This window comes from Actinomadura craniellae (assembly GCF_003289645.1).
GTDB lineage: Bacteria > Actinomycetota > Actinomycetes > Streptosporangiales > Streptosporangiaceae > Actinomadura_D > Actinomadura_D craniellae.
On the sequence record NZ_QLYX01000019.1, the window covers coordinates 53904 to 111299 of the forward strand.

General features: G+C 74.1%; 46 protein-coding genes (1 of these 46 cut by a window edge). 27 read left to right on the top strand and 19 right to left on the bottom strand.

Features of this window, described 5'->3' with window-relative positions; genetic code table 11:
* Nucleotides 1-252: the 3' portion of a 2-C-methyl-D-erythritol 2,4-cyclodiphosphate synthase gene (gene ispF, locus DPM19_RS30605; protein WP_199485367.1), read on the top strand. Its footprint begins 219 nt before the window's first position; the window shows 252 of its 471 coding nt (coding positions 220-471); its start codon lies beyond the left edge, outside the window; the stop codon is at nt 250-252.
* A gap of 239 nt (nt 253-491) precedes the next feature.
* On the opposite strand, the gene DPM19_RS30610 is transcribed toward ispF, so the two are convergent.
* Nucleotides 492-1685, bottom strand: coding sequence for a DUF2637 domain-containing protein (locus DPM19_RS30610; RefSeq protein WP_111871566.1), 1194 nt, complete (start codon nt 1683-1685; stop codon nt 492-494).
* A gap of 158 nt (nt 1686-1843) precedes the next feature.
* Between DPM19_RS30610 and DPM19_RS30615 the strand changes: the two genes are divergently transcribed.
* The 6 genes from DPM19_RS30615 to DPM19_RS30640 all read left to right on the top strand — a co-directional run bounded on the left by DPM19_RS30615 (nt 1844) and on the right by DPM19_RS30640 (nt 7456).
* Nucleotides 1844-3010 carry a homogentisate 1,2-dioxygenase gene (locus DPM19_RS30615; RefSeq protein ID WP_111871567.1) on the top strand — a complete coding sequence of 389 codons (1167 nt, stop codon included), beginning with the start codon at nt 1844-1846 and terminating at the stop codon, nt 3008-3010.
* Between the two features lie 46 nt (nt 3011-3056).
* Nucleotides 3057-3878, top strand: coding sequence for a DUF6585 family protein (locus DPM19_RS30620; RefSeq protein WP_146779056.1), 822 nt, complete (start codon nt 3057-3059; stop codon nt 3876-3878).
* A complete protein-coding gene (gene cysS / locus DPM19_RS30625) occupies nt 3875-5278 on the top strand; it encodes a cysteine--tRNA ligase (RefSeq protein ID WP_111871569.1) in 1404 nt (467 codons plus the stop codon). The genes DPM19_RS30620 and cysS overlap by 4 nt, the downstream gene beginning before the upstream one ends.
* An 84-nt stretch (nt 5279-5362) precedes the next feature.
* Nucleotides 5363-6238, top strand: coding sequence for a 23S rRNA (guanosine(2251)-2'-O)-methyltransferase RlmB (rlmB, locus tag DPM19_RS30630; protein WP_111871570.1), 876 nt, complete (start codon nt 5363-5365; stop codon nt 6236-6238).
* 119 nt (nt 6239-6357) lie between these two features.
* Nucleotides 6358-6591 carry a hypothetical protein gene (locus DPM19_RS30635; RefSeq protein WP_111871571.1) on the top strand — a complete coding sequence of 78 codons (234 nt, stop codon included), beginning with the start codon at nt 6358-6360 and terminating at the stop codon, nt 6589-6591.
* Nucleotides 6592-6757: 166 nt separating this feature from the next.
* Nucleotides 6758-7456, top strand: coding sequence for a hypothetical protein (locus DPM19_RS30640; RefSeq protein ID WP_146779057.1), 699 nt, complete (start codon nt 6758-6760; stop codon nt 7454-7456).
* 145 nt (nt 7457-7601) lie between these two features.
* Here DPM19_RS30640 and DPM19_RS30645 read toward each other — a convergent pair whose 3' ends face one another.
* Genes DPM19_RS30645 through pstC form a run of 5 tightly spaced genes read right to left on the bottom strand, consistent with a single transcriptional unit; the run spans nt 7602 to nt 14488 of the window.
* A complete protein-coding gene (locus tag DPM19_RS30645) occupies nt 7602-9968 on the bottom strand; it encodes a hypothetical protein (RefSeq protein ID WP_111871573.1) in 2367 nt (788 codons plus the stop codon).
* Nucleotides 9961-11547 carry a substrate-binding domain-containing protein gene (locus tag DPM19_RS30650; protein WP_111871574.1) on the bottom strand — a complete coding sequence of 529 codons (1587 nt, stop codon included), beginning with the start codon at nt 11545-11547 and terminating at the stop codon, nt 9961-9963. The genes DPM19_RS30645 and DPM19_RS30650 overlap by 8 nt, the downstream gene beginning before the upstream one ends.
* A 9-nt stretch (nt 11548-11556) precedes the next feature.
* Nucleotides 11557-12375 carry a phosphate ABC transporter ATP-binding protein gene (locus DPM19_RS30655; protein ID WP_111871575.1) on the bottom strand — a complete coding sequence of 273 codons (819 nt, stop codon included), beginning with the start codon at nt 12373-12375 and terminating at the stop codon, nt 11557-11559.
* Nucleotides 12372-13511 carry a phosphate ABC transporter permease PstA gene (gene pstA / locus DPM19_RS30660; protein ID WP_111871576.1) on the bottom strand — a complete coding sequence of 380 codons (1140 nt, stop codon included), beginning with the start codon at nt 13509-13511 and terminating at the stop codon, nt 12372-12374. The genes DPM19_RS30655 and pstA overlap by 4 nt, the downstream gene beginning before the upstream one ends.
* Nucleotides 13508-14488, bottom strand: a complete 981-nt coding sequence (pstC, locus tag DPM19_RS30665; RefSeq protein ID WP_199485368.1) for a phosphate ABC transporter permease subunit PstC — start codon at nt 14486-14488, stop codon at nt 13508-13510. The genes pstA and pstC overlap by 4 nt, the downstream gene beginning before the upstream one ends.
* Before the next feature lie 220 nt (nt 14489-14708).
* Between pstC and DPM19_RS30670 the strand changes: the two genes are divergently transcribed.
* Genes DPM19_RS30670 through DPM19_RS30685 form a run of 4 tightly spaced genes read left to right on the top strand, consistent with a single transcriptional unit; the run spans nt 14709 to nt 20297 of the window.
* On the top strand, nt 14709-16916 hold the full coding sequence (locus DPM19_RS30670; protein ID WP_146779058.1) for a type 2 periplasmic-binding domain-containing protein: 2208 nt from the start codon (nt 14709-14711) through the stop codon (nt 16914-16916).
* Nucleotides 16917-16933: 17 nt separating this feature from the next.
* Nucleotides 16934-18115: a sortase gene (locus tag DPM19_RS30675; protein ID WP_158566948.1), complete on the top strand. Its 1182-nt coding sequence runs from the start codon at nt 16934-16936 to the stop codon at nt 18113-18115.
* Nucleotides 18115-19323: an MATE family efflux transporter gene (locus DPM19_RS30680; protein WP_111871579.1), complete on the top strand. Its 1209-nt coding sequence runs from the start codon at nt 18115-18117 to the stop codon at nt 19321-19323. Before DPM19_RS30675 ends, DPM19_RS30680 begins: the two co-directional genes overlap by 1 nt.
* An 8-nt stretch (nt 19324-19331) precedes the next feature.
* A complete protein-coding gene (locus DPM19_RS30685) occupies nt 19332-20297 on the top strand; it encodes a hypothetical protein (protein WP_111871580.1) in 966 nt (321 codons plus the stop codon).
* 18 nt (nt 20298-20315) lie between these two features.
* Here the strand turns inward: DPM19_RS30685 and DPM19_RS30690 are convergent, their stop codons facing one another.
* Together DPM19_RS30690 and DPM19_RS30695 are read right to left on the bottom strand one after the other, a co-directional pair.
* A complete protein-coding gene (locus DPM19_RS30690; RefSeq protein ID WP_111871581.1) occupies nt 20316-21194 on the bottom strand; it encodes a sulfotransferase family protein in 879 nt (292 codons plus the stop codon).
* Between the two features lie 82 nt (nt 21195-21276).
* Complete coding sequence (locus DPM19_RS30695; protein ID WP_146779059.1) at nt 21277-22488, bottom strand: substrate-binding domain-containing protein; 1212 nt, start codon at nt 22486-22488, stop codon at nt 21277-21279.
* A gap of 281 nt (nt 22489-22769) precedes the next feature.
* Here DPM19_RS30695 and DPM19_RS30700 point away from each other — a divergent pair, with 281 nt between their 5' ends.
* Nucleotides 22770-23156 (top strand): cupredoxin domain-containing protein, encoded by a 387-nt coding sequence (locus tag DPM19_RS30700; RefSeq protein ID WP_146779060.1) that lies wholly within the window; start codon nt 22770-22772, stop codon nt 23154-23156.
* Here the strand turns inward: DPM19_RS30700 and DPM19_RS30705 are convergent.
* From DPM19_RS30705 to DPM19_RS30725, 5 genes are read right to left on the bottom strand one after another with little or no spacing between them, the layout of a single operon-like run.
* Nucleotides 23122-24378 (bottom strand): glycosyltransferase, encoded by a 1257-nt coding sequence (locus DPM19_RS30705; protein WP_111871584.1) that lies wholly within the window; start codon nt 24376-24378, stop codon nt 23122-23124. The genes DPM19_RS30700 and DPM19_RS30705 overlap by 35 nt on opposite strands.
* Nucleotides 24375-25709: an O-antigen ligase family protein gene (locus tag DPM19_RS30710; protein ID WP_111871585.1), complete on the bottom strand. Its 1335-nt coding sequence runs from the start codon at nt 25707-25709 to the stop codon at nt 24375-24377. Before DPM19_RS30710 ends, DPM19_RS30705 begins: the two co-directional genes overlap by 4 nt.
* A gap of 15 nt (nt 25710-25724) precedes the next feature.
* Nucleotides 25725-27155, bottom strand: coding sequence for a hypothetical protein (locus tag DPM19_RS30715; protein ID WP_111871586.1), 1431 nt, complete (start codon nt 27153-27155; stop codon nt 25725-25727).
* Nucleotides 27152-28048, bottom strand: a complete 897-nt coding sequence (locus tag DPM19_RS30720) for a sulfotransferase (RefSeq protein ID WP_111871587.1) — start codon at nt 28046-28048, stop codon at nt 27152-27154. Before DPM19_RS30720 ends, DPM19_RS30715 begins: the two co-directional genes overlap by 4 nt.
* A 10-nt stretch (nt 28049-28058) precedes the next feature.
* Nucleotides 28059-28835 carry an Ig-like domain-containing protein gene (locus DPM19_RS30725; protein ID WP_111871588.1) on the bottom strand — a complete coding sequence of 259 codons (777 nt, stop codon included), beginning with the start codon at nt 28833-28835 and terminating at the stop codon, nt 28059-28061.
* Nucleotides 28836-29179: 344 nt separating this feature from the next.
* Here DPM19_RS30725 and DPM19_RS30730 point away from each other — a divergent pair, with 344 nt between their 5' ends.
* Entirely contained in the window at nt 29180-30319 is a 1140-nt protein-coding gene (locus DPM19_RS30730) for a glycosyltransferase family 4 protein (RefSeq protein WP_158566949.1), read from the top strand.
* Nucleotides 30320-30353: 34 nt separating this feature from the next.
* Nucleotides 30354-31811: a sugar transferase gene (locus DPM19_RS30735; RefSeq protein WP_199485369.1), complete on the top strand. Its 1458-nt coding sequence runs from the start codon at nt 30354-30356 to the stop codon at nt 31809-31811.
* A gap of 99 nt (nt 31812-31910) precedes the next feature.
* Here the strand turns inward: DPM19_RS30735 and DPM19_RS30740 are convergent, their stop codons facing one another.
* Nucleotides 31911-32288, bottom strand: coding sequence for a YegP family protein (locus DPM19_RS30740; protein ID WP_111871591.1), 378 nt, complete (start codon nt 32286-32288; stop codon nt 31911-31913).
* Nucleotides 32289-32381: 93 nt separating this feature from the next.
* Entirely contained in the window at nt 32382-33386 is a 1005-nt protein-coding gene (locus DPM19_RS30745) for an HtaA domain-containing protein (RefSeq protein ID WP_111871592.1), read from the bottom strand.
* Nucleotides 33387-33640: 254 nt separating this feature from the next.
* Between DPM19_RS30745 and DPM19_RS30750 the strand changes: the two genes are divergently transcribed.
* The 4 genes from DPM19_RS30750 to DPM19_RS30765 all read left to right on the top strand — a co-directional run bounded on the left by DPM19_RS30750 (nt 33641) and on the right by DPM19_RS30765 (nt 39971).
* Nucleotides 33641-34270: a class E sortase gene (locus DPM19_RS30750; protein WP_267900926.1), complete on the top strand. Its 630-nt coding sequence runs from the start codon at nt 33641-33643 to the stop codon at nt 34268-34270.
* A gap of 258 nt (nt 34271-34528) precedes the next feature.
* Nucleotides 34529-35389 (top strand): hypothetical protein, encoded by an 861-nt coding sequence (locus tag DPM19_RS35530; protein ID WP_158566951.1) that lies wholly within the window; start codon nt 34529-34531, stop codon nt 35387-35389.
* A 150-nt stretch (nt 35390-35539) separates the two neighbouring features.
* Complete coding sequence (locus tag DPM19_RS30760) at nt 35540-38098, top strand: ATP-binding protein (protein WP_111871594.1); 2559 nt, start codon at nt 35540-35542, stop codon at nt 38096-38098.
* 220 nt (nt 38099-38318) lie between these two features.
* Nucleotides 38319-39971, top strand: coding sequence for a serine/threonine-protein kinase (locus tag DPM19_RS30765; RefSeq protein ID WP_233510955.1), 1653 nt, complete (start codon nt 38319-38321; stop codon nt 39969-39971).
* A gap of 24 nt (nt 39972-39995) precedes the next feature.
* On the opposite strand, the gene DPM19_RS30770 is transcribed toward DPM19_RS30765, so the two are convergent.
* A complete protein-coding gene (locus DPM19_RS30770) occupies nt 39996-41891 on the bottom strand; it encodes an ABC transporter ATP-binding protein (RefSeq protein ID WP_111871596.1) in 1896 nt (631 codons plus the stop codon).
* 193 nt (nt 41892-42084) lie between these two features.
* On the opposite strand from DPM19_RS30770, the gene DPM19_RS30775 reads away from it, so the two are divergent.
* Together DPM19_RS30775 and DPM19_RS30780 are read left to right on the top strand one after the other, a co-directional pair.
* A complete protein-coding gene (locus DPM19_RS30775; RefSeq protein WP_111871597.1) occupies nt 42085-42942 on the top strand; it encodes a universal stress protein in 858 nt (285 codons plus the stop codon).
* Nucleotides 42943-43040: 98 nt separating this feature from the next.
* Nucleotides 43041-43325 carry a hypothetical protein gene (locus tag DPM19_RS30780; RefSeq protein WP_111871598.1) on the top strand — a complete coding sequence of 95 codons (285 nt, stop codon included), beginning with the start codon at nt 43041-43043 and terminating at the stop codon, nt 43323-43325.
* A 182-nt stretch (nt 43326-43507) separates the two neighbouring features.
* On the opposite strand, the gene DPM19_RS35535 is transcribed toward DPM19_RS30780, so the two are convergent.
* Complete coding sequence (locus DPM19_RS35535) at nt 43508-46837, bottom strand: BTAD domain-containing putative transcriptional regulator (protein WP_158566952.1); 3330 nt, start codon at nt 46835-46837, stop codon at nt 43508-43510.
* 287 nt (nt 46838-47124) lie between these two features.
* On the opposite strand from DPM19_RS35535, the gene DPM19_RS30790 reads away from it, so the two are divergent.
* The 7 genes from DPM19_RS30790 (at nt 47125) to DPM19_RS30815 (ending at nt 55019) form a co-directional block, all read left to right on the top strand.
* Nucleotides 47125-48087 carry a UbiA family prenyltransferase gene (locus tag DPM19_RS30790; protein ID WP_111871600.1) on the top strand — a complete coding sequence of 321 codons (963 nt, stop codon included), beginning with the start codon at nt 47125-47127 and terminating at the stop codon, nt 48085-48087.
* A 165-nt stretch (nt 48088-48252) separates the two neighbouring features.
* On the top strand, nt 48253-49281 hold the full coding sequence (locus DPM19_RS30795; protein ID WP_158566953.1) for a phosphotransferase family protein: 1029 nt from the start codon (nt 48253-48255) through the stop codon (nt 49279-49281).
* 85 nt (nt 49282-49366) lie between these two features.
* A complete protein-coding gene (locus DPM19_RS30800; protein ID WP_199485370.1) occupies nt 49367-50446 on the top strand; it encodes a hypothetical protein in 1080 nt (359 codons plus the stop codon).
* 490 nt (nt 50447-50936) lie between these two features.
* A complete protein-coding gene (locus DPM19_RS30805; RefSeq protein WP_111871602.1) occupies nt 50937-52478 on the top strand; it encodes an LVIVD repeat-containing protein in 1542 nt (513 codons plus the stop codon).
* 23 nt (nt 52479-52501) lie between these two features.
* Nucleotides 52502-53137, top strand: a complete 636-nt coding sequence (locus DPM19_RS30810; protein ID WP_111871603.1) for a DUF305 domain-containing protein — start codon at nt 52502-52504, stop codon at nt 53135-53137.
* Between the two features lie 713 nt (nt 53138-53850).
* Nucleotides 53851-54279: a hypothetical protein gene (locus DPM19_RS36570; RefSeq protein WP_146779061.1), complete on the top strand. Its 429-nt coding sequence runs from the start codon at nt 53851-53853 to the stop codon at nt 54277-54279.
* Nucleotides 54276-55019, top strand: a complete 744-nt coding sequence (locus DPM19_RS30815; RefSeq protein ID WP_111871604.1) for a DUF4328 domain-containing protein — start codon at nt 54276-54278, stop codon at nt 55017-55019. Before DPM19_RS36570 ends, DPM19_RS30815 begins: the two co-directional genes overlap by 4 nt.
* Before the next feature lie 12 nt (nt 55020-55031).
* Here DPM19_RS30815 and DPM19_RS30820 read toward each other — a convergent pair whose 3' ends face one another.
* Together DPM19_RS30820 and DPM19_RS36860 are read right to left on the bottom strand one after the other, a co-directional pair.
* Nucleotides 55032-55205, bottom strand: coding sequence for a DUF397 domain-containing protein (locus tag DPM19_RS30820; protein WP_111871605.1), 174 nt, complete (start codon nt 55203-55205; stop codon nt 55032-55034).
* A complete protein-coding gene (locus DPM19_RS36860; RefSeq protein ID WP_146779062.1) occupies nt 55202-57079 on the bottom strand; it encodes an HNH endonuclease signature motif containing protein in 1878 nt (625 codons plus the stop codon). The genes DPM19_RS30820 and DPM19_RS36860 overlap by 4 nt, the downstream gene beginning before the upstream one ends.
* Nucleotides 57080-57396: the final 317 nt, after the last annotated feature.

Genomic DNA, 57396 nt, shown 5'->3' on the forward strand with positions numbered 1-57396 from the left:
GACCTCCTCCGCGAGGTGGCCCGCCTGCTCGACGCCGACGGCTGGACGATCGGCAACGTCGCGATCCAGGTGATCGGGAACCGCCCGAAGATCGGCAAGCGGCGGGCCGAGGCCGAGAAGGTACTCGGCGAGGCGATCGGCGGCGCCCCGGTGAGCCTCTCCGCCACCACCACCGACGGCCTCGGCCTCACCGGCCGCGGCGAGGGCATCGCCGCCATCGCCACCGCCCTGGTCCTCCCGCCCGCCTCCTGACCTGCGGGAAAGCCCCGGACCGCGCTGAGCCGCCGTTGCCCTGTGCTGTCCTGCCCGCCTCCTGGCCCATGGGGAGCCGGGGACCCCGCCTTGCCGCCGTCGCCGGCGTTGCCCCGTCCGCCTCCTGGCTCGCGGAGAGTCGGGGAACGAGTCTTGTCGCCGTCGCCTGCGTTCTCCTGCCTGCCTTCTGGCTCGCGGGGAGTCGGCGACCGTGCCGAGCCGATCTCCAGGCGTCCGGGTCAGTCGCGCGGCGGGGTGGGTGAGCTGCGGAACTTGCTGGAGGGCGGGGTGGAGTCGTCGCCGCCGTCCGGGTCCTCGGCGCGGTCCACGGCCGCCCCGTCGGGGTCGGAGCCGTCCAGGGCCGGGTCGGAGAGGGTGGGCAGCACCATGTCGGGCTGTGTGGTCGAGCCCCGGCCACGCTGCGGCCGCCGCACCAGTTCCACATCGGTCGGCAGGCTGGCGGGCGGCACCGGCCGGGGGTCGCGGGCGAGGTCGGCCCTGCGCTCGGGAATCGGCGGCTCCTCGGGAGCGGTTGGCTCCGCGGGGTCCAGCCAGGCGTCCTGGCCGGTCAGCGGCCGCCACCCCTCGTCATCCTCGCTCTTCGAGCCACCTGAGCCGCCTGAGCCGCCCGCGCCGCCCGCGCCGCCCGCGGCACGGGCCGGCTTCGCCGGCTCGTCCGTGCCGGGCAGGTCGTCCCAGCGGGTAGCCGAGGGGTCGGGGCTCAGGCCGAGGACGTCGTCCCAGTCTGTGCCCGTCCTGCCCGCCGCGCGGGGCTCGTCGTCCCCGTCGGTGTCTGTCCTGCCCGGCCGGCGGGGCTCCTCGTGGTCGGGCCGGGTGGCGGGGGCGTCGTAGAGGTCGGGCACGATCGAGTACGGGGTCGGCGGGGTCGTGGTGCTGTCGTCCTCGGCGGGCTCGCGGGGGGCGGGAACGCGCGGTTCGGGCTCCCGTTCGGGCAGGCCGGGGATCAGGTCGCCGGGTTCCTCGGCCGGAGGGGGCTCCGCGGCCGGGCGGCGGGCGAGCCGGAACATGCTCAGCCACAGCCAGACCGCGATGACGAGCATCGCGTGCGGCGCCCCGGCCACCCCGGCCCGCAGCGGCTCGTCCGGCAGCGACCCGTACCCGTGCAGCGCGCGCTGCACGCTGGCCGCACCGGTCCCGCCGAGCAGCGCCAGGAGCAGCACCCAGCGGATCCAGCGCGACCACCAGCGGGCCCGCCAGGCGACTACGAGGGAGCCGATGGTGACGGTGATCAGCGCATCCACCATGATCGGGTATGCGGGGGCCCAGCGGCGGGCCGCACCGCCCTCGATGGCGAGCGTCCGGAGGTCGTCGTAGGTCAGCACGTAGGTGGCGCCGGCGAGGACGGCGACGCCGAGACCGGCGGACACGGTGAGCAGCCGGGAACGCCGGCCTGCCTGCGGGTTGGTACTCATCCGGGCTCATCTCGGGGGGCGGGACGGGGGAGTCTCCCCATATCTTGTCCGCGATCATCGTGCACCATGCACTCCGCGGCCATGCGGCGTGTCGTGGCATATCACCCCGCGTTGAGGTCGACGTACGGTTAAGAAGAGGTCCCGAACAGGAGGCGACGATGCCGTTCTACCGGGTTGTGGGCGAGGTGCCCCGCAAACGACATGTGCGGTTCCACCGTCCAGACGGCGGGCTGTACGCGGAGGAGCTGATGGGCGAGGAAGGGTTCTCGTCCGACTCCTCCCTGCTGTACCACGAGCACCCGCCTACGGCGATCGTGAAGAGCGAGGGCGTCACCACGTCGCCGGCGACGCTGACGCCCAACCACCCGCTCCGGCCGCGCGCCTACCGCACCCAGGAGCTGTCGCCGGGCGGCGATCTCGTGCTGGGCCGGCAGGTGCTGTTCGGCAACGAGGACGTGCGCATCTCGTTCGCGCTCACCGGCGAGACGAGCGAGCTGTACCGCAACTCGGTGGGCGACGAGGTCGTGTACGTGCAGGAGGGGTCGGCCCGGTTCGAGTCGGTCTACGGTGCGCTGGACGTCGCCGAGGGCGACTACCTGGTGATCCCGACCGGCACCGTCCACCGCTGGGTGCCGGACGGCACGCTGCGCGCGCTGGTGATCGAGGCGCGCGGGCACATCCGGCCGCCGGGGCGCTACCTGTCCAAGTACGGGCAGTTCCTGGAGCACGCCCCCTACAGCGAGCGGGATCTGCGCGCGCCCGCCGAGCCGCTGCGGGAGCGGGGCGAGCACGTTCCGGTCCTGGTGCGCACCCGGGCGGGGCTGTCGCGGCTGACCTACCAGCACCACCCGTTCGACGTGGTCGGCTGGGACGGCTGCCTGTACCCGTACGCGTTCAACATCCGCGACTTCGAGCCGATCGTGAAGCGCACCCACGCGCCGCCGCCGGTGCACCAGACCTTCGAGGGCCCGAACTTCGTGATCTGCTCGTTCTGCCCGCGCCCGCTGGACTTCCACGACCAGGCGGTGCCGGTGCCCTACAACCACCACAACGTCGATTCCGACGAGGTGATGTTCTACGCGGGCGGCGACTACACCGCGCGTAAGGGCTCCGGGATCGGCGTGGGGTCGATCTCCCTGCACCCGGCCGGGTTCACGCACGGCCCGCAGCCGGGTGCGGCCGAGGCCGCCATCGCGGCGATGGACCGGGGGCACACCAGCACCGACGAGACCGCGGTGATGATCGACACCTTCCGGCCGTTGCATCTCGGCCCGGCGGCGCTCGGTTGCGAGGACTCCGATTACGCCTGGAGTTGGGCGAAGTAGCGATTAATCAAGATTCTCTGCGGCCAGCCGGGGTATCCGGACATTCGTGCCTTTTCCACAGCGCGTTCTGGACCTTGCAGAGAATCGAGGGCTGGGCGAGCCCGTCCGCGCCTACGACGGCGGGCCCGCCTACCGCCGGGCGGTGACCTGGCTGGTGCTGCTGGGCACCGCCGGGGTGCTGCTGGTCCTGTCGAGCATCCTCTACCTGGTGGACGGCTGGTACTGGCTGGGCGGCACGGGAGTGGTGCTGGCGATCGGCTACCTCGCCGGCACCGGCTGGATCCTGCGCGCGGGCGGGCTGCGCGGCCGGGGCCGGGCGTTCCACCTGTTCGAGCACGGCTTCGTGCACACGGCGGGGAAGTCCGCCGAGGTCTGCCCGTGGAACGCGCTGCTGTCGGTGACCGTGTCCGGGGTGCGGCGGAGCGCCGCACACCGGCGCACCGACTGGCGGTTCACGGTCGCCCGCGCGGACGGCCACCGGGTGTCCTTCGGCCGAGAACTGCCCGGCGCCCGGGAGTTCGGCGAAATCGTGACGGGCGAGGTGACCCGCCGGACCGTCCCGCGCCTGCTGGCGGCGGTCGAGGGCGGCGAGCGCGTCACGGTCGGGCCGTTCGCCGTCGACCGGGACGGGGTGGAGAAGGAGGGCGAGCGGGTCCCCTGGTCCGAGGTCGGCGAGGTCGGGATCGACAACGGCATGGTGTTCGTCCGGCGCGCCGACGGCGCTCCCGGGCCGAGCGCGCTGGCCGGCGGGATGCCCAACGCCGTCGCCTTCGCGGAACTGTGCTGCGGGGCCCGGGACGCGGCCAGGCGGCCGCACAGCGCGTTCGGCTCGGGTGGCGTGTCCGGATCCAATAGCCTTGACGTGTGAGCCTGCGTTTCTACGACACCGGTACCCGTACGATCCGTCCGTTCGAGCCCCTGACACCGGGCCGGGTCGGGATGTACGTGTGTGGTGCGACGCCGCAGGCCGCACCGCACATCGGCCACCTCCGCTCGGGCGTCGTCTACGACCTCGTGCACCGCTGGCTGCTGCGGTCCGGGCACGAGGTGACCTTCGTCCGCAACGTCACCGACATCGACGACAAGATCATCACGGTGGCGGCCGGCCAGGACGTCCCGTGGTTCGCGGTGGCCGAGGCCAACCAGCGCGTCTTCAACCAGGGCTACGACCTGCTGGGCTGCCTGCCGCCCACCGTCGAGCCCCGGGCCACCGGCCACGTCACCGAGATGATCACGCTGATGCGGCGGCTGATCGACGCCGGGCACGCGTACGCCTCCGCCGGCGACGTCTACTTCGACGTGACCTCCTGGGCCGACCGCTACGGCGCGCTGTCCAACCAGCGGCTGGAGAACATGCGCGACCCCGGCGACAATCCCGGCGGTCAGGCTAAGCGCGACCCGCGCGACTTCGCGCTGTGGAAGGGCGCCAAGCCGGGCGAGCCCACCTGGGAGACGCCCTGGGGCCCGGGCCGGCCCGGCTGGCACCTGGAGTGCTCGGCGATGGCCGGCCGCTACCTCGGCGCGGAGTTCGACATCCACGGCGGCGGGGTGGACCTGATCTTCCCGCACCACGAGAACGAGATCGCCCAGTCGCAGGCGGCGGGCGACGGGTTCGCCCGCTACTGGCTGCACAACGGGCTGCTCACCGTGGACGGCGAGAAGATGAGCAAGTCGATCGGCAATGTGGTGACGCTGCCCGACCTGCTCGGCAAGGCCCGCCCGGTCGAGGTGCGCTACTACCTAGGGTCCGCGCACTACCGCTCGCTGATGGACTACACCGATGTGGCGCTGGCCGAGGCGGTCGCCGCCTACCAGCGGATCGAGGGCTTCGCCGTCCGCGCCGCCGAGGTGGTCGGTGAGACCGAACCCGCCGCCGACCTGCCCGCGGCCTTCACCGCGGCGATGGACGACGACCTGGGCGTCCCCCAGGCGATCGCCGTGGTGCACGAGACCGTGCGCGAGGGCAACGGGGCGCTGGCCGCCGGCGACGCGGCGGCGGCCCGCGACCGGCTGGCGGCGGTCCGCGCGATGACCGGGGTGCTCGGCCTCGACCCGCTGTCGGACGGGTGGAGCCGGACCGGCGGCGACGACCTGTACCCGGTGGTCGACGCGCTGGTCTCGGTGGCGCTGGAGCAGCGGCAGGCCGCCCGGGCGCGCAAGGACTACGCCGCGGCGGACGCCATCCGCGACGGCCTCACCGCCGCCGGCATCGTCGTCGAGGACACCCCGCAGGGTCCTCGCTGGGAACTCAAGTCCGGCCGCCCGTGACGGCCGGCGCGGTCCTCCGGGCCGCATAGGGTTGACGGGTTGTTCGGGGCGTGCGGCCCTGCGAACCCAGAAGGACAAGGACAGATGGCCAAGCGTCGTAAGAAGGGCCCCGATTTCACCCCGAAGGCCGAAGACCGGCACTGGTACGGCAAGCGCCAGGCGGCGCGGTCCGCCAAGCCGGCCGCCCGCCGGCCCGGGGGCGAGGGCGCCGCGCCGCGCACCCCGGCCCGCCGGGCGCCCGACGCGCCCGAGCTGGTGACCGGCCGCAACCCCGTGGTGGAGGCGCTGCGCGCGGGCGTCCCCGGCAGCGCGCTGTACGTGACGTCCGACTCCGACGAGCGGGTCCGGGAGGCGATCCAGATCGCCGGCGACCGGCGCATCCCGCTGCTGGAGGCGGGCCGGCCCGAGCTCGACCGGCTGACCGACGGGGCCGTCCACCAGGGGATCGCGCTCCAGGTCCGGCCCTACAAGTACGCCCATCCCGACGACCTGCTGGCCGGCCCCGCCACGCTGATCGTGGCCGCCGACGGCATCACCGACCCGCGCAACCTGGGCGCCATCGTGCGCTCGGCTGCGGCCTTCGGCGCCACCGGGGTGGTGGTGCCCGAGCGCCGCGCCGCCGGGGTCACTGCGGGCACGTGGAAGGCGTCGGCGGGCACCCTCGCGACGCTGCCGGTGGCCCGCGCCACCAACCTGGCCCGGCAGCTCAAGTCCTACCAGCAGGCCGGCTGTTTCGTCGCCGGACTGGACGCCCGGGGCACCGTCACCACGGCCGAGCTGGAGGCCGCCGACGGCCCGTTCGTGCTGGTGGTCGGCTCGGAGGGCAAGGGGCTGGGCCGCCTGGTCGGCGAGACCTGCGACATGCTGGTGCGCATCCCGATGGGCGAGCGCGCCGAGTCCCTGAACGCCGGGGTGGCGGCGGGCATCGCGCTCTACGAGATCGCCCAGCGCCGGAGCTGAGGTCGGGGCGCCGGAGCCGAGACCTGGACCGATGTCGGGAATCCGGCCACGGGAACGTTTCAGACCGGCCATCATCGGTAACCGCAGTCGTGTCCGTCCACTGACCGAGAGGCGGCGTCATGACCCTTTCCACGGAGCAGTTCGCTCCCTGCGTCCTGTGCGGTCACCAGACCGCCGATGCGGGGCACCTCACCGAGGCCCACATCGAGCCCGCCGTGCAGCAGCGCAACGGCGAGTACTACTGGGAGTGCCCCACCTGCGGTGAGAGCGACGGCACCTGGTTCCGGGAGGTCGGCGCCACCAGGGGGCTGGCCGACCATCTGCGGCACCGGCACGGCGTGACTCCGGGCTGAGCTCGTCCCGACGGCGGACGGCTCCTCCGCCGCGGGTAGCAGGGCGGGCCGGAGGGGTAGCCCTGAGGTCGGGGTCCGGGGATCAGCGCGATGGCCGATGCGCGATCGGGGTGCCGGCGGCCAGGGTTGGGGACAGTGAGAATCCCCCGCCAGGAGGCGACCGGACATGTCCGTTCTTCGCGCTGCGGCGGTGCTGGCGGCGATCGCCGTCGGGGCCGCGCTCCTCGTACCCCGCACGGTTGCGATCGCCCGGGCCGCCGGCACCGTCCCCCACCGGGGGATGCTGGTCACGGTGCACCCGCTGGGCACCCTGACGGCCGACCAGGTGCGTACCGCGCTGACCGGTGCGGGCTTCGACACCGGGTCCGTCCGGTACGACGTGGACGCCTACCGGCTGGTGTATCGCACCGCCGACACCCGGAACCGGCCCGTCACCGCGAGCGGGCTGTTCGTCCTGCCGCGCAGCGGTGAGCGCCGGCTGCACACCGTCTCGCTCGCCCGCGGGACGGCGATCCACCGTGCCGACATGCCGGCGGAGGGCTGGGACCGCGGTCCCGCCCTCGGTTATGCCGCGGCCGGTTTCGCGGCGGTCACCCCCGACCACCCGGGGACGAACGCGCCCGCGGAGACCACCGCCTCGCTGGACATGCTGCGGGCCGCCCGCGACCACGCCCTGCGGTCCGGCCGCCAACTGGACCGGCAGGTGTTCGTCACCGGCCTCTCCCAGGGCGCGACGGCCGCGCAGGGGCTGGCCCGGGTCCTGCGGGACGGTGCCGACCCGTGGTTCCGACTGCGCGCGGTCGTCCTGGAGAGCGACCGCCCGACCGGCTCCGACATCGTCCGCCAGTTCGCCACCCTGTCCTGACCCGATTCTGTCCAGATCCTCTCCTGACCCGACCCGACGCTGACCTGACCCGATCCTCTCCCGAACCGATCCTGTCCTGATCGGGAACGGGCCCGCCCGTCAGCCCCGGCCCGGTGGGCCGGGGCTTCCGGTGGAGGCGGTGCGCTCAGGGCCGGGGACGGCCCCAGGCCTCGGCGACCGTCGCCGGGTCCGTGTAGACCGCGCCCCGGGCCAGGGAGACCGCCGCCAGCAGGTCGGTGAGGCAGTAGGACTCCGCGCTGTTGGTCCAGTGCGAGCGCCAGTCGGCCCCGGTGCAGTCCCACTGCTGGCCGCTCGCGGAGATCCGCCGGCCGCGCAGGAACTTGTAACCCTGCGCCACCTGCCAGTCGCCCGCCCCGCCGCTCAGCCGGGCCGCCAGTTCCTCGGGGGAGGTGTAGCGGCGGGGGACGGCGGTCAGGCCGGGTGCCCAGTGGTAGCAGGTCAGCGTGGGGTCGTTGCAGTGGCCCGACGGCCAGCTCCAGGTGCTCTGGAAGTAGGGCGGGGCCGCCGACCGGTTGCCGCCGGTGCCGTACCGGCGGCCGAAGGCGAAGCAGGTCGCCACCACGTCCCGCTGGATGGCCTCGGTGAGCTGGTCGTTGGGGTAGTTGAACAGCCCCCACGCCCGGGTGTGCCCGCGCGCCGCCAGCGCGGTCAGGGAGCCGCAGGACTCGGTGCGCTGCTCCGCCGGGGTCAGCGCCGTCATGTTCGCGTAGGTCGCCCCGTGGCTGACGAACCGCCAGCCGTGCGCGGCCTGCAACCCCGCCAGCTCGGCCCAGCCGGCGTAGTCGGTGAAGTTCGGGGTGCAGTGGCGGCCGGCCTCCAGCGCCCGGTTCACCACGATCGTGCCGGTGGCCCGGACGCCCCGGGCGGTCAGCTCCCGGGCGACCTCGTCCAGCGGCACGGCCCCCGGCACCGGCCGGCAGGCGTGGTCGACCACCCCCCACTGCGACCGGCTCAGCAGCAGCGTCGTGTATCCGGTGCCGTCCGGCCGGTGGTCGAAGCGCACGTTCGGCCGCCCGCCGCCGGGGGCGCTCGCGACGTTGCCTGCCGCGTCCAGCGCCTCGACGTGCACCAGGTAGCCGCCCGGCGCCGGCGGGGTCCAGTCGTAGGACCATTCCACGGACCGGGTGCCGGGCCGGACCGTGGCCGGGACGATCCGTCGGTAGGCGCCCCAGCCTTCGCCGGGCCGCCACCACCGGCCGGTGGCCCGGTCCATGATCCCCACGTAGACGGCGGTGACCGCCACGTCGTCGGCGGCGGTGCCCGCGATCCGCACGGGGGAGCCGAGGACGGCCTGCCCGGCCCGGGGGGCGGTGAACGCCGCCTGGGGCGCGGTGGTGTCGGCGGGCGCGGGGGAGGCCGCGAACCCGAGCTGCGGCGGGTTCGTGACGCTCCGCCCGGCGCCGTCCACCGCGGTCACCCGGAGGGCGAAGTCGCCGGGCCCCGGCGGGGTCCAGGAGAACGTCCAGCCGGTGCCGGTGAAGGTGCGCCGGTCGCCCGTCACCGCGGTCGTCGCGCCGGGCACCGGCCCGGTCGGCGCGGCCGGGTGCCGGACGTACTCGCCCCAGCTCCCGTCGGCGTGCCACCACCGGCCGGTGGTGCGGTCCTGGACCGCGGCCCACACCTCGGCGACGCCCCGGGTGTCGGTGGCGGTTCCGGTCCAGGTGACCGCCCGGCCCGCGGGGTGGGTGCGGCCCGGCTCGCCGGCGATCTGGACGGCGGGGTCGGCGCCGTCCCCGGCGAACCGGCGGTACGGCAGGTCGGGGTCGGTCTGGCCGGCGGTGTCGCGGGCCCGGACCTGGAAGGCGTAGTCGCCGTCGGCCGGCGGGGTCCAGGTGTACGACCACCCGGTCAGCGCCGTGCCCGGGGCGGCGAGCGCGGCCTGCTGCCACTGCTGGCCGCCCCAGCTCCCGTCGGCGTGCCACCACCGGCCGGTGCCGCGGTCCTGCACGGCGATCTGGACCTCCCGGACCCCCATGTCGTCGGCGGCCAGCCCGCGGGCGGTCAGCGGCGTCCCGGCGGGGACGGGCTGGTCCTGTGCGGGCTGGGCGAGCGCGGCGGCCGGGCGCTCCCGGGCGGGCAGGTCGAGCGCGGTGAACCGGGCGAACGGCGGGGTGGGGTCCGTCGCCCCGGCGGGGTCCGCGGCGAACACCTGGACCAGGTAGTCCCCGCCGGCCGGCGGGGTCCAGGTGTAGGACCACGCGGTGCCGGCCAGCGCGGCGGGGTGCCGTTGCTGGTCGCCCCAGGTTCCGTCGCCGCGCCACCACAGCCGGGTGAGCCGGTCCTGCACGGCGACCCGGACGGACGCGGCGCCGCTCGCGGTGCCGTGGAAGGCGAGGGCCCCGGTCCGGTGCAGGGTGTCCTGCCCGGTGGGGGCGGTGATGGCGGCGTCCGCCGCCGCCCGGCCGTGCGCCGGGGCGGCCGGCAGCGCGGCGGTGACCAGCCCGGCGGCGGCGAGGGCGCCGGAGAAGGTGAGGGCGCGGCGGTCAGTCACGTCGCTTCACCCGGCGGGCCACGGCGGCGATCGGGGTGGGCAGGAAGACCAGCCCGAGCAGGCCGAGCGCCGCGACGTACAGCGCCCAGGGCACCCCCGCCGACTGGGCCGCCTTCGAGACGTTGCTCGCTGCGGCCGCCGCCTGGGTGGGGCTCACCGACTGGTTGACGCCGGCTGTGGGGCCGGCGGTCCCGGCCGCGGCGGTCGTCGCGCCCGGGGTGGCGCTGCCGGGCCCGCCGGGCCCGCCGGCGCTGCCCCCGGTGCCGCCACCGGCCGCGGCCCCGCCGCCCCCGGCGCCGCCGCCCCGGCCGGTCCGGCCGGCCTCGCCGCACTGGGTGCCGTCGGGCAGCTTGAGGCTCTCGTAGAACTGCCCCCACTGGGCCGGGTTGCCGGGGATGGCCGGCCGGCCGGGCACGCCGCCGAGCGCGCTGAAGCCCTGCTGGATCAGGTTGGTGGGCAGCGGCGAGTAGCCCAGCGCGGCGGCCTTCTTCTGCCCCTCGGTGATCGAGTAGAGGATGAACCGGCCCATCGCCTGGCCCTTCTGCGGGTCCAGGCCCTCGGTCGGCAGGATCACGTAGTTGTAGCTGGAGATCGGGTACGCCTTGGCGTGCGGGTGGTCGTAGACCCGGTCGAGGTTGTAGGTCCCGTCGCCGTTGCGGTCGGCCCGGGTGAGCGCGACGGCCTGGTGGCAGGGTTCCGGCAGCAGGTAGTTGCCCGCCTGGTTGCGCACCCGGGCCACCGGCACGCCGCGCTGTAGGGCGTACGCGTACTCGGCGTACCCGATCCGGTCGGCGTAGCGCTGCACGTGGTTGGCCAGGCCGTCGGAGCCCGTCTTGTAGTCGGTGTCGGCGCGGCCCTGCGGCCACTTGTCGGTGGCCGAGCAGATGCGCGAGGTGCAGTCCTCGGCGGGCTGGTGCTGGCCGGTGCGCGACCGGCCCTCCATGAAGGTCCGCCACCGGCCGGGGTCCTGCTTGCTGAGGTACTCGGTGAAGACCGAGGTGGTGCCCGAGCCCTCGGTGCGGACCACCGAGCGCGGCTGGGTGTGCGGCAGCCGGTTGCGCAGGTGCGGGTTCTCCGCCGCGATGGCGGGGTCGTCCCAGTACATCCGGGCCTCGCCGTGCTCGGCGGCGAAGTAGCCGTTGGTCAGGATGCGGACCAGCAGTTTGCCTGACAGTTGCAGGTCGGTGATGGGCCGTCCGGCCCGGTCCTTGAGGTTGTAGAGGATCGCGGTGCCGCCCGCCACCAGCGGCGCGTAGGTGTACTTGAAGTTCGGCACGTTCTCGTCGCCGAGCCCGCCCGGGAAGCGGTACGACACGTCGCTGGAGGCGAAGTCGACGAGCCTGCGGGCGAACTGGTCGCGTCCGGCGGTGGAGCCGATGGGGTTGAAGTTGACCCGCAGGCTCTGGGAGCGGGCGACGTCGGCGGTCCACTGCTGGATCGCGACCGCCGCGAACGTGGAGCCCGACCCGCTGACCGCGGGCAGGGCGGACGAGGCCGCGGCGGGGGAGGGCGCGGCCACGGCGGCGAGCGCGCAGACGGTGCAGAGCGCGGTCGCGGAGGTGACGGACTTCTTGATCATTGCGGGCTCCTATCCGAACCGGCCGTGCACGTAGTCGGCGGTCCGCGGGTCCTCCGGGTCGCCGAACAGCCGCTCGGTGGGGCCGGACTCGACGACGCGGCCCGGCTGGTCCTCGGCGGCGAGGAAGAAGGCGCAGCGCTGGGAGACCCGCTGGGCCTGCTGCATGTTGTGCGTGACGATGATGATCGTGACCTGTGAGCGCAGCTCGCCGATGGTCTCCTCGATCCGCCGGGTGGAGGTGGGGTCGAGTGCCGAGCACGGCTCGTCCATCAGCAGCACTTCGGGCCGCACGGTCAGCGACCGGGCGATGCACAGCCGCTGCTGCTGGCCGCCGGACAGCCCGCCGGCCGGGGCGCGCAGCCGGTTGCGCACCTCGTTCCACAGCCCGGCCCGGCGCAGGCTGTCCTCGATCAGGCCGTCGCGGTCGGTGGCCCTGGTCCCGGTCAGCCGCAGCCCGGCGGCCACGTTGTCGGCGATGCTCATGGCCGGGAACGGGTTGGGCTTCTGGAAGACCATGCCGACCCGCCGCCGGACCTGGGTGACCCGCAGCGTCCCGCCGTAGATGTCGTCGCCGTCGAGCAGTACCGAGCCGGCCAGCGAGGCGCCGGGGATGATCTCGTGCATCCGGTTGAGGGTGCGCAGGAAGGTCGACTTGCCGCAGCCGGACGGGCCGATCAGCGCGGTGACCGCGCCCGCCCCCATCTCCAGGTTCACGTCTTCGAGCACCTTGCGGGTGCCGAACCAGGCGCTCACCCGCTCGGCGCGCAGCGTGCCGCCCTCGGCCGCGGCCGGCGCCGGCGTGGTGGGCGTGGACGCTTCAGTGGTCATCGCGGGGTCCGTTCCTGTCGGGGCTTGGCGGCGGGCTCGGTGGCGGGCTTCGGGGCCGGCCGGCGGACCCGCGCGGTGCGGGGCCGGCCGAGCAGCCGGGCGAGGACGAAGAGCACGAGCACCAGGGCGAGCAGCACCAGGGCGCCCGCCCAGGCCCGCTGCACCTGGGTGTCCTGGGAGCTGCTGACCTGGTTGTAGACGAACAGCGGCAGGTCGTCCTGCTGGCCGGAGAACACGTTGGCGTTGAGGGTGGACGAGCCGAACGCGGTGAGGATCATCGGGGCGGTCTCGCCCACCACCCGGGCCATGCCGAGGATCACCGCGGTCGACAGGCCGGCCCGGGCGGTCGGGAGCACCACCATGAGCACGGTGCGCCACTGCGGCGCGCCCAGCGCGAGCGACGCCTCCCGCAGCCCGCCGGGCACCACCCGCAGCACCTGTTCGGCGGTGATGGTGACGGTGGGCAGCATCAGCACGGCCAGCGCCAGGCTGCCCGCGAAGCCGGAGAACCCCCAGCCGAACTGCAGGATCAGGATCGAGTAGACGAACAGCCCCGCGACGATCGACGGCAGCGCGGTCATCGCGTCGGCGACCAGGCGGGTGGGGCGGGTGAGCGGGCCGCGCACCTCGTTCAGGTAGACCGCGGTGAGCACGCCCAGCGGCACCGAGATCAGCGTGGCCACGCCGAGCTGCTCCAGCGTGCCGATGATCGAGTGCATGGCGCCGCCCTCGGTCGCCGCCGACAGCGGCCCGGTGACTGCCAGGGTCTCGGTGAAGAAGTTGAGCCGCAGCACCGGGGCACCCTTGTAGATCACGTAGCCGATCACGCCGAGGATCGGGGTGACGGCCGCCAGCGCGCCGGTGGTGATGAGCACGCCCATCACCCGGTCCGCGGCGATCACCGGGCCGTGGCCGTCCCGGGTGATCAGCCAGTAGGCCAGCAGGAACAGCCCGTACCAGCAGACCGCGAAACCGACGGCCTGCACGGTGAACGGCATCAGCCGGGCGAAGATCAGCCAGGTGATCGCGAACGAGGTGACGGCCGCGCCGGCGAACTCCGCCAGGTCGGCGCCGGCGCCCGTCCTGGTGCGCCGCCGGGGGGCCGGCCGGGGCGCGGCGATGGGCTGGGTCGTCATGCTTCGACTCCCGCTCCGGATCGGGACCGGCTCACCACGAGCGCGGCCAGCATGTTGATCACGAATGTCACGGCGAACAGCGCCAGGCCGGCGGCCATCAGCGCGCTGAGCCCCATCGTCTGCGCGTCCTTGAACTGCACCGCGATGGCGCTGGCGACGGTGATGCCGCCGTTCTCCAGCACCCGCGGCTTGATCTCGAAGGTGACGCTGAGGATCAGGGTGGCGGCCAGCGTCTCGCCCAGCGCCCGGCCCAGGCCGAGCATCGAGCCGCCCACGATCCCGCCCCGCCCGAACGGCAGGACGACCGTGCGGATCATCCCCCAGCGGGTGGCGCCCAGCGCCAGCGCGCCCTCGCACTCGTGCCGCGGGGTCTGCGACAGCACCTCGCGGATGATCGAGGTGGCGATCGGGATCGTCATCAGCGAGATCACCAGCCCGGCGTTGAACAGGGAGGCGCCGATCGCGGCGGCCCGCATGAACGGCAGGCTCCCGCCGAGCTCGTCCACCGCCCACTGCTCGATCGGCAGCAGCAGGGGGATCAGGAAGAACAGCCCCCAGATGGCGAAGATCAGGCTCGGGATGGCGGCCATCAGGTCGATCAGCGAGGTGAGCGTCTGCTTGATCCGGCGCGGCGCGTACTCGTTGATGAAGATCGCGGTGGCCACCGAGACCGGGAACGTCACCGCCATCGCCACCAGGGCGGTGACGAACGTGCCGAACAGCATGGCGGACACCCCGAACCGGGGCTGCTGGCCGTCGGGCCGCCATTCCTTGACGGTGATGAACGACCAGCCGGCCTCGCGCAGCGCCGGCATCGCGCGGATCAGCAGGAAGACGCCGATCAGCACGATCAGGGCCAGCGTGACGGCCGCGGCGGCGGTGGCCAGCGAGCGGTACAACCGGTCGCCGCGGGTGAGCCGGGTCTCGATCTTCCGGCGTTCCGGGCCGGCCTCCGGCACGGCGGTGGAGGGTGCCACGGCCGGTCCTTTCTGGGAGTTCGGTTGCAGGTGGGCTCAGTGTCGAGGTCCGCCGCTGACCGCGGTGGGACGTGCCGGTAAACGGGCGCCTAAGGCGCAACGGCGCGAAACGGCAGGGCGGGCACAGCCATTGCCAGCGGGTACGTCCCGGCGTTTCCCTGAGTGCGGTTTCTGCGCGAGACGCGGGCACGCGGCTCGGGGCTTCGAGGGGCGGACGAAGATGCTCAGAAGGACATGGCGGGCGACACTCGCCGTCGGCGTGGCGGCCGCTCCGGTGGTGGTGGCCGCCCCGGCGGCGCAGGCGGTGGGCGAACCCGTCGTGGAGGTGTGGACGGCCGCGGCCGACGGCACCCGGATCGACGGCAAGAACACCGCGCGGGTGACCCCCGGCCAGACGGTGAACGTCCGCTGGAGCGGCTTCCGGCCCAACTCCACGGTGGTTATCAGCCAGTGCCTGGCCCCGATCGCGGCGAAGAACAACTACGGCGCGGTGTCCTGGGTCTACGACCGCTACTGCGCGCACCAGACCCGGTTCCGGGCGAACACCGGCCCGGACGGCACGGGCACGGCGAGCTACCCGGTCAAGGTCGGCAAGTACGCCCCGGTCGTCATCACCGACACCGGCAACAGCGAGGTCCAGAACGAGTCGTTCAAGTGCAACGGCCAGGCGGACGGGCCGGTCACCAACGACTGCGTGGTCGTGGTCAGCGAGTGCGAGTGGAGCCAGCCCCTGGAGCTGTTCCAGGTGACGGGCCAGCCGGTCACGCTCCGGCCCCGGGCGCCCCGGCCGGGCGTCACCGACCCCTCGGTGGCCGCCGCGAGCAGCTGGATCAAGTTCGGCGGCAACCCCGACGGCACGCCCGCCACGACGCTCTTCCCGGCACCGGAGTGGCCGAGGCTGCCCGACCCGCCACAGCCGCCGGAACTGCCGCCGCTGGGCGGCGACCCGGTCGGCGCCCCGATCCAGGGGGCGGGCTCGGTCAACACCGGCACCCTGCTGGACGCCTGGCTGGCCGGGGTGCGCCGGCTCGCCCAGCCCGCCGACGTGGACTTCATCCGCGGCACCTCCTTCTTCGGCGCCGAGCAGCTCCGGGCGGGCTTCCAGAGCGGGTTCACCGCGGGCGCCGACTACGCGGTGACGGGTGTCCCGTTCACCGCCGAGGAGGCGGGCGGCGCCGTGGTGTACGCGCCGATCAGCCTTACCGCGCTGGCCGTGGCGTACGCGGCGGAGTACGGCGGGACGGGGCTGAACGACATCAGGCTGGCGCCCGACGCGCTGGCCATGATGCTCGGCGACGGTGACGGCGTCGCGAGCGGCAACTGGTCCGACGGCCCGACCATCCCGGGGCCGACCGGCGCCGACAACGGCGGCTGCGACCTGCCGGTCCTCACCACCCAGCCGATCTACCGCAGCGGCAAGTCCGCGCAGAACCAGGTGCTGTCGTCGTGGCTGTCGGCGACCCTGCCTGCCGAGCGGTTCCGGACGTTCTTCGTGTCCGAGCCCGGCTCCGCCGAGCTCTCCCCGACCCGGGCCGCCGCTAGCCGGTCGTCGGAGAACGGCTCGCAGGGCGCGTACAACATCGCCACCCGGTTCGGGAAGGCGGTCGCGGCCGACCCGAACAACCCCGGTGACGTCGCGCGGGCCCGCACCGAGCGGCTGCGCGTCGGGCCGGTCGGCTACACCGACGTCACCGAGGTCGGGATCATCCGGGAGAAGGGGCTGCCGCTGCCGGTGGCGCCGTTGAAGAACGCCGCGGGCAAGTACGCCGCCCCGACCAAGGAGTCCATCCTGGACGCCTATGCGGTGATGCGGCGCGCCGCCGACGGCACGCTGGCCCCCACGTTCGACCACCCCGACCGGCCCGGCATGTACCCGCTGCCGATGGCGCACTACCTCGCGGTGCCCCGGACCGACGCCCAGGGCGCCAACCCGATGCCGATCGCCAAGCGGAAGACGCTCGCGGCCTTCATCCAGTACGCGGTGGGCGACGACGCGCAGCGCCGCGTCGAGGAGCTGGGCGGGGTGCCGCTGCCGGAGGAGCTGCGCAAGCAGGCCCGGGACGTGGCCGCCATGCTGCTGCGGCCCGACCCGCCGAAGAAGGGCGGCAACGGCGGCGGTGGCGGCACCGGGGGCGGTGGCACCGGCGGTGGCGGCGGTCTCGGCGGCGGCTCGACCACGCCGACGGGCGGCCTCGGTGGCCCGGCGCCCCAGCCGAGCGCGACGCCCGCCCCGTCCTCCCCCGCGCCCTCCGCTCCCGCGGTCCTGCCCGTCAGCAACCCCGGTACGGTGCGCGGCGGCAAGATCCCGGCCGCCACCGGCGTCGTGCCCATCGCGATCATCGTGATCATCGGCGCGGCGGCGGCGGGCCTGGGCGGCGGCTGGCGGGGCTACCTGATCTGGCGCGGGCGCCAGGCCGGGCGGTCATGAAGGCGCCCGAAAAGCCGATGACGTCCGAGCCCAGCGGGCCACTCCGGGACGCCGAGGAGATGCTCGGCCGGTTCGAGTCGCTGGTCGAGGGGCTGGCGAGCGGCCCGCCCGGGGTCGACCGGGCACCCGCGCTGGTGGTCGCCGGCAAGGTGTCCGCCCTGCTCGGGCTGGTCGAGACCGACGCCGACCCGGCGGTCCGCCGCCGGGTCGCCGGGCTGCGCGCCCGGCAGGAGGCGGCGCTGCTGCGGCTGGGCGGCCTGGGCGGGCTGGGCGGGACGCCCGCCGCCGTGCCGCCCCGGCAGGGTCTGGTCATCGACCTGTCCGGGCTGCGCGGCCCCGAGGGGCTGCGCGGGCTCGGCCGGGCGGTCACCACCTCGCTGATGGTGATGGGCGTGCTGCTGCTGGCCTTCGCGGTCTACTCGGTGGCCTTCGGGCACCTGCTGTACGAGCGGGACCAGCGGCTGATGCTCGACCGGCTGAACCGGGACTTCCAGGAGTCCGCCGCGATCGCCGCCGCGTCCGTGGCGGGCGACCGGAACCTGGCCGCCGCCCCGGCCCGCGGCACGCCCGTCGCGCTGCTGGAGATCCCCCGGATCGGCGTGCGCGAGGTGGTGGTCCAGGGCACCGGCACCAAGGAGCTGCGCAACGCGATCGGGCACTACCGGCCCTCCCCGATGCCGGGCCAGGTCGGCAACGCCGTCCTCGCCGGGCACCGCAACCTGTACGGCCGCCCGTTCGCCCGGCTGGGCGAGCTCCGGGCGGGCGACACCATCGCGGTGACCACCCAGGAGGGCCGGTTCAGCTACACGGTCGAGCTGAGCGAGAGCGCCGGCACCGGCGACCAGGACTTCCTGTCGCAGGGCACCTTCGTCAACCGGCTCACGCTGCTGACCACCGCCCCGCACGGCGAGGGCGGCCGGTTCGCCGTGGTGTCCAAGCTGCAGGGGAACGCCGCGGCGCTGAAGATCCGGGACGACCGGCAGCTCAAGTCCGACGAGCTGGGACTGGGCCGCGACTCCAGCGGCTGGTGGCCGACGCTGGGCTGGGGGCTGGCGATGCTGGGCACGCTGGTCGTCACCTCGCTGCTGTACCGGCGCTGGCGCAGGGTCTCCACCTACCTGATCACCACCCCGCCGCTGCTGGCGGTGGGGCTGCTGTGGTTCGAGTCCGTGGCCCGGCTGATCCCCTCGACGTTCTGATGCGGCGGACCGCCGGGGCCCTCGCCGACCAGGCGCTGTCCAGCGTCACCAATGTGGCGCTCACCATCGTGGTGGCCAGGGAGGTGGGCCCGGCCGGGCTGGGCGGGTTCGCGGTCGCGTACGCCGCCTACCTGATCCTGGTCGGGCTGTGCCGGGCGGTGACCTGCGAGCCGCTGCTGGTGCGGTACGACACGGGCTCCTGGCGGGCCGGGGCCGCCGCGGCCACCGGGACGGCGCTGGTCGCCGGAACGGCCGGCGGGTTCGGGCTGCTGGCGGTGGCCGCGGTCCTCGGTGGGCCGGCCGGGGCGGCGCTGCTGCCGCTGGCCCTGCTGCTGCCGGGGCTGCTGGTCAAGGACGCCTGGCGGTTCGTCTTCGTCGTTGCGGGCCGGCCCGGCCGGGCGCTGCTCAACGACGGGGTGTGGGCGCTCGGCCAGGCCGTCGCCCTCGGCTGGGTGGTCGTGGCCGGCCGGCCGTCGGCGGGGGCGTTCGTCGCCGCGTGGGGTCTGGCGGCCCTCCCGGCCGCGCTGTTCGGCGCGGTGCAGTCCGGGGTGTGGCCGGCCCCGCTGCGGGCGCGCGGCTGGCTGCGGGAACACCGCGACCTGCTGCCCGGCTACACCGTCGACTTCGCCGCCCGGATGGGTGGCCGGCAGATCGCCTTCCTGACGGTGGGCGCCCTGGCCGGGCTGCCCGCGCTGGCCGCGATCCGGGCCGCCGAGGTGCTGTTCGGGGCGCTGAACGTGGTGCTGCAGGCCGTCCCGATGCTCGCCGTCCCGCCGGCGGTGGCCGCCTGGCGCCGGTCGGCGGCGGCGCTGCGGGTGCTGGTGCGGAACCTGACCGCCGGGCTGGTCGCGCTGGCCCTCGGCTACGGCGCGCTGGCGCTGCTGGTGCCCGACCCGGTGGGCCGCGCCCTGGTCGGCGAGACCTGGAGCGGGGCCGAGTCGGTCCTGCTCGCCCAGTGCGCGCTGTTCGTCACGATCGCCGCCGTCGCCGGGCCCGCCGTCGGGCTGCGGGCGCTGGGCGACGCCCGGCGCGGGGCGACCGTGCGCCTGCTCGTGGTGCCGCTGTCGGTCGGCCTCGGCGCGGCGGGCGCCTGGTCGGCGGGCGCCTCCGGCGCGCTGTACGGGCTGGCCCTGGCCAACCTGGCCGGGCTGGTGCTGTGGGTGCGGCTGTTCCGGCGGGCGCTGACCCCTGTTCCCCAACCGGTGTGAGGAGAGAGATGGAGCTGATGGAATTCGGGCGGCGGCACCGGGCGCTCGTCGTCCCGCTGGCGGCGGTGCCGCTGCTGGCCGCCGCGGCCGGGGCCGGCTGGGCCGCGGCCCAGCCGGCGGAGTACCGGCACGCCGTGGACGTTCAGGTGCCCGCCCCGGGCCCGCAGGCCAGCGCCGCCGCCGTGGAGCAGAGCGTCTCCACCTACCGCACCCTGATCTCGTCGTCCCGGGTGGTCGCCGCGGTCGAGCGGCAGACCGGGGTGCGGGCCGCCACGGTGCGCGCCGGGCTCGACACCCAGCGCCCGGCGCAGGGCGCGCAGCGCGGCACGCTGGTCCGCGTCGTCTACGTCGGCCCGGAGCGGACCCGCGCACCGGAGATCACCCGGGCCGCCGCCGTGGTCGCGCTGGACGAACTGGTCCGGCCGCTGCTCGCCACGGCACGGCAGACCGAGACGGAGGCGGCGGCCACCGTGGACGCCGCGCGTTCGGTGCTGACCGCGCTGTCGCGCAGGTACGGCGGGCTGCCCACCGAGGAGTACCGCTCGCTGCAGAGCCAGGTGGCCGCGCTGGAGGCCGAGCGGGACGCCCCCACCGGAAACCGTTCGCCCGGGGACGTCGTCCAGGCGATCGAGAAGCGCAAGCGGCGGCTGGCGGTACTGGCCCCGCGCGTCGTCGAGGCCCAGGCGTTGCAGGACCGGCTCGCCCAGACCAACCGCAAGCACGCCGACGCCCAGCAGGTCACCCGCGACCTCCAGGCCCGGCTGACCTCGGCGGACGCGGCGCTGGCGCCGAGCGCGGCGCGGGCGTTCCCGGTGTCCCGCACCCCGGTGGTGCTGCGCACCGCCGCGGTCGGGGCCGGGGTCGGGCTGCTCCTGGCGGTCGTGATCTTCCTGGTCGCCGCGCCGCGCCGCCGCCCGGTCCCCGTCCCGCCCGCCGAGACCGGGCCCCGGCCGGAGCCGCTGCGGCTGACCTGAGGGGTTCCCGGTCCCGGGTCAGACCGGGTAGCCGAGCCGTTCCAGGTGCGGGGCCAGGGTCTTGTCGAGCGTCGCGACCTGTGCCGGGGACAGGTCGGTGCGGAAGGCGTCGGCGCGCCCGGTGGCGAACGTGTACCGGGCGAGGCCGCGCTCGAAGGCCCGGTCCGGCTCCAGCCCGAAGAACCGGAGCATGCGGGTGAAGTGCTCGGCCGGGTCGGCGACGACGTCCTCGTACCGGACCTCCAGCCAGCGGTCGGCGGGCAGCGCGGCGCGGGCGGCCTCGTGCGCGTCCATCAGCATGTTCCAGCCGATCCCGGCCAGCTGGACGTGGCAGCGGCCCGACTGCTCCCACTGCCGGGCGTACGGTTCGGGCAGCGGGCCGAAGTGCCAGCCCGCCGGCCCGAGATGCCCGCGCCACCAGGGCATCCGCAGCCAGGACGCGGCGACCGCGCGGCCGTCGCGCACCACGTGCACGAACCGGGTGCCCGGGAAGACCTCGTGCAGCAGCCCGGCCCGCGGCCAGCCGGTGAACTTGTGCAGGTAGACGGGTGCGCCCGCGGCGGCGGCCCGCTGCTCGAAGAAGGCGCGCAGCCGCCCGGCCAGCCAGGGGGTCGCGTCGCCGGCGACCAGGTCCCGGAAGGGGTCGACCAGCAGCGGCGACACCTCGCGGGTCAGCGCGCGGTACCCCTCGGAGGGGGCGAACCGCAGCCGCCCCTTCGCGCTGAGGGCGGGCGGCAGCCGCCGGTACAGCGTGCCGCCGTGCCGCCGGACGGCGCCCGGGCAGCGGGCGTACCGGTCGTCGATGTTGGTCAGGAAACCGACCTCGGGATGCCGGGCCAGCACCTCGTGGACGAGGGTGGAGCCGCAGCGTCCGCTGCCGAGGACGAAGCCGAGCACGGGGCCTCCCTGGTGCGAGCGCGGCGGGGTCCGGCCCCCTGGGAGGCCGGACCCCTGGCGTCGCGCCGCCGATCGAGTTAGGTCAGTTGACGTCGGTGGTGGTGCACTTGTTGGCGCCGGGGTTGGAGTTCACCTTGACGAACCCCGCCTGGGCGATGATGTTGTCGATCTCCAGGCCCCAGTTGCGGTCGGTACCGGCGTGCTCGGTGCCGGGGCCGGGGGCGCCGACCGGCTTGCTGTGCAGGCCGTTGGGCTTGCAGATCCAGCCGTTCTCACCGATGTAGCCGAGCGCCCACGGGGTCGCCGCCGGCAGGTCCCGGCGGTAGACGTTGTAGAGCGTCCGGTTGTACTGGTAGGTGCCGTCCTGGATGGTGGTGGTGGTCGGGGCGATGGCGTTCACCGAGACCAGGTCGGTGGTGGCCGGGTCGCACTCGGACGCACCGGAGGCGTACTTGCCGAAGGACAGCCACCACAGGGAGCGGCCGCGGTCGGTGGGGCTCAGCGCGTTGATCGGAGCGCAGGCGTTCTCGAACAGGATCTGGCCGCCGGTGCCCGACACGCAGGTGTTCGGGTCGCCGCCCAGGAAGGACTGGAAGGTGGCGTAGGTGCCGGAGCTGGTCTGGATGCCGTGCACCATGATGTTGGTGCCGGCGGTCCCGCCGAAGTCGCCCCAGTCCTCGGTGCAGCCGTCACCGGAGACGTCCAGGAAGATCTCCCGGAGCTGGGCGTGGGTCAGGCTGGTGGCCGGACCCGAGGCGCCGCCGTTCCACTTGGGAATGGCGATGGCGTCCTTGGCGAAGCCCACGTACCGCAGCGGGTCGTTGGGGTTCGCGCACTGCGACGGGAGGCTGCCCGGGCCGGAGGAGGACCGGGCGTAGTTGATGTCGTACACGCCCGGGGTGCCGTCGTTCTTCTGGCAGACCATCCGCAGCCCGGCCGAAGAGCCCTGCGGGAACAGGCTGACCGCCACGTCGTGGTCGTAGTTCTCGGTCCGCACCGCGCCGGCCTGGTCGGCCGGGTCGCACTCCATCTGCGGCACGGCCGGCGGCACGCGCAGGGCGCAGCCGGGCGAGAAGTTGTACGCGGCGTCCAGCTTCTGCATCAGGTCGAAGGTGGTGTCGGAACCGGCACCACGGATGAACGGGCTCACCTTGCCGTCGGTGAACGGGGGAAGGGCCGCGGACGCGGGCACGGCGAGCGCGACCGCGGCGACCAGCCCGACGAGGACGGCGAGAGAGCGCCGCCCGAGCCGGGGCATTCTGAACTTTCTGGCGTCCTGGGTGGTCTCAGACATGAGACTCGAGTCCTCCTGGGTGAGGGCTAATCCCGGATGGGATATCCGGGATTTCTGTCGCAACGCGACGCCGAGACTGATATTCATCCCTGAAGGCCGCCGCACCAACCAACGGACAGGGGAGGCCCGACGAACGCTTGACGCCAGGCCGGGACGGCTTGTTAATTTCCCGGACGCCTTGCCCCGGGCGCGGCGGAAATGGAATTCCCGTAGCCTGGAATTCATCGGGTGACAATGCACCGGACGTTCCTCGATCTTCCCTGCCCGGCAGCGTGCCCCGCATGAGGAAGGTGCTGCTCACACTGGTCCTGCTGGCGGTGGCCGGCTGCGGCGGGCAGGCTCCGCCCGAGGAGCGGGCCCTGCCGCCGGTGGTCTCCACCGAGCTGGCGGCCGGCAAGGTCGTCCGGCTGACCGAGGCCGGCCCGGTCCCCAACCGGCTGATCGCCGGGCCGGGGGACACGATCACCTGGCGCAACGAGTCGGCCAAGCCCCGCGTCGTCAGCCTGCTCGACGGGACCCCGCCCTCCAAGGAGATCCCGCCCGGCGGGCGGTACGAGCGCGCCTTTCCCACTTCCGGCACTTTCGCCTACCGGCTCGACAACGCCAAGAAAGGTACCGCCGGGGTCATCGAAATCAATCTGCCCGCGGTTCCCGGCGTTCCTCGCTGAGCCGATTTCCGGCTGACGCATAAATGGCGTCGAGCGCGGCGAGATGGGTGTCCGGGGCGAACCTGGTGGTGGCGACGTCCCGGGCGGCCTTCCCGTAAATGTCCCGGGCCTGTGCGGAGAGCAGGAATGGCGCCGCGGCCTCCGCGAGGGCGGTGGGGGAGTCCGGCTGGACCAGCCGCCCGGTGACGCCGTCGGTGATCAGTTCGGGGATGCCGCCCAGGTTGGCGCCGATGACCGGGGTGCCGCAGGCGAACGCCTCCAGGATGGTCATCGGCTGGTTCTCGTACCAGCGGGACGGCAGCAGCAGCGCCGCCGCCGAGTTCATCAGTTCGAGCACCCCCGCCTTGGGCAGCCGCCCGTGGAAGGTCACCTGGCCCGGCGCGGTCGCCTCGGCGAGCGCCGTCAGGGCCGCCCGCTCCGGGCCGTCCCCGGCGATGTCGAGGCGGGTGCCCGGCGGCAGCACCGGCAGCGCCCGGATCGCGAGGTCGACGCCCTTCTCGTGGCTCAGCCGCCCGGCCACCACCAGCCGGCCGGGCACCGGGTCCACCGGCGCCGGGCCGGGCGCGACGAAGTGGTCGAGCACGGTCAGCCGGTCGGGGTAGACCCCGGCGTCGATCAGCTTCATGGTGAGGAACCGGCTCGGGCAGACGAAGACCCCGACCGGGTTGTACGCGCCCAGCCGCCGGTGCGCCCAGCTCTCCACCGCGACCGCGGCGCTGGCCGCCAGCGAACCGCCCTTGCAGCGCCGCCGGACCGCCTGCCGGAACCCGCCGCCCACGCACGCGGTGCAGATGCGGCCCTGGTCGAGGAACGAGTACGACGGGCAGGCCAGCTTGTAGTCGTGCAGGGTCATCACCACCGGCACCCCGGCGGCGCGCAGCGCGGCCAGCACCGAGGGGGAGAGCTGGTGGTAGATGTTGTGCGCGTGCGCCACGTCGGGCCGGAAGTCCGCGATCACCTGGGCCAGCCCGCGCCGGGCGCTCGTCGACCACAGCATCCGCCCGGCCCCGGAGATCTTCCCGGTCACGCCCGGCGGCAGCGGGTTCATCTCCAGGTGGGCGGGGAAGCGGGCGGCGTACGCCGCGGGGTCGTTCTCGGGGTGCGTCATGGCGTAGAACGCGACCTCGTCGCCCCGCGCCCGCTGCCGCTCCGCCAGGTCGAGCATGTACGACTCGGCGCCACCCCGCCGGTACAGGAACTTGTTGACGTGCAGCACTCTCATCGAGGTTCTCCCGAGGCGATCCCGGCGAAGACGAGCAGGTACCAGAGCACGGCCACGGAGGTCAGCACGTTGTCGGCCACCGCGAACAGCGCCAGCGCGGCCACGCACCCGGCGAAACCCACCGCGACCCCGCGGGCCAGCGGCGACCGGGCCTCCCGCAGCGCCCGGCGGGCGGTCAGCGCCAGCGCCGCCAGCAGCGCCAGGCAGGCGAGCAGCCCGACCAGCCCGGTCTCCACCAGTGCCCGCAGGTAGTCGTTGTGGACCTCCCGGCCGAGCAGCGCCCGCGCGGCGGCCGGCCCGACCCCGGTGACCGGGTTGGCGCCGACCAGGTCCAGTGCCCGCCCCCAGTGCTCGAACCGCCAGGACAGCGAGCCGGCCGGGTCGGACAGGTCGGACAGCCGGGCGGTCACCGACGGGACGGCGACCAGGACCACCGCGCCCGCCGCGGCGAGCCCGACCAGGATCCGCCGGTCCTGCAACAGCGCCACCACGACCAGCCCCAGCGCCAGGGCCAGCCAGGCGCCCCTGGCGTAACTGAAGACCAGCGCGAAGCCGAGCCCGGCGCCCAGGAGGAAGAGCCCGGCCCGGGGCAGGGCCGGCACGTGCGGCAGCAGGGCCACCCCCATCACCAGGAGCAGCGCGCAGAAGATCCCCAGCATGTTCGGGTGCCAGAACGTGCCGTGCGCCCGGAGCACCCCGTGCACGTCCACCAGGCCGTTCCCGGTGCCGACCTGGTGGACGGTCGTCAGCACCGGGAGCACCGCGGCGGCGAACACCGCGAGCAGCAGCGGTTCCCGGCGGCCGGGGTCGTCGGCCACCAGCCGCCGGACGACCAGCAGCATCACGACCAGCGCCGCGACGCGCATCACCTCGCCCGCGCTCGCCCCCGCGGCCCGCGACCCCACCGCGCCCAGCGCCGTCGCCCCCAGCAGGCCGAGCATCGCCCACGGCAGCGCCCGCCCCGCGGCGCCGCCGGGCCCCTGGACGGCGAGCCAGGCCGTGCCGGCGACCACGAACAGGACGCCGAGGATCGTGCCCGGGTCGAGCAGCCCGGAGACGGTGGCCTCCCGGGAGGTGTCCAGCGCCCCGCCGAGCTTGACGGCGTCCAGCGCGGACCGCAGCACCAGCACGGCCAGCACGAAGTGGAAGAACCGCGTCAGCGCCAGCCAGCCCAGCGCCGCCGCCCCGGCCAGTGCGAGCGGCAGCACGGTCGCCGCGCGCGGCGCCCCGCTCGCGACCTGCACTCCGGTGTAGGCGGCGGCTCCGGCCGCCAGGCCCCCGGCCCACCAGACTGCTCGGGGGATCGGCGGGTGGGTCGAAACGGTGGTCATGGGCGGCCTCGAAGTTCAGGGAGCGGTCTGGTCGAGCCAGGTCAGGGCGGCGTTCAGCGGGGCGCGCAGGCTGAGCAGGACGGGCGTCCCGCCGACCTGGACGTCCCCGGCGGTCCAGGGCCGGGCGGCGCCCGGCAGCGGGGTGGACTCGGCCGGCCCGGGCGGGCGGCGCAGCGGGCGGGTCCGGCCGTCGGCGCTCCACAGCACGAGCGCGGTGGTGCCGCCCCGGTCCACGGCGGCGCCGCGCAGGCCGGCCCGGGCGACCGGGTGCCAGGTGCCGCCCCGGGTGCGCTCGCGCAGCGCGTCCAGCACGGCGGACGCCGGCCGGGCGGTCCCGTCGGTCCCGTACAGCCCGCGCCAGCGTTCGGTCGGCGCTATGGTCCCCGGGGTGTGCACCAGCGGCAGGTACACCACCAGCCGCACCCCCGCCGCCAGCAGCGTCGTCGCGAGCTGGGCGGTTTCGGCGGCGTGCCGGGCCGGGTCGTAGGAGCCGCCGGGCCAGAACGAGCCCGCCTCCCACGCCTCGACCGGCAGGTTCGCGGGGAGCCGGGCGCGCAGGTACGCCAGGACGTCCCCGGCCTGCCGCCACGGGTCGTAGTAGTGCAGCTGGAAGCTGTCGAAGATCTTCGCGCGGCCGAGTCCGAGCACGGTCTCGTGCGCGGTGAGGATCCGGTGGCCGGCGGTGCCCGCGCGGGCGGCGCGCAGCCCGGCCGCGTCACGTACCGGGGGCAGCCGGTCGTTCACGCGGCGCGCGTAGTACGCCCGGTAGAGGGCGACCGCCCGGTCCTGCCGTCCCGAGTCCTGCAACGCGGCGGCGGCGGCCAGCCCGTGCCCCGAGCTGGCCAGTCCCGGATCGGTCACCCGGGCGCGCGGGTCGGCCTCGCGGACCGCGGCGGCCCCGGCCCGCGCCACCGCCGCGTACGCGCGCGGATCGGCGCCCCAGTGGGTGGCGGTGTCGACTTCGTTCTCGATGGCGTACCGGTGGACGCCGCGCCGCGCGTACCGGCCCACCAGGGTGCGGACGAAGGCCCGGTACGCGGTCAGGTCCGCGGGCGGGTGGGAGGGGGCGGTCCGCGCGGCGGCCGCCGCGGGCCGCCCGGAGGCCCAGCACGACCCGATCCGGATGCGCAGCAGCAGCTCGTACCCCTGGCCGAGCGCCGTGTCGACCGCCCGGTCCTCCATCGTCCAGCGGAAGGTGCCGGGCGCGGGCTCCACCGCGCACCAGGTGATGTCGTGGAAGGTGCCGCCGCCCCGGTAGGCGCCGACCGCGGGCGCGTACCGGTCGATCGGCCGGTAGGAGTTCCACTTCAGCCCGAACGGCTGCTCCAGCCGGGTGGGCGGGGGGACGGCGGGGGCGGGCGCCGGCGGCGGGGCCGGGTCGCCGGTGCAGCCCGCGACCAGCGCCAGCGCCGCCGCGACGGCCGCCCCCCGCGCGATCCCGCTCACCGGTAGCCGTACCGCTGCCGGACGGGGGACGTCGCCGCGGCCACCAGCCGCCGCTGGGCGGCCGGCATCGCGCGCCGCCACTCGTCGTCGAGCCGTAGCTCGATCCGGCCCGACCGGTGCCGGTCGGTGTTGCCGGCGACGGTGTGCGTGGGGGCCAGCGTGCCGACCCGTCCCGTCACCGGCAGGGCGGCGGAGGCCGCCCCGGCCAGGCCGGCGATCCGGCGCAGCCAGGGCTCGGGCTCGGCGATCAGGTCCTCGTACCGGACCAGCAGGTAGCGGTCCGCGTCCCCGCTCCACAGCCGGGCGGCGGCGAGGTTGCCGGCCCGCCACAGCAGCGCGCTGGTGACCGGGGGACGGGTGACCATGGTCTCCCTGGACTCCTTGACCCGCAGCCAGGACCAGGCCACCGCGCGCGGGTCGCGGACCAGGTGGACGTACCGCAGGTCCAGGCCGGGCAGCCGGGACAGCAGCCGCCCGTAGGTGGCGGGCTTGGTGGTGTCGATGATCACCCGGGCGCCGGTGACCTCGGCGACGGCCGGGTAGAGCCGGCCGAGCGGGGCCGCGGCGGCCACGGCGGCCCGCTCGCCCGGCAGCCGCCCGGTGATCGACAGGGCCTGCACGGCCCGGCCCCGGGAGGTCCGCGCGTGCAGCCGCCGCAGCGCCTCCGTCTCGGGCGCGTCGGGGCCCCCGTACGCCCGGGCCAGGACGTCGCGCCACACCGGGCAGTGCCGCACCGGGGCCCCGCAGCCGCAGTCGCCGCCGGCGGCCAGGCCGCGCTCCCACAGGTAACCGGCCTCGCCGACGTTGAAGAAGCCGTCGATCTGGCCGAGCAGGCCGCCCAGCAGGGTGCTCCCGCTCCGCCCGGCCCCGGTCACGTGCAGAACGACGGTCATGGTCGGTGGTTCACCTCACCACGTACTGGCGGTACGGGGTGGACGGGTCGACCAGGCCGGCCCGGTCCTCGCTGCCGATCCGGATGATGAACGTGCCGCTGACCGACATCTTCTGCGAGGTCGTCCACGTGGTGGACGGGGCCCCCGGGCGGGTCACCGCGCGCCGGTGCCACATGATCGAGCCCCAGGTCCCGCCCGTCCGCAGCCACTTGCCGGTGGCCTTGTTCTGGATCGCGACCAGGATGTAGCGCACGCCGTGGTCGTCGGTCGCCGTCCCGTTCAGCGAGACGGTGGTGTTCCTGCTGACCGTCGTGGTCAGGGCGGTCGGCCTGGAGATCGCGGTGTCGGGGGCCTGGGTGTCGACGTCGAAGCGGCGCCACGGCAGCTCGGCGTCGGGGTGGCCGGCGGCGTCCTTGGCCACGGCCTGCACCATGTACGCGCCGGGCTCCGCCGGGGTCCAGGTGAACGACCAGCCGGTGCTGGCGGCTCCCGGCGCCGACAGCGTCGCGGAGTAGCGGTGGTAGGCGCCCCAGGTGCCGTCCGGGCGGTACCACAGCCGGGTGTCGCGGTCCTGGATGGCCACCCCGACCGAGGCCACCCCGGTGTCGTCGGTGGCCGTCCCCTGGAAGGTCAGGGCCCGGCGGCCGTACACCTCGTCCTGGAGGGCGGGGGAGGTGATGGACGCGTCCGGGGCGGTGGTGTCGTCGGCGAGCGCGGGTGTGGCGGCCCATCCGGTCAGAAAGAGAGCGCCCGCGGTCACGGGCACCACAGGCCGCATGAATTTCATCAGGAAATCCTCCGTTCGACTCAGCCCCCGAGAAGTCCGAGTGTAAGGAGAAAAGCTGCGTATAAGGCATCCCTGCTCGGGTTAACGAACGGCGCATTCGAGTGGATGGGAAGGTGAACCGCCCAGCTCGGAGCGGCTATGCGCGGGCCAGGTGAACGCGCGACGGCCAGCGGAAGAATCTCCTCCGATCGCACTGAACGCGCGACGGCCGAACGGCGAATGCAATCACTTACCTATACATGTGGAACCGGGGTCGTTTTTAGGGTCGGCATTGAAATTGTGCGCCAGGGAGGCCGTTCATGCGTCATTCGCCGAGTTCGTCGCAACAGCCCGGAGAACAGCCGATGCGCATCGTGATGATCGGCCAGCGCGGCCTGCCCCCCACCCACGGCGGCGTCGAGCACCACGTGGCCCACCTGGGCCGGCGGCTGGCCGAGCGCGGGCACCAGGTGACCGCGTTCTGCCGGACCAACTACGTGACCGAACGGTCCGCCGACTACCAGGGCATCCGGCTGCGGCACCTGCCCACGATCGGGTCCAAGCACCTCGACGCGATCGTGCACAGCGCGCTGTCCACCACCGTCGCCGGCATGCCGGACATCGTCCACTACCACGCCCTCGGCCCCGGCCTCTGCGCGCCGCTGCCCCGCTACCTGTCGGGCACGCGGGTGGTGCAGACCGTGCACGGCCTGGACGACCGGCGGGCCAAGTGGGGCCGGGCCGCCCGCTCGGTGCTGCGCACCGCCCGGTGGGTGAGCGACCGGGTGCCGGACGCCGTGGTCGCGGTCTCCGAAGAGGTGCTGGGCTCCTACGCGGGGAGCCGCCGGGGCCTGACCGTCCACATCCCGAACGGGGTCGAGCGGCCGGCCCGGCCCGCCCGGGGCTCCGCCGACAGGTTCGGGCTGCGACCGGGCCGCTACGTGCTCTACGTCGGCCGGCTCGTCCCGGAGAAGGCCCCGGACCTGCTGATCAGGGCGTTCCGGGAGCTGCCCGGCGACACCGAACTGGTGATCGCGGGCGGCTCGTCGTTCACCGACGACTACGTCGACGAGCTGCGGAAGCTGGCCGCCGCGGACTCCCGGGTCCGGATGCTCGGCTACGTGTACGGCGACGACCTGGCCGCGCTGTACGCCGACGCCGGCGCGTTCGTCCAGCCGTCGGTGCTGGAGGGCATGCCGCTGACCCTGCTGGAGGCGCTGTCGCACGCCGTTCCGGTGGTGGCCAGCGACATCGCGCCGCACCTGGAGGTGCTCGGCGGCGACGCCCCCGGTGGACGGATCTTCCGCGGCGGGGACGCCGGGCACCTGCGCGACGTGCTGGCCGCGGTGCTGGCCGGCTCCGCCGCGGAGCGGGAGGGGGCGGCGAAGCGCCGCGACGACGTGCTGGACCGGTACTCGTGGGACACGGCGGTCGATGCGCTGGAGGAGCTCTACCGGGTGTTGCTGCGGCGGCCGGCGCAGGCCGCCAGCCGCGCGGCCCGCTGAGCCTCCCGACACCTCCCTCCCACGGATCACTGCTGTGACAACGGGTTCGGTGCCGGTCGAGCGGCGCCCCAGGACATCGCCGCGCGCCGGACGCCGCTCCTCCTGGAGCCCGTCCTACATCGGCGTGCTGCGCCGGGTGGACGTGGTGGTCGTCGTCACCGCCGTGCTGATCGCCTACGCCGGGCGGTTCGGGTCCCGCGCCCCGCTGGTCTCCGGGGTGCCCTACATGGCGGTCGCCGCCATGCTCGCCCTCGCCTGGCTGGGATCGCTGCGGCTGATGCGCGGCTACGACATCAAGATCATCGGACATGGGGCCGAGGAGTACCGCCGGGTGCTCGGCAGCGGGCTCCGGCTGGCCGGGCTGGTCGCGATCGTCTGCTACCTGGCCGACGCCCCGGTGGCCCGGGGCTTCGTCGCGCTCGCCTTCCCGCTGGGCACCTTCGGCCTGCTCACCGGGCGCTACACCGCGCGCAAGTGGCTGCACCACCGGCGGCGGGCCGGGGACGGCTGGTCGCACCGGGTGCTGGTCGTCGGCGACGGCCCCCAGGTCGAGGACCTGGTGCGGCAGCTGCGCCGCGAACCGTACGCCGGCTACCAGGTCGTCGGGGTCTGCACGCCCGACGGGGGCGGGGTGGCCGGGGCGCCCGGGGTGGGCACGCTCGACGAACTGGGCGAGGCCCTCACCCGGGTGGCGGCCGACACCGTCGCGGTGACCGCCTCGGCGGGCATCACCGCCACCACCCTGCGCCGGCTGGGCTGGGAACTGCACGGAACGGGCGTCGGGCTGGTGGTGGCGCCCGCGCTGGTCGACATCGCCGGACCGCGCATCCACACCAGCCCCGTCGCCGGGCTGCCGCTGATCCACGTGGAGGAACCGGAACTGGCCGGCCGCCGCAGGGCCATGAAGCACGTCGTGGACCGGCTGGTCGCCCTGGTCGCCCTGGTCGCGCTGCTGCCCGTGCTGGCGGTCGTCGCGCTGGCGGTCCGGCTCGACACCCCCGGGCCCGCGCTGTTCCGCCAGGTCCGGGTGGGCCGGGACGGGCGCCCCTTCACCATGTACAAGTTCCGGTCGATGACCGTGGACGCGGAGGCCCGCCGGGCGGCGCTCGCGGAGTGGGACGACCACGACGGCGGAGTGCTGTTCAAGATCCGCCGGGACCCGCGGGTCACCCCGGTCGGGCGGGTGATCCGCAAGTGGTCCCTGGACGAGTTGCCGCAGCTCGTCAACGTGGCCCGGGGGGAGATGAGCCTGGTCGGGCCGCGCCCGCCGCTGCCGGAGGAGGTCGCCCGGTACGGCGCGGACGTGGCCCGGCGGCTGCTGGTCCAGCCCGGCATCACCGGCCTCTGGCAGGTGAGCGGCCGGTCCGACCTGTCCTGGGAGGACAGCGTGCGACTGGACCTGTACTACGTGGAGAACTGGTCCCTCACCACCGACGCGATCATCCTCTGGAAGACCGTCGGCGCGGTGTTCCGCCGCACCGGGGCGTACTGAGCGTTCTGCCGGTGGTCCCGGGGGTACCGCCGGCCTCCGCCCGGCCGGCGGATCGTCAGGGGCCAGTGGACGGGGTACCGCGACCCCTGCCGCCTCCCGTCAGCAGTCCAGGACGACGGGACGCCGGCGGGGGCGCTGCTCGCCGCGCCCGGCGACCCACGGGTCGAGCCGGGCCTCGGCCGCCTGCAGCCGGAACCGCCCGGCCGCGGAGTCGGCCTCCCTGCGCCGCCCGTACGGGTGGGCGCTGATCGCGACGACCACCTGTTCCAGGCGCATCGCCCAGGTCCACATGCCGCCCCGGTCGCTGCTGAAGTCCATCGAGGCGGAGGCGGCGTTGAGCTGCACGACCCGGATCGCGGCCGCGGCGTGCTCTTCGTCCGGAAAGCCCTGCGGGGAAAGTGCGACGAGCCGGTGGTTCGCCGTCAGGAAACGCCAGGATATCTGTCCGTCGGATGTGCGGTAACGCTGAAAACGCATAGCGTGAAATCCCTTTCAGGGGTAACTGAAGAAAGACCGGCTACCGCCTGGAAAGGACCGGATGCGGGCCGTACCTAGAAGGGGTTCCGCGGATTACTCCGCCAGGACGTGACGACGCCGCCGGGCGGCGATTATCGCGCTGCCGCCGGCGGCCACCATTGCGCCGCCGGCGAGGGTCAGCGGGAACAGGAAGGCGGTGCCCGTCTTGGGGAGGTCCCCGCCGGCGGACCCGTTGGTGCCCGTGGTGGTCCCGCCCGACGGGTCGTCCGTCGGGGTGGGGCCGGCGCAGTCGTCAGGAGAGGCGGACGGGCTCGCGCCGGCGGTGGCCGTCGCGGTGGCCGTGGCGGTGGCCGTGGCGGTGGGCGTCGGGCAGGGCGTCTCCGACCCGGTCGGAGTGGGGGTGGCGCTCGCGCTGGGGGAGGCGGTGGTGGCCCGCGCCTGGACGCGGGGCGGCGCGACGGGGGCGTTCCGGGCCAGGGTGAGTTCGATCGTCACCTCGCCGTCGCCCGCCGGTTCGCCGAGCGCTCCCACCCCGGTGCCGGTGGGCTCGGTGGGCAGGTCGGTCCAGCTCACCCGGGTGCCGGACACCTCGGGCGGGATGCCGAAGGTCCGCAGGTCGAGCACCTCGGGAGGGGTCCCGGGGGTGGCGGTGGGCGTGGCGGCGGGCGCCGGGCCCACCGCGGCCCGCAGCGTGCCCTCGGCGCCGCCGATCACGACGGCGGGGTCCTGCAGGGTGACGGTGCGGTCGGGGTAGACGAGCACCGCGCGGCCGCGGTAGCCGATGTCGGCCGTGCCGGTCCTGGCGTCATAGGTGCCCTCGGCCAGCGGGAAGCGCAGGGTTCCGTCGGGCTGGAGCGACGCGCCGCCGCTCACCTGGACCTTCGGTTCCGTGCCGGCCGTGCCGTACTCCCAGTCGAGGTGCCCGCCTGCCACGGCGTTCGGCGTGGGCGAGGACGTGGGCGTGGGCTCGCCCGGGGCCGGGGTCGCCGCGGCCGGGGCGATGACCAGCCCGGTGGTGACCAGCGCGGCCCCGGCCGCGACCAGCCCGCGGCCCAGCGCGGACAGGCCCTGCGGGGACTCGGGCAGCGGACGCTTCATCGCATATCACTTCCTGCGCACGGTGTCGGGCGTTCACCCGGTGGACTTTTGTTGTTGGCCCTGACCGACCAGAAAGAGAGTTCGCCGATTTTCGGCGCGCTCGAAATTTTGTTATGACACTAAAAGTTGATCCCGACTCATTATGATGAAGCTGCTCATGGTGTGGAATTCTCGCTGCGACAATCCACTCGTGAGCCGTCGCGTCTTTGGCGGTAATTCACCCTCCTGCCACATTACGAAATGGTGATGGATTGGTGACTCAACGCGATGGTGTCGGGCCGTTGCATGTTTTCGGGGAAATCGTGCTGACCCTAGGGCTCGTCCTGCTGCTCTTCGCGGGCTACGAGTTCTACGGCAAGGCGTGGGCCGCGGAGCAGGAGCAGGACCGGCTGGACGCCGATCTCGACCGCCGCTGGGCGGCCGGCCCGCCCGTGCCGGGGCAACCCGCGAGCCGGTTGCACATCCCCCGGCTGGACCGGCACTGGGTGGTCACGCTGGGAGTCACGCAGGCGGCGCTGGCCCATGGCCCCGGGCACTACCCCCGCAGCGAGGATCCGGGCGAGGTCGGCAACGTGGCCATCGCCGGGCACCGGATGCGGTCGGTCTTCTGGGACCTCGACCGGCTGCGCACGGGCGACCCGGTCGTGGTGGAGACCCGGACCGGCTGGTTCGTCTACCGGGTGGTCCGGCTCGCGGTCGTCCGCCCCGACCAGATCGAGGTCGTCGCGCCCAACCCCGACAAGCCGAAGGCCCGGCCCCGGCGGCGGCTGCTCACCCTCACCACCTGCCATCCCCGCTTCCAGAACCGGCAGCGCCTGATCGTGCGGGCCGAACTCGCCGAGGTCCGGTCCAAGAAGGCGGGCCGCCCGGCGGCGCTGGCCTGAGCGCCCGGGAACCCCGGGGGAACAGGGAACCTCGTGCGGGCCGAGCTCGCCGAGGTCCGGTCCAAGAAGGCCGGCCGCCCGGCGGCGCCGGCCTGAGCGATACCGGGGACCCCGAGGGAACGTTGCCCCGCGGTTCATCGGGCCTCAACGCCGATGCCACGGCCGGTCCCGCCCGGGTCGGGTCCGATGGACGCAGGTCCGCGCGGTACCCGGCGCGGACCGCCCGTTCGATGCCCGTTCGATGGAGGTGCGAGGCGAGTGCGCTCTCGATTGGCCCGCGGCCCGCTGCTCGCGGGGCTCGGCGCGACGGCGATCCTGGCGGCCGGCGGCGTCTGGACACCCGCCCACGCGGCCACGCTGCTGATGAGCCTGTCCGTGGCCGACCGGTCGCTGCAGCCCGGCGACTCCACCTCGGCGGTCATCCGGGTGCTCGCCGGCTCGGGGGGACCCCTGGAGGGGGCCGGTGTCAGGATCGGTGTCACCGCGCCGGCCACGGTGACGCTGTCGTGCGGGGGTTCGGAGTGCGCGCTCGGCGAGGTGGGCACGGGCGGCACGAGCGTCACGGCCCGGGTGTCCATCCCTTCCTGGGTCAAGAAGCCGACCAGCGTTTCGCTCAGCGCCACGGCGTCCGCCGGCAACGCTCCGGCGCAGAGCCGGAGCACCGTGCTGTCGGTGACGGTCCCGGCGCCGCCCCCGCCGCCGCCTTCCCCGAAGCCGCCCGCCCCCAAGCCGAGCAAGACCGCCTCGCCCGCGCCCCGCGGCTCCACCCCGCCGGCGGCGTCCGGCGGGGTCGCGGGCGGGCCGCCGTCGCTGCCGGGCGCGCCGCCTCCGCTGCCGGGAATGCCGGGCGCCCCCCTGCCGTACTCCGGGCCGGTCCCGGCTCCGGGAGTGAGCCTGCCGGCGGTGGCGGCGCTCACCCCGTCGGTGGCCTCCGGTCCCGCGGGGCCCGGGCAGCCCGGCATGGTGCTGCGGGCCGGCACCTCGCCCGCCGCCGCCGACCCGGTCGTGCTCCGGCTGGCCTGGCTGCACGCCGCCTGGCTGGCGGTGCTGCTCGCGGTGACGGTTCAGGCTGCCCGCTGGCTCCGGCAGCTCCGGGATGAGCGGATTTCTAACCAGTAGTGGACAACAAGTGAATGTTTACCACCCGGGCGTAACCCCGTACGCTCGGTGAGCTGGTCTGATCATCGAGGGGCCCGGAAACACCGGTTGGCGTATCCGGGTGCGACGGTAGATCGTGGTCCACCCGGAGGACGTACGGGGAGGGGACGCATGCGGGAGGCGCCGGCCCGGCCCGGTCGGCGCGCGGAGCGGCTGACCGCGCCCTGGGCGGTCGGTGGCGTCACCGCCGTGGTGACGGGAATGACCACGGCGCTCGGGGTGCTGCCACTGTCCCAGGGGGCCCAGCTCGGCGTCGTCGGGGGCGCCTCGGCGCTCGCCGGGCTGATGGCGTGGGCCGTCCAGCGGGTGGGCGGGGAGAGCGGCCCGGCGGAGCTTCCCGGGCCCCAGGAGATGCCGCCACCGGCCCAGCTGCCGCCGGTGGCCGCGCGCTTCACCGGGCGGACCGAGTCGCTGCGCGAGCTCGAACGCGTGCACGCCGAGCACCCCCGGGACGGGAAGTCCAGCGCGCCGCTGGTGGTGTCCCTGCACGGCCCGGCCGGGGTGGGCAAGTCCGCGCTCGCCACCAAGTTCGCCCACCAGGTGGCGGCCGACTTCCCCGACGGCCAGCTCTACTTCGACCTGCGCGGGCACGGCGACGCCCGGGTCCGGCCCGAGGAGGTGCTGATCGGCTTCCTGCAGGCGCTGGGCGTCCGGCTCACCACCGACCCGGGCGACCTGATGCAGTTGCAGAAGCTGTGGTGGACGTGGGTGCGCGGCAAGCGGCTGCTGGTCTTCCTCGACAACGCCCACGACGCCGAGCAGGTGCAGGCGCTGATCCCCCCGATGGCCGGGTGCGCGGTGCTGGTGACGTCCCGCCAGCCGCTGTATCTGCGCAACACCTACGACCGGCGGCTGCGCGAGTTCACCCCGGAGCAGAGCCTGGTGCTGCTCGGCCGACTGGCCGACGGGGACGACGAGGCGTCCCGGGTCGCCGCCGAGCCGGAAGCGGCGGAGGAGATCGTCGAGCTGTGCGGGCGGCTGCCGCTCGCGCTCAGCATCTGCGGCGGCCGGCTGAACGCCCGCAAGCACTGGTCGCTGCGCGAGATGGCCGACCGGCTCGGCGACGAGCGGCGCCGGCGGCTGGACGAACTGGAGATCACCCAGCGGATCGACCAGAGCGTCCGCGCCAGCCTCCAGCTCAGCTACGACGACTGCACCGCCGACCAGCGCCGGCTGCTGCGGGCGTTCGCGCTGCTCGCCGCCCCGGACGTGCAGGACTGGGTGGCGGGCGAACTGCTCGGCGTGGACCACGTCGAGGGTTGCCGGCTGCTGGAGGCCCTGGAGAACGCCCAGCTGGTGGAGTTCTCCAGCCGGGACGCCACCGGAACGCTGCGGTACCGGCTGCACGACCTGGTCCGGCTGTACGCCCGCGAGCGCACCGAGCGGGAGGACTCCGCGGCCGACCGGCGCGCGGCGCTGGAACGAGTGCTGGACGGCTACCGGGAGCGGGCCGAGCGGGCGGCGTTCACCCGCTGGCCGCAGGACTGGCCCGGCCGCCCGTCCCCCCGCACCCCGCGGCTGCCGGACCAGCCGCCGACCGAATGGCTCACCAGCGAGCGCCCGGCCCTGCTGGCGATGCTGGACCAGGCCGTCGAACTGGAGATGTGGGAGCGGGTCTGGCGGCTGGGCCGGGCGACGTGCTCCCTGTTCCACTCGCTGCGGATCTTCTGGTCCGAGTGGCGCGCGGTGGCCGAGCTGACCTGCGCCGCCGCCGAGCGGACGGACGACTCCCACGCGCTCGCGGTCGCCCTGCTGGAGCGGCAGGCGGTGGCCGGCGGCCAGGGGCGGATCGACCAGGCCCGGACCTACTCCGAGACCGCGCTGGAGATCTTCACCGAGCGTGCGGAGCCCTGGTGGCGGGCGCGGGCGCTGCGCGCGGTCGGCATGTGCCTGCGCGACGCGGGCAACCTCGACGGCGGCCAGCGCTACCTGCTGGAGGCGATCGCCGAGTTCGAGCACCTGGGCGACGTGTGGTGGCGGTCGCGCACCCAGCGCAACCTCGCCGAGCTGCGGCTGGCCCAGCGCCGCATCCCGGAGGCGAAGGCGCTGGCCGACGAGGCGCTGACCGCGTTCCAGCAGAACGGCAACCGCTACTCCGAGGCGCAGACCATGCGGACGATGGGCGACACGCTGGCCGCCGAGGCCCGCGGGCTGCACGCCGCGGGCGAGCACCGGGTCGCCGACGCCCGGTTCTTCATGGCGGCCTCGGCGCTGGAGCGCGCGGCCGAGGCGTTCCGGCTGCGCGGCGAGCAGTGGGAGCAGGCCCGCTGCCTGCGCTCGGGAGGCGACGTCGGCGACCCGCGCAACGGCCTGCGCGAGCTCGCCCTCGTCCGCCGCGCCACCCTCATGCTGATGGGGCTCGGCGACACCTGGGGGCTGGCCCGCACCCGGATCACCGAGAGCCGTGCGCTGCGCCGGCTGGGCCGGCACGACGAGGCGGTCGCCACGATGGCGCAGGCGGTCGAGGCCTTCCGCGAGCTGGGCGACCGCTGGTGGCAGGCGCGCAGCCTGCGCGGCCTGGCCGAGGCGCTGCTGGCGGCGGGCCGGGCGGGCGACGCCGTCGCGCCCGCCGAGCAGGCGCTGGAGATCTACCGCAGCCTCGGCAACATGGCGGGCGAGACCCGCGCCCGCGCCGTCCTGGAGCAGGCGCGCGCCGCCGGCCCGTCGTGAACCACCGCGGCGAATCCGGGTGGCGTGCGGGGCTGGTTTTGGGGCGGGGCAGAACCCGACACCGAGCCGGTAACGCGAACGAACCCGGCGGGCGGCGCGGAAAACCGGTGTTCGGGAGTGAGCCAGGCACCGTGAACTGTGTGCTGGGGAACAAGGCGCGGGGCACACCGCCCGCCTAGCGTGATGCGCCGGGAAGGCCGGTTTTTCAATGGGGGCGACGGTGTCCTACTCATCTTCTTCGACGGGCCCCGGCGAGTGGCGGGTGCCGGGTTACGAGCATCTGCGGGAGCTGGGCTCCGGCGCGTTCGGCCGGGTCGTCCTCGCCGCGCGCGAGACGACCGGCGAGCAGGTGGCGATCAAGTACCTGAACCGGCGGCTGCTGTCCGATCCGCGGTTCGCGGCGGACTTCGCGGGCGAGGCGCGGTTACTGGCGGGGGTCCGCTCGCCGCATGTGGCGCGGCTCCTGGACTACGTGCAGGCCGCCGACGGCGCAGCCATCGTGATGGAACTGGTCGACGGGGTCGCGCTGCGGAAGATCATCGAATCGGCGGGGCCGACCGGGCCGGAGCCGGCGCTGGCGGTGCTCAAGGGCTCGCTGCTGGGCCTGGCCGCGGCGCACGCGGCCGGTGTGGTCCATCGCGACTACAAACCCGAGAATGTGCTCGTCACCGCGGAGGGACGGTCGGCGCTGGTCGACTTCGGCATCGCGACCCGGGTGGGCAGCGACGCCTACCCGGCCGGGACGCCCCCGTACATGGCGCCGGAGCAGTGGCGGTCCGGGCCGGCCTCACCCGCCACCGACGTGTACGCCGCCACGGTCGTGTTCTACGAGTGCGTGGTGGGCCACCGGCCGTACTCCGCGCCGACCCCGGGCGCGCTGGCCGTCCAGCACCTGCAGGCGCCGATCCCGGTCGAGCCGGTCCCCGAGCCGCTGCGCGAGCTGGTGTACCGGGGGCTGGCCAAGAACCCGGCCGTCCGCCCGTCCGGGGCCGCGGCTTTCGTGACCGAGCTGGAGGCCGTCGCCGTCCGCGAGTACGGGCCCGACTGGGAGCAGCGCGGGCTGCGGGCGCTGGCGATGCTGGCCGCCGCGCTCTCCGCGCTGTTCCCGCTCGCCGCGCTGGGCTCCTCCGGGACGGTCGTCGTGGACCCGGCCGCCGGGGCGGGCGACCTCGCCGCCGGCCCGGACGCGGTGACCGCCCAGCAGGGGGCACCCGGCGATCCCGGCGCCGCGCAGCCGGACCCGGCCGCCGCCTTCCGGGAGGTGTCCGCCCCGCCGGCCGATCCGCCGCCCCCGCCCGCGCACCAGCCGCCCCCGCGGGTCCGCGCGGCCCGGCGGGCCGGGGTCAAGGCGGCCGCCGGAGCCGCCGCGGGGGTGGTGGCGGTCGCGGCCCTGATCGGCGGGTACGGCCTGCTGCGGTCGTCCACGGACCCGGCCGGGGCGTCCCCGCCGCCGGTCGCCGCGTCCCCCGTCGCCTCGCCGACCAGCCCGGCACCGCTGCCCGACGCCGCCATGGCGGGCAACTACCGGCTCAAGGTGCAGCGGTCCCGGCTCAGGTCGGGGGCGAGCAGCGTGCAGCGGCTGGCGCTGCAGAACCTGGTGGCGTCGACCAACAAGCAGTCGCTCCGGATCGCCGCCGACGCGAAGGGCCTGGTGATCCGAGGCGCCGCGGGCGCCCCTTCGCAGCGGGTCCGGCGGACGGGCCCGTACTCCTTCGCCGGCGTCGGCCAGCTGGGAATCCAGGGACGCCTGGTGGTCCGGCCCGAGGACGTCACCGGCGGCCGGGTGACCCGCTTCACCATCCACACCCCCGTCATCGACCAGATCACCAAGAAGGAGATCGGCGAGATGACCGTCCTGGCCACCCGGCGCTGACCTTCCGGCCCCTCAGCCGGCCCCTCAGCCGGCCGCGGGGGCCGGGGCCGCGTCGGCCGCCGGGGTCTCGTCGAACTGGGTGCGGTACAGCTCGGCGTAGCGGCCCTCGGCGGCGAGGAGTTCGACGTGCGTGCCGCGCTCCACGATCCGGCCGTCCTCGATGACCAGGATCTGGTCGGCGGCGCGCACCGTGGACAGCCGGTGGGCGATCACCACCGCGGTGCGTCCGGCCAGCGCCTCGGCGAGCGCCTCCTGCACCGCCGCCTCGGAGGTGGAGTCCAGGTGCGCGGTGGCCTCGTCCAGCACCACCACCCGGGGGCGGGCCAGCAGCAGCCGGGCGATGGTCAGCCGCTGCCGTTCGCCGCCCGACAGCCGGTAGCCGCGCTCGCCGACCACCGTGTCGAGGCCGTCGGGCAGGCCGGCGACCAGGCCGTCCAGGCGGGAGCGGCGCAGCACGTCCCACAGCTCCTCCTCCGCCGCCTCGGGGCGGGCCAGCAGCAGGTTGTCCCGGATCGAGTCGTGGAACAGGTGCCCGTCCTGCGTGACCAGGCCGAGGGCGGCGCGGATCGACTCGGCGGACAGGTCGCGCACGTCCACCCCGGACAGCCGGACGGCACCGGAGTCGACGTCGTACAGCCGGGGCAGCAACTGGGCGATCGTGGACTTGCCCGCGCCGGACGAGCCGACCAGCGCCACCAGCTGCCCGGGTTCGGCGCGGAACGAGATGCCGTGCAGCACTTCGACGCCGCCCCGGGTGTCGAGGGTCGCGACCTCCTCCAGCGAGGCCAGCGACACCCGGTCGGCCGACGGGTAGCCGAACCGCACGTCGTCGAACTCCACCGAGACCGGCCCGTCGGGCACCGGCCGGGCGCCCTCCCGGTCGGTGATCAGCGGCTTGAGGTCGAGCACCTCGAAGACCCGCTCGAAGCTGACCAGCGCGCTCATCACCTCCACCCGCGCGCTGGCCAGGGCGGTCAGCGGCGCGTACAGGCGGGTGAGCAGCAGCGCCAGCGCCACCACCGCGCCCGGCTCCAGCCGTCCCCGCAGCGCGAGGTAGCCGCCCAGCCCGTAGACGAGGGCCAGCGCCAGGGTCGAGACGATCATCAGGGCGGTCATGAAGACGTGCTGCACCATCGCGGTGCGCACCCCGATGGTCGCGACCCGGCGGGCCCGCGCGGCGAACTCGGCCGACTCGTGCGCGGGCCGGCCGTACAGCTTCACCAGGGTCGCCCCCGGGGCGGAGAAGCGCTCGGTCATCTGCGTGCCCATCGCCGCGTTGTGGTCGGCGGCCTCGCGCTCCAGCCGGGCCAGCCGGCCGCCCATCCGGCGGGCGGGCAGGACGAACACCGGGAGGAGCAGCAGCGCGAACAGCGTGATCTGCCAGGAGATGCTGACCATCGCGGCCAGGGTGAGGGTGAGCATCACCAGGTTGCCGACCACCCCGGAGAGGGTGTCGCTGAACGCCCGCTGCGCCCCGATCACGTCGTTGTTCAGCCGGCTGACCAGCGCGCCGGTGCGGGTGCGGGTGAAGAACGCGACGGGCATCCGCTGCACGTGGTCGAACACCGCGGTGCGCAGGTGGAGGATCAGGCCCTCGCCGATGCTCGCCGACAGCCACCGGGAGACCAGGCCCAGCCCGGCCTCCGCCACCGCGATCACGGCGATCAGCACCGACAGCATGATCACGGTGCGCAGGCCGACGCCCTCGACGATCGCGTCGACGACCCGCCCGGCGAGCACCGGTGTCGCCACCGCGAGCGCCGCCGTCACCACGCTGAGCAGCAGGAACCAGGCCAGCCGGCGCCGGTGCGGCCGGGCGAACCCGCCGATCCGCCGCAGCGTGGCCCGGGAGAAGGGTCTCTTCTCCTGGGCGTGCATCACGCTGCGCATCGACATGTACGCGGTGATTTCCATATCCATCCCTGCACCTCCGGACGCCGAGTCTTCCTTCCGGAAGGTAGGACCTCAACCGATATTGAGGTCAACCCGCGCGGCGCCGTCCCACGGTTCCGCCCGGGGAGGCCGGGAAGGTGTACCGGCGGGAGACGCGGAGCAGTGCAGAGCCGGGCGGTACCCCCGAACGCCCCGGCCACGCCGCGTGAGGAGGACCGACATGGCCGAGCCGATCATCGTCGCCACGGACGGTTCCGAACCGGCCGTCCGGGCGCTCGAATGGGCCGCCGACGAGGCCGCCCGGTGGGAGTTGCCGCTGCACGTCGTGCACGTCGTGGAGCGGTGGATCTCCACTACGCCGATCATGCCCCCGCCGGACCTGGCCGACTCCTTCATGGAGAACGGCCGGCGGATCCTGGCGGAGGGGGAGGAGATCGCCCGGTCCCGGCGGCCCGGGATCGAGGTGACGGCCGAACTGCTCTCCGACCCGGTCGTCTTCGCGCTGCGCCAGCAGTCCAAACGCGGCTTCGAGATGGTGCTGGGCCATCGCGGGCTGGGCGGGTTCGCCAGCATGCTGCTGGGCTCCACCGGGATGCGGGTCGCCGGGCACGCCGCCGGGCCGGTGGTGATCGTGCGCGGCGACGACTTCGCCGAGCGGGGCGAGGTCGTCGTCGGCATCGACCTGGCCGACGTCTCCGAGCCGGCCATGGAGTACGCCTACCGGGCCGCGGCCGTGCGCGGCGCCCGGCTGCGCGTGCTGCACGGCTGGGAACTGCCGCCGGCGCTGCTCCAGACCGGCTACGGGGTGGACCAGGCGGACGTCGAGGAGAGCATGCGTTCGGGCCTCGTCCACGCGCAGGAGCACTGGCGCGGCGCGCACCCCGGCGTCGAGGTGGTCGAGTCGACCGTCCGGGCCCATCCGGTCACCGCCCTCGTCGAAGCCTCCGGGGAGGCGGACCTGGTCGTCGTCGGAGCCCGCGGCCGGACCGGTCTCGGCGCCTTCCGCCTCGGCTCGGTCAGCCACGGGGTCATCCACCACAGCCATGTCCCGGTGGCCGTGGTGCGCCCCCGGGTCTGAGCCGGCCGGGACGGGCTTGGCCAATCCATGGGCTAGGCGGCGGCCGCCCCGGGTAGCGGGGTCACTGCAGGAGGCCACCGGCTCGATGGAGGCGTCTCATGATCGGTATTCTGCGCAAGGTGGGGATCTCGTCGAAGGTCCTGTACTCGATGGGCTTCTGTTCGATCGGCCTGTCGGTCGCCAGTTGGTTCACGTCGAAGAACGTGGAACCGGCGGGCATCGACCGCGCCGACCGCTGGGGCATCTTCGTCGGCCAGTGGGCTCCCACCTTCTTCGCCCTCGGCACCGCGATGCGCCTGGAAGAGGAGTGGGGCGAGGAGGAGCGGTACGGCGACTTCGAAGCCCGCCGCGCCCGTGCCCGCGAGACCATGCCCGTCGGCTGAGCGGTACCCACCGAACCGGGGACGCCCCGCCCGGGCGTCCCCGGCCGCGTGCCCCTCGCTCGCGTCCTCGGCCGTCGCCGGTCGCCCGGCTCGCCCGGTCGCCCCGCTCGCTTTCCGGCCTGGCGGTGCCGGCTTCCCCGCGTCCCGCCCGCCGGTTGCGCGGTCGGCTCGGCTGCTCCGGCTCAGCGCCGCTCGACGCGGGCGAGGGCGGCCTCGGCGGCCGCGGCCCAGTGCGGGGCGCCGGCCCGGCCGGAGATCTCCACGGCGTGCCGGTAGCGCGCCGCGGCCTCCGCCGGGCGGCCGAGGCGGGCGGCGAAGTCGCCCAGGACGTGGGTGACGGGGCCGAGCGTGCAGGCGGCGGTCCGGTCGCCGACCAGGTGGTCGGGGAACGGTTCGAGCAGCGCGTACGCCTCGGCGACCCGGCCGGGGTCGTCCAGCGCGATCCCCAGCCGGCCGCGGATGGTCGCGTGGATGTCCAGGGACCAGTCGGGCCGGATCCGGGGCGGGTCGGCGACCAGGGCGCGGGCCTCGGCGGGCCGGCCGGCCACCGCGAGGGTGAGCGCGTCCGCCTCCGTGGTGAGCCCCGCGGCCCGCCAGCCGGTGCGCTCCCGCGGCACCTCGGCGGCGAGTTCGGCCAGCCGGCCCTGCATGGACCGCAGGCAGAACAGGGCCAGCCAGAGGCTCGCGTCCTCATGCCCCCACATGGTGGGCCGGGCGAGGTCGCTCACCACCTTCCGGCACAGCCGCTCGGCTTCCTCGAACTCCCCGGCGATCATCTGCCGGGTCGCGTGGTACCAGCCGCCCAGCCAGTAGACCGACGGCACCTCGTACTGCTCGCCGAGCCGCCGGGCCGCCGCCGCGTGCTCGTCGGCGCGGTCGTACCGGAACGCCGCGGCCTCCTCCTCCATCAGGATCATGTGCGCGACCACCTGGTGGACGCCCAGGCCGTGCCGGACGGCCAGATCCAGCATCTCCGCGCCGATCCGCCGCCGCTCGGGATGGCCGCCGTACCGGTACGACTGCTCGTAGCGGCCGTTGAGCGCACCGGCCAGCACGTCGGGCCGGCCCAGCCGGCGGGCCATTTCCACCGCCTCCAGCGAGGCGGTGTGGCCGCGGTCGGTGACCTCGCCACCGAGCTCGTAGGCCAGGACGGTCAGCAGCCGGGCCCGCGGCACGCCGTCGCCCGGCGGCAGCGCGCGCAGCGCCTCCTCCGCCGCGGCGACGACGTCGTGGGCGAGCACCCCGTACGGGCGGACGCTCCACAGCGCCGGCACCTCGTACGCGGTGACCACTTCGGCCAGCCGCGCGGCGTCGCCCACCGCCCGGGCCGCGTCGATGCCCTCGTCCCGGATGGCCCGGGCCCGGATCATCTGCCCGCTCAGCGCGGTCGTCCGCACGAGCTGCGCGATGATCCCCAGCCGGTCGGCGGCCGCGCCGCCCGCCGCGTCGAAGGCGGCCAGCGCGCGCTCCCAGAGCGCGGCGGCGGTCCGGTGCGCGAACCTGGCCTCGGCCCGTTCGGCGGCGAGCCGGGCGTACCGCAGCGCCCGGTCCGGCGCCGTGCGGGCCATCGTGTAGTGGTGCGCCAGCGCGGCGGCGTCGCCGTCCCGCTCCTCCAGGGCCGCCGCCACCCGGGCGTGCATGCGCTCGCGCCGCAGCCGGGAGAGGTCCCCGTACAGGGTGTCGCGGACCAGCGCGTGCGCGAACCGCAGCCGCCCGTCCGGGGTTTCCAGCACCAGGCCGCTGATCAGCGCGGACTCGATCGCGTCCACCACGGTGTCCTCGGCCTGGCCCGCGGCGGCGGCGAGCGGCTCGGGGTCGAGGTCGCGGCCCATCACCGCGGCGTACCGCAGCAGGGTCTGGTCGACCGCGGGCAGCCGGGCGACCCGGCGGCGCAGCACCTCGCCCACGCCCGCGGGCACCGCCGAGGTCGCCGCGGCCACCCCCGCGGAGCCGATCAGCCGGGCCATCTCCCGGACGAAGAAGGGGTTGCCGCCGGTTCGCCGGAGCACCTCGGCCACGGTCCCGGCGTCCACCTCGGTGGTGCACACGGACCGGACCAGCTCGGCCACGGCGGGCCCGGCCAGCCCGCCGAGGTCGATCCGGACCGGTTCGTGCCGGGCCAGTTCGGCGAGCGCGTCGGCCAGCGGGTCGGGGATCTCGGTCCGCCGGAAGGTCGCCACGACCAGCACCCGGCGGTCGCGCAGCCGGGTGGGGAGCTGGGTCAGCAGGGTCAGCGTTTCGTCGTCGGCGCGGTGCAGGTCGTCCAGGACGAGCAGCAGCGGAGCCCGCTCCGCCAGCTCGGTGAGGTAGTCGCCGACGGCCCGGTGCAGCCGGAAGCGCGCGACCGTCATGTCGCCGTCCGACCCGGGCGCCGCGTCGTCCAGCAGGGGCGCCAGCCGCGCGGCCAGCGGCTCGCCGGGCGGTGCGGCGGCGGCGAGCCCGCGCAGCAGCTCGGCCCACGGCCAGGCCGCCGGGGCGCCCTCGGTCTCGGGGCAGCGGCCCGTCGCGACCCGCCAGCCGGCGGCGGCCAGCTCGGCGACGGCGTGCTCGACCAGGGCGGTCTTGCCCGCCCCGGGCTCGCCGGTCACCATGGCCAGCGCGCATCGCCCGGCCGCGGCGGCGGCCGCGGCGCGGGCCAGCCGCGCGGACTCGGCGTCCCGCCCGACGAGCGGGCCGCGCGAGGGCAGGGGGACGGGCGGCGGCGGTTCGGCGGCGGGCGGCGGCGCGACCCAGGCCGTCGGGCGGTGGTCGAGCGCCGGGGACTGGGCGAGGATGTCGGCCTCCAGCCGCTGCAGCGCGGGCCCCGGATCGACCCCGAGGTCCTCGGCCAGCGCGGCCCGCGCCCGGCGCAGCGCCGCCAGCGCGTCGCCCTGCCGGCCGGTCCGGTAGAGGGCGAGCCCGAGCAGCCGCCAGGCGTCCTCGCGCAGCGGGTGGGCCGCGGTGTGCGCCTCCAGCACCGGGACGGCCTCGCCGGGTTCGGCCAGCTCCAGCATCGCCTCGGCGCGGCGCTCCACCGCGACGCGCAGCAGTTCCTCCAGCCGGGCGGCCTCCGCCGCGGCCCAGTCCAGCTCGACGAACTCGGCGTACGCCGGGCCGCGCCACAGGGCGAGCGCCTCCTCCGCCGCCGCGCGGGCTCCGGCCGCGTCCCGCTCGGCCAGCAGCCGGCCGGCGGAGCGCACCAGCGGCTCGAACCGCCAGGCGTCGACGTCGTCGGCCGGGAGCCGCAGCGCGTAGCCGGGCGGCGCGGTGACGAGGACCTGCGCGGCGGCCCGCGGCGGCCGGTCGGGCTCCAGCGCCCGGCGCAGGTTGGAGATGAAGGTGCGGACGCCGACGAGCGCCCGGGGCGGCGCCTCGCCGGGCCACAGGTCCTCGATCAGCCGGTCCACCGGGATCATCCGCCCCTGGGCGGCCACCAACCGGGCGAGGACCGAGCGCTGCCGGTTGCCGCCGAGGTCGGCGCGAACGCCGTTCACCTGGGCCTCGAAGGCCCCGAGCACCCGCACACCCACCATGTCGGGCTCAGCGTAGTGGCCGGGAGGGCGCCGAACCGGTGCGAATCGCGGCCCGATCCGGCCGGTGCCGCCCTTCATCCGGCGCGGCCACACCCGGTGGGGGCGCGAAGTGTCCTGCTCCAGCTAGGCCCGCAATGGTGATCATTGTAACGGAATGCTTACTATCCTTTGCTACTGGTTCGCCGTAACTCTTTATCGAAAATCATCTATTGCCGCCTTCTACCTGGGCATTAGCGTCGGCCTTCGCGTTTTCGGGATGACTGAAACGAGCGATCGCGAGGTGACCGATGGTGACCGCCGAATCCCCTGTGCTGGAACGCCATGGCAGGCTGAAGCAATTGGTCCTGGACCTGTGGGAGATTTCGCGCCCCGGGCTCTTCATGGTGTCGATCGTCCCCTTCTGGTTCGGCTACCTGCTCGCCAGCCGGCAACTGATTTTCGGCCAGGAGGCGTGCGGGCAGTCCGTCGGGGACTGCGCGTCGGCGCTGGCGGCCGGGGCCGTCGGCCTCGTGGTGTGGGGGCCGCTGGTCTGGCTGGCCGTCCTCGCCATCAACGACGCCTACGACCTCGAGGCCGACCGGCTCAACCCGCGCAAGGACACGCCGCTCACCAGCGGCAGGCTGTCGGAGCGGGGAGCGAAGGTCGCCGCCTACGGCGCCGCCGCGACGGCGGTCGCCCTGTCGTACGCGGTGCGGCCGGGGATGGCGCTGGCGACGCTGGGCTTCCTGGTGTGCGGCTGGATCTACAGTGTCCCGCCGCTCAAGTGGAAGAACCGGGCCGGGTTCGACGTGCTCAGCAACTGCCTGGCGCTGGGCGTCTTCCCCGTGCTGGGCGGCTGGGCGGTGGCACGGCCGCTGGACGGATTCCCCTGGATCATGGCGCTGGCGCTCTTCCTCGTCCAGGTCGGGATGTACATGCCGACCATGATCGGCGACTGCGAGACGGACCGGGCCACCGGCAGCATCACCACGGCCGTGCGGTTCGGGCAGGACCGGGCCTACCAGCTCGGCCTGGTCTGCTGGACGGGCTTCTGGGCCATGACGGTGGCGCTGGCCGCCCTCGACGAGGTCTACCCGCGGGAACTGCTGTGGTTCCAGCTGCTGTGCACCCCGCTCTTCGTCTGGCTCTACCACCGCGGCCTCGGCCGGGCCCGCGAGCCGCGCGACATCGCCCGCGGCATGATCATGGTGGGCCGGCTCTTCCTGCTGCCCCTGCTGGTCTTCGCCCTCGTCTACAGCGGCACGATCTGATCGCCGTCCGGGCCACGCACCGGTTCCCCTCCGTATACGAGGTGTTTCATTAATCTTCGCCGTTGACAGCATAATAAATAAGTTATGTACTTCTGTTCCCACGGGCCCGAAGTCGGGGGTGCGCCGGCCCGCTGCGCACCGCCGTCGAGGGAACGGGGAACTCCGATGCCCATACCCGACCAGCGCGATCCCGAGGTCACCAGAACAGTTCTGAACCGATGGCTGGCCGGGCGGCTTCCCGGCGCCGAAGTCGAACGGCTGCAAACACCCGCCACGAGCGGTTTCTCCGCCGAGACCATCATGTTCTCCGCGGGTGGCCGGGGCTTTGTCGCCAAGGTCGCGCCCACCAACTACCAGATCTTCCCCGAGCCGCGCTTCGAGGAGCAGTACCGGCTGCTCGCCGAGTTGCGGCGGCGCGGGCTGCCCGTCCCCGAGGTGTTCTGGTACGAGCCCGACGCGTCGCTGCTCGGCGCGCCCTTCCTGGTGATGGGGGCGATATCCGGCCGGGCCCCGTCCGACATGCCGCCGTACCACATGGAGGGCTGGGTCACCGAGATCAGCCCCGCCGAGCGGTCCGCGATGTGGGACAACGGGCTCGTCGCGATGGCCGCCGTGCACGCCCAGCCGGTCGCGGGGCTCGAATACGTCGACCAGACCGGGTACGGCCCGACCGGCCTCCGGCAGCGGCTCGGCTACTGGGACCACTACCTGCACTGGGCCTACGCGGGGAAGGTGCCGGTCGCCGAACGCGCGCTGGAGTGGCTGCGCGCGCACCAGCCGCCGGAACCGCACGAGCCCCGGCTGCTGTGGGGGGACTCCCGGATCGGGAACATCCTCTTCGTCGACGGCGCGGTCGCCGGCGTCCTCGACTGGGAGATGGCCACGCTCGGCCAGCCCGAGGAGGACCTCGCCTGGTACCTCTACCTGGACCGGCACCACGGCGAGGGCGTCGGCGCCGAGCGGCTGCCGGGCTTCCCCACCGCGCGGGAGACCGTCGCCCGGTACACCGGGCTGCTCGGCCGCCCCCTCGCCGACCTGGAGTACTACGAGGTGCTCTCGGGCCTGAAGTTCGCCGCCGTCATGGCCCGGATCGGGCAACTGATGATCAGCTACGGGCTGGTCCCCGCCGACGACCCGTTCCCGCACACCAACACCGCGACAAGGTTGCTTGCGACTGTTCTGGAGGAGTTGTGAGCCGCTCCGGGCTCGCACCCGCCGACGACCCGTTCCCGCGCACCAGCACCGCGACGAGGTTGCCCGCCACCGTCCTGGAGGATCTGTGAGCCTCTCCCCGCTCGACGACTACCCCGTCCACCAGATCTCCGGGGTGATGCGCCACGTCGCCACCTCCGACCGCAACTTCTACGACCGCTACTACTTCAACTGCTTTCCGATCAGCGGCGACATGATGCTGATCATCGGTGTCGGCCAGTACCCCAACCTCGGCGTCACCGACGCCTTCGCGCTGCTGCGCCGCGGTACGGCGCACCAGGTCGTCCGCGCCTCCCGGGAACTGGGCGCCGATCGGATGGACACCAGCGTCGGCCCCTTCCGGGTCGAGGTGATCGAGGGGCTGAAACGGCTGCGGGTCGTCCTGGAGGAGTGCGGGCACGGGCTCGCCTTCGACCTCACCTGGACCGGGTCGATCCCGGCGACGCTCGAACCGCGGCACTACCTGCGCTGGCAGGAACGCGTCGTCTTCGACTCCACCAGGCTGGCGCAGACCGGCCGTTGGGAGGGCGTGATCGAGCACGGCGGCGAGCGCATCGCGGTCACGCCCGACCGCTGGTGGGGGGCGCGCGACCGCTCGTGGGGCATCCGGCCCGTCGGCGAGCCCGAGCCGCCCGGCATCCAGGCCAGGAACTCCGGGACGTTCTACTGGATGTACGCCCCCATGCAGTTCGCGGACCACTCCATCCTCGCCATCGTCCAGGAGGACGAGAAGGGGCGCCGCCTGCTGGAGGAGGCCGTCCGGGTCTGGCCCGACCCGGACCGCGAGCCCGACTTCCTGGGCCGCCCGGACTACCGGCCGGTCTACGCGCCCGGCACCCGGGACGCCGTCTCGGCCACGATCGCGTTCACGCCCTGGGACGCCGAGCCGTTCGAGGTCCAGGTCACCCCGCTGCTGCCCGTCCACATCATGGTCGGCACCGGGTACGGCCTGGAGCCCGACTGGCGGCACGGGATGTACCAGGGCGAGAAACCCGTCGTGCAGGGCGTCGTCCACGACACCGAGCAGGAGGCGGACCGGTTCTGGGGTCTGGTGGACGCCGCCGCGAGGTTCACGTACGGCGAGCACGAGGGCTACGGCCTGTACGAGTACTGGGCCCTCGGCGACCACCCGTCGCTGCGACCTTGAACCTGTGATGCGACCTTGAACCTGCGATCCGGCTCATGCTAGGCATGTGCTCAGCAATGCTGAGCGCGTGCCCGGCGTAGCCGGGCGGGAGGCGGGAGGCGGGAGCGCTGGCGGCGGTCGTGATCACCGTGGCGCTGACGGCCGGCGTATCCGGGCTGGCCACGGCGGACGCCCCGGCGGACTCAGCGGTGGGCCGGGAGGAGTGGCCGCCGCCGGTGGCTGTCGCGGCCTACGGTGAACGACCTCCGGCGGACGCGCCTTTTCGTGCTGCTCGAAAGGGCGCTATTTCGAGTTCCCGGCCGAGGTGTGCTTTTTGTATTTTCGGCAGAGTCGCCGCTGTGTTTTTTGTGGGAACCTACAGTTCATGGGTCACCCGGTGCGATCATCAATACAGATGTCCTCGCCCGGTGAATCCGTCGATTTAGGGCCTTGCCGAACGGCTAGTTCGCGTTTAAGTTACTGGCGGGAAACTTGCCGTTGAGGAGTGGCCATGAAACCTCTGATTCGCAGCGAAATCCCGGTCGCCGCCGGAGCCCGGGGCGCGAGCGGGCGAACCCTGGTCCGGATGCGGCGCGCCGGACAGGCGGCGGGAGCGCTGGCGGCGGTCGTGATCACCGTGGCGCTGACGGCCGGCGTGTCCGGGCCAGCCACGGCGGACGCCCCGGTGGACTCGACGGTGGGCCGGGCCGAGTGCGGGCCGGGGGCGGCACCGGAGACCGGTCTGCAGGGCCAGGTGCCGCTGGCCGACCGAACGAGCGGCCGCAGCCGGCAGGGATACCGGTGCAACCTGGAACTGGTCAGCCAGTACCAGGGACAGGGGCAGGGCACGGTCGGCGCCTCGTACGGCAAGTGCCAGTACCTGGGGACGATCCTGCCGAGCGCGGTAACGGCCAAGAACAAGGGCGTCAACGTCATCGACATGTCCGACCCGCGGCGGCCGAAGCTGACGGATTCGCTGGTCAGCCCCGCGACGCTCGGCGGGACGTGGGAGACGCTCAAGGTGCACGAGGGCCGCGGCCTGCTGGCGGCGGTGTCGGTCGGCCTGCTCAGCGGTGGGTTCTTCGTCTCGGTGTACGACGTCAAGACCGACTGCACCCGTCCCCGGCTACTCAACGGCATCAACGGCACCAACCTGACGATGCCGGCCGTGTTCCCCGGCCACGAGGCGGGCTGGTCACCCGACGGCCGCACCTACTGGACGACCGGAACCGTGGGCGGCACCATCGCCGCGCTCGACATGACCAACCCGGCCAAACCCCAGGTGCTCTACAACGGGACCACCGGCCTGGTCAACCACGGCGTCGGGGTGAGCGCCGACGGCAACCGGCTCTACGTCGCCGAGATCCCGGCCGGCGTCATCACCTTCGACGCCAGCGACATCCAGCAGCGCAAACCGCAGCCGCAGCTACGCCGCATCTCGACGGCGACCTGGCCCGACGGCATGGTCACCCAGCACCTCGTCCCCTTCACCGACCGGGGCCGGCCCTACCTGCTGGCGGTCGACGAGCTGGGTTCGAGCGGGGTGCGGATCCTGGACATCTCCGACGAACGCGCCCCCCGGGTCGTCCGGGAGCTCAAGCTGGAGATCAACCGCCCCGAGCACGTGGCGGTGCGCGGGGCCGACACCGCCAAGAACGGCATCTTCGGCTACGACTCGCACTACTGCACCCTCGACCGGCTCACCGACCCCACCGCACTGGCCTGCGGGTGGGCCCAATCGGGGATCCGCGTGTTCGACGTCCGCGACCTGCAACGCCCCCGCGAGATCGCCTACTTCAACCCGCCCGCCCAGGTCGGGAAGCGCGCCCAACTGGTCAACTCCGCGCACGCCTTCGTCCCGTTCGGCGCGGCGTTCTCCGACATCTTGAAGGACTATCCCGACAAGCCGCCGCTGTACACCGGCGAGACGGACATGACCGCGGACTGGTGCATGTCGCCGCCGCGCTTCGCCGGTGACCGGCTGTGGGTCTCCTGCGACGACAACGGCGCCCTGCTGCTGCGCTTCACCAACGGCGCCTACCCGCTGAGGTGAACCGGACCGGTGGCGCTGGCCGGGTGTTCTCGGCCATCGCGTTCATGGTGATCGGGGCCGTGGCGGCGACGCTCTTCGCCGGCCGCGGCCCCGCCCGGGACGACCCGGCACGGGTTCCGACCGCCGGCCGGGTCGACATCGGGTTCAGCCAGGACATGATCTCCCATCACCAGCAGGCCGTCACGATGTCCCAAGCGGTGCGCGGCCGGGCTGGCCCGGCCGTGGCCCAGCTCGCCCTCGGCATCGAGCTCAACCAGCTCAAGGAGATCGGCCACATGCAGGGCTGGCTGGCGCTGTGGAACGCCCCCCAGGTGCCCTCCGGCCCCCCGATGACCTGGATGACCAACGGCCACTCCCGCCACGGTGCCGGTGCCGGTGCCGGTGCTGCGATGCCCGGACTGGCCTCGCAGCAGGAGATCAACCGCCTGGGCGAGGCCAAGGGCAGGGACCTGGACGTACGGTTCCTCCAGCTGATGATCCGCCACCATGAAGGGGGCCTGGTCATGACCACCGCCGCGGCCCGGAGCGCCACCATCCCACAGGTGCGCAACCTGGCCGTCCTCATGACCACCGAGCAGCACAAGGAGATCGCCACCATGGCCGGCCTGCTCGCTGCCCTCGGCCACCGTCCCCTTCCCTCGCCCACCGGCCGCCGCTGAGTCCGAGCCGACCGAACCGGGCCGGCCAGGCCAACCGAGCCGGGCCAACCGAGCCGGGCCAACCGAGCTGAGCCGACCGAGCTGAGCGAGCCGAGCGAAGCTGGGCCCGGGCTGACCGAGCCGAGCCGAGCCAAGCGAGCGAGCGAGCAGACCGGGCCGACCGGGCCGACCGAGCTGGCCGGGCCGACCGGGCCGACCGGGCCGACCGGGCCGACCGAGCTGGCCGGGCCGACCGGGCCGACCGGGCCGACCGAGCTGGCCGAGCTGGCCGGGCCGACCGAGCCGACCGAGCCGACCGGGCCGGCCGAGCTGACCGAGCTGAGCGAGCCGACCGAGCCGAGCGAAGCTGGGCCCGGGCCGACCGAGCCGGGGCTCGGGCCGCCGACAGCTATCGCGAACTCGCCGAGCTGTCCCGCCCGGATCGGTCCGGGTCTCGTTGCCGCCGCAAGGCCCGGCTGGGGTGGGAACGAGGGCCACGACTTGCAATGAGCACTCCTGGCCGGTCGAGGGGTGGTTGCGATGAGCATTCCCCGGGGTGGCCGAGGACTCGGTCACGCTTGGCCGTCCGCAGCCGGAGCTGTGCGGGTCGGCTGCACGACCCGGCTGCACGACCCGGCCAGCGCGGTCAGTGGCTGGGTCGGTTGTGGTGCGGGCAAGCCGTTCAGGATCTGTAGTCAAGCCGGAGTCGGATGAGCAGGCAGGCAGTGCGCTAAATGAGCAGTAGCTACCTGCGGGCTGAGGGGATCGGGCTCGATCACCAAAGCGGAGGTGAGTTTGTCCCCTGCGTGACTCGGCTGCAGCGCGACCGGCGCAGAACGTTCGGTAGCCGACTGCGTGGGCTCGACCGTACCGGATGGCGGCCCTGTCTCTCCGCTCTGATTACCGTCGGCGCCGTCTTCGGCTCGGTCGGCCCCACCGAACCGATGATCTTCTGCGGCGCGGCTTCTGATCTTCTGCGGCGCGACCTCGTCGACCCGTTCCATCACGATGACCGAGCCCTCGGCCTACCGCAGAGCGGGCCGGAGGTGCGAACTCGGCCGTTGCGGACGCCGCGGATGGGCATCCGCCGGCCATGCCCGATTCACCGGAAAGTGATCATGATCCTTTACGATGGCCCCGCCCAATGTGAGGAGTTTTCATGACCCAGCCGAACCCCTGGCATGTTCAGGCGGGAATGGCCGGCCGCGCGAACGACGGCCCGGTCCGGCCGGGCACGGTGCTCGGGCTGCTCACCATCGCCGGGCTCGGCATCTGGACTACGGTGGCGCTGCTGAGCGTGGTCGTACTCGTGTTGCGCATCCGGATTCTCGGTGAGGCCGGCGCCGACCCCCGGCAGGTGGACCTTTCCGCACTGGAGTCCAACGACTCACTCCTCGTCCTCGTCGCCGGGCTTCAGGGAGTCCTGCTCTTCGCCACGGCCGTGCTGTTCTGCCTGTGGCTGCTGCGTGCCCGCGCCAACGCCGAGGCCATCCTCGACCACGCACAGCGCTGGAGTCGGCCCTGGACGGTGTTCGGGTGGGTGGTGCCCATCGCCAACCTGTGGATCCCCAAGCAGGTCGTGGACGACATCTGGGCGATCAGCGCGGGACGTTCCGACGCCAAGCCCGGATCCCGGCCGGTCATGGCCTGGTGGGCGTGCTGGCTGATCTACCTGATCGGCGACCGCATCGTCGCACTCGGATTCCAGGCCGAAGACGGCGGCCTGGCGGCCGAACGCGACCAGGCCATCGCCTCACTCGCGTTGATGCTCCCGGGCGTGGCGGCCGCCGCCCTGGCCGCCCTGGTCATATGGAAGATCAACGGGATGCAGGAGGCCCAGGCCGCCCGCATCCAGGCCGCCATCGCCTACCCGGACACGCCACCGCCCGCGGCCGAGCACTGACGCTGCTCTCCTTCAACCGCGTGGCTCGCCCAGCTTGACGCGGTGTACCAGCACGCCGAATTCTCCGGGAAAGGCGATCAGGTTGCCGGCGTCGGGGTTCTTGTTGCCGCGGATGCAGATGGCCTCGGTGAGGCAAGCCACCGCGACGCAGTTAGTGCCATGGGTGTTGCTACTTCGGTGATTCACCGAAAGTGGTCGAGGACCTTGAGCAGGCGTCGTTCGACAGGACTGCGCAGGGCGGTGGGTGGCGTGATGGGTTCAGGGGGCTTGGCATAGGCGTGACCCAGCGGGCTGGTCCAGAAGGTGACCCCTCCCGGGGTACGGGTGGTGGTCCAACCGGCGTCTTTGAGGTCATGGCAGTAGGCGCATTTGGCATCAGTGTTGTCCGGGGAGGTGGAGCCGCCATGGGCATGGGGGACGATGTGGTCGATTTCGGATCGGCGGGCGGAAGTGCGGCAGCCGGGTCCGCGACAGGTACGGTCGCGAGCGATCACATAGGCACGCTCGCGGGGGGTGAGGGCCCGGCGAGGATCACGCTCAGGGCGTGGCACGTGCCCGCTGGGACCAGTAGGCGAGATGGGGCGAACTTCCGATAGGTCGGTACGACCGGGCCAAGGGCCGTCGCCAGAGGCTGGGCTGGGAGTAGTGCCGCACATGGGGTCAAGAGCAGCGCCGGAAGTGGTGTCGGAAACGGCGCCGGGTGCTGGGCCGGGCGTGGGGTCGGGAGTAGTACCGCACATGGAGTCGGGAGCAGCGCCGGGCGCTGGGCCGGGTGTGGAGCTGGGTGCGGGGTCGAGTGCAGGGTTGGGCGTGGGGTCGGGAGCAGCGCCGGGGGCGGGGCCGGGAGCAGTGCCGCACATGGGGTCAGGAGCAGCGCCGGGCGCTGGGCCGGGTGTGGAGCTGGGTGCGGGGTCGAGTGCAGGGTTGGGCGTGGGGTCGGGAGCGGTGCCGCACATGGGGTCAGGAGCAGCGTTGTGAGTGGGGCGTGGGGTGGCGCCGGAGGCGGTGCCGGGAGCGGCACCGTGTGTGTAGTCGGGAGCAGTGCCCGGGGCGAAGTTGGGTGCAGCACCCTGAGCGGAACCAAGGGCGGGAGCCGAGGCGGGACCGGCGGTGGTGCGGGGCTGGGGGCGGCGGGTGGTGCCGTGGTGCAGGAGGCGTCCGGTGAGGGGGTCGGTGATGGAGTAGGTCCATGCGGTGTCCCGGGCGGCCGGTTGGGCGGCGGTGTGGGCGATCTGGCGGGTGATGTCGGCGATCACCGGCCCCCAGCCGGCCAGTTCGCCCGCACGGTCGGCCAGCCCGATGAGAGTGGGCAGGTCGGCGGTCAGTTCGATGACCCCGCGCCGGTGGACGGGGCCGGGGCCGTCCCACGATCCGTTCAGCAGGCCGAGGTAGACGTCGGTGCGGATCTGGTCCATCACTCGGGCGTCTCCGGCTCGCTTGGCTGCGCGGGCGATCGCGTCCACGCGTTCGAAGGCGGCCGCGGCCGCCCCGGGTGGGAGCTGGTGGCCGGCCAGGTGGGCGGTGCCGTCCGGGTTGGCGGTGTGCACCACCCGCCGTTCGGTCACGCTCTGCTCGTACGTCTTCCTGGCAGCATCGGGGTCGATGTCCAGGGCCAGCCGGCGTATCCGGTAGGCCAGCTGCCCGGTGGTCAGCTCCGCGGCCTCCGGCAGTATCCGGGTGGCCACCTGCCGTGCCGCCTGCTCGTCTAGCGCCCGGGTCTCCCGCACGATCACCTTCGCCCGCGGTAGGTCGATCGACCCCTTCCGCAACGCCCGCCACACCGCCGGCAGGCGTTCGACGAGCAGCCAGGCGTCCTCCAGTGCCGCGCCTGCAGCGCGTTTGGTCCAGGACAGGGCCGCGCCGATCTCGGCGGCGGCGAACTTGGGCAGATCGCTGTCCCACACTCCGGGCAGGTGCGCGGTCTCGGCCCGCACCCGATCGGCGACCTCCACCATGACCGCGTACAACTCGGCCTGCTCATGCGCGACCTGCCGAGCCCGGGCCCGCAACACCACCACAACGTCATAGCCCGACAACCGGGACAGATCGACTGAAGCCAATGCAGCCGCCAGCTCAGGCCCTGGCGCCAGGACTTCCAGTTCCTCAGGCGGACGGACGCCACCCGCGGGGATCGTCTCCGACAGCACCGCGCCCTCACCCCTCCCGGGACCACCACTCGAACATATGTTCCAAGAGTAGCAGGTTGGTCACACAACGCAACCGGGGTGGTAAAGCAGCCGCGTCAGTGGCTTCGCCCACCGGTCGCCACGCCGTGATCTGATCGGGCTGGCCCGCCGCCACGGGCGACTCTTCTCGTAGCGGCCGGCCACTACAGGTGCCGGCGTTGCGCGGATAGAGAAGCGGGCCGCGCCGAGGA

What these genes read in the sequence shown, in the direction of transcription:
- DPM19_RS30775 (WP_111871597.1), top strand. Translation starts at nt 42,085, where the DNA reads ATGGCCGAGCCGATCATCGTCGCCACGGACGGTTCCGAACCGGCCGTC.
- DPM19_RS30725 (WP_111871588.1), bottom strand. Translation starts at nt 28,835, where the DNA reads ATGAAATTCATGCGGCCTGTGGTGCCCGTGACCGCGGGCGCTCTCTTT.
- DPM19_RS30700 (WP_146779060.1), top strand. Translation starts at nt 22,770, where the DNA reads ATGAGGAAGGTGCTGCTCACACTGGTCCTGCTGGCGGTGGCCGGCTGC.
- DPM19_RS30685 (WP_111871580.1), top strand. Translation starts at nt 19,332, where the DNA reads ATGGAGCTGATGGAATTCGGGCGGCGGCACCGGGCGCTCGTCGTCCCG.
- DPM19_RS30760 (WP_111871594.1), top strand. Translation starts at nt 35,540, where the DNA reads ATGCGGGAGGCGCCGGCCCGGCCCGGTCGGCGCGCGGAGCGGCTGACC.
- DPM19_RS30745 (WP_111871592.1), bottom strand. Translation starts at nt 33,386, where the DNA reads ATGAAGCGTCCGCTGCCCGAGTCCCCGCAGGGCCTGTCCGCGCTGGGC.
- DPM19_RS30695 (WP_146779059.1), bottom strand. Translation starts at nt 22,488, where the DNA reads ATGTCTGAGACCACCCAGGACGCCAGAAAGTTCAGAATGCCCCGGCTC.
- DPM19_RS30610 (WP_111871566.1), bottom strand. Translation starts at nt 1,685, where the DNA reads ATGAGTACCAACCCGCAGGCAGGCCGGCGTTCCCGGCTGCTCACCGTG.
- DPM19_RS30675 (WP_158566948.1), top strand. Translation starts at nt 16,934, where the DNA reads ATGACGTCCGAGCCCAGCGGGCCACTCCGGGACGCCGAGGAGATGCTC.
- DPM19_RS30805 (WP_111871602.1), top strand. Translation starts at nt 50,937, where the DNA reads ATGAAACCTCTGATTCGCAGCGAAATCCCGGTCGCCGCCGGAGCCCGG.
- pstA (WP_111871576.1), bottom strand. Translation starts at nt 13,511, where the DNA reads ATGACGACCCAGCCCATCGCCGCGCCCCGGCCGGCCCCCCGGCGGCGC.
- DPM19_RS35535 (WP_158566952.1), bottom strand. Translation starts at nt 46,837, where the DNA reads ATGGTGGGTGTGCGGGTGCTCGGGGCCTTCGAGGCCCAGGTGAACGGC.
- DPM19_RS30720 (WP_111871587.1), bottom strand. Translation starts at nt 28,048, where the DNA reads ATGACCGTCGTTCTGCACGTGACCGGGGCCGGGCGGAGCGGGAGCACC.
- DPM19_RS30740 (WP_111871591.1), bottom strand. Translation starts at nt 32,288, where the DNA reads ATGCGTTTTCAGCGTTACCGCACATCCGACGGACAGATATCCTGGCGT.
- DPM19_RS30780 (WP_111871598.1), top strand. Translation starts at nt 43,041, where the DNA reads ATGATCGGTATTCTGCGCAAGGTGGGGATCTCGTCGAAGGTCCTGTAC.
- DPM19_RS30680 (WP_111871579.1), top strand. Translation starts at nt 18,115, where the DNA reads ATGCGGCGGACCGCCGGGGCCCTCGCCGACCAGGCGCTGTCCAGCGTC.
- DPM19_RS30795 (WP_158566953.1), top strand. Translation starts at nt 48,253, where the DNA reads ATGCCCATACCCGACCAGCGCGATCCCGAGGTCACCAGAACAGTTCTG.
- DPM19_RS30635 (WP_111871571.1), top strand. Translation starts at nt 6,358, where the DNA reads ATGACCCTTTCCACGGAGCAGTTCGCTCCCTGCGTCCTGTGCGGTCAC.
- DPM19_RS30655 (WP_111871575.1), bottom strand. Translation starts at nt 12,375, where the DNA reads ATGACCACTGAAGCGTCCACGCCCACCACGCCGGCGCCGGCCGCGGCC.
- DPM19_RS30790 (WP_111871600.1), top strand. Translation starts at nt 47,125, where the DNA reads ATGGTGACCGCCGAATCCCCTGTGCTGGAACGCCATGGCAGGCTGAAG.
- DPM19_RS30770 (WP_111871596.1), bottom strand. Translation starts at nt 41,891, where the DNA reads ATGGATATGGAAATCACCGCGTACATGTCGATGCGCAGCGTGATGCAC.
- DPM19_RS30640 (WP_146779057.1), top strand. Translation starts at nt 6,758, where the DNA reads ATGTCCGTTCTTCGCGCTGCGGCGGTGCTGGCGGCGATCGCCGTCGGG.
- DPM19_RS30670 (WP_146779058.1), top strand. Translation starts at nt 14,709, where the DNA reads ATGCTCAGAAGGACATGGCGGGCGACACTCGCCGTCGGCGTGGCGGCC.
- DPM19_RS36570 (WP_146779061.1), top strand. Translation starts at nt 53,851, where the DNA reads ATGAGCAGTAGCTACCTGCGGGCTGAGGGGATCGGGCTCGATCACCAA.
- DPM19_RS30615 (WP_111871567.1), top strand. Translation starts at nt 1,844, where the DNA reads ATGCCGTTCTACCGGGTTGTGGGCGAGGTGCCCCGCAAACGACATGTG.
- DPM19_RS30815 (WP_111871604.1), top strand. Translation starts at nt 54,276, where the DNA reads ATGACCCAGCCGAACCCCTGGCATGTTCAGGCGGGAATGGCCGGCCGC.
- DPM19_RS30710 (WP_111871585.1), bottom strand. Translation starts at nt 25,709, where the DNA reads ATGACCACCGTTTCGACCCACCCGCCGATCCCCCGAGCAGTCTGGTGG.
- DPM19_RS30705 (WP_111871584.1), bottom strand. Translation starts at nt 24,378, where the DNA reads ATGAGAGTGCTGCACGTCAACAAGTTCCTGTACCGGCGGGGTGGCGCC.
- rlmB (WP_111871570.1), top strand. Translation starts at nt 5,363, where the DNA reads ATGGCCAAGCGTCGTAAGAAGGGCCCCGATTTCACCCCGAAGGCCGAA.
- DPM19_RS30650 (WP_111871574.1), bottom strand. Translation starts at nt 11,547, where the DNA reads ATGATCAAGAAGTCCGTCACCTCCGCGACCGCGCTCTGCACCGTCTGC.
- DPM19_RS30730 (WP_158566949.1), top strand. Translation starts at nt 29,180, where the DNA reads ATGCGCATCGTGATGATCGGCCAGCGCGGCCTGCCCCCCACCCACGGC.